Source organism: Roseburia sp. AF42-8 (genome assembly GCF_003435965.1).
Classification (GTDB): Bacteria; Bacillota; Clostridia; order Lachnospirales; family Lachnospiraceae; genus Roseburia_C; species Roseburia_C amylophila.
On sequence record NZ_QTVB01000006.1, the window covers coordinates 57672 to 115342 of the forward strand.

Sequence of the window (57671 nt, forward strand, 5' to 3'; positions counted from 1 at the left end):
TTCCAGTATCTCGGACAATTCAAAAAACAAACCACATGCCTGCAGATATTCACGATTCTTTTCCTGCCTCTTATAATAACGGATTTTTAAAGTCAGAATCCGCTTCTGCATATAAATAATCTTAGCTTCCCTTGCCATCTTCTCTAAAAGCTCTACTAATTTCCAGAATTCCTCTTCCTTTCTGGTATCTAACAGCATCTCACTATAAGCATAAAGATCATCAAAAATATCTAGAATCGGTATTCTGGTATCTGATACCTTCTGCACAATTGCTATATTCCGGTCACATTCTTCTTTCTTTCCCATGGCATTACAGAGTCTTGCTTCAAAGCAGGCAAAGGCTATCTGCTCTAACTCTTCCAGATGTCCACTGCACACCTCTTTTGCCCGCAGTGCATATTCCTGTGCCTGCATATACTCTTCCTGATAAAAGCAGCTGTTTCCCAGTCCTATATAGATATTCAGAAGATAACTGTAATATTCCGGTATTTCCTTATTCTTCTGCAATAAATCATATGCCTGCCCTAAATATTTTTCTGCCTGCCGGTATTCCCTAAAATTATTGTAAAGCATACCAATATTAATATTGATAATAATACCAATATCATATAATTTATATTTTTCACAATACATTCTGGCGTTCAGATAATAATCCATGGCAAAAGGAGCATTTCCACGATTCATGGACGTAATGGCAAGAATATTATAGGCTCTTGCTAATAAACCATGCTGTCTGGAATGCTCCAGGTATGGCAGGGAACAGGAAAGATTGCGAAATAGTTTATCCACATCATTCAGAAGATAATATGTCTCGCCACTGTAATAATAGGCATAGCCTAACAGTTTCTCATCATCCTGCTCTCTGGCATAATCTCTTATATTTTTACATAGCATCAATGTTTTCTCGGCATCTGTTCCCCGATTCTTCCGGACACCCTCTAACCATTCCAATACTTCGCTGCTGTAAGCATTAAAATCCATCTTTTTGCGCACCCTTTTTCGTATTTTTTAATGTCTTTTATTATATAGGTATGCGGCTCTTTTTTCAAGTATGGCTCTTTTACTCAAAGAAGCTTACCGGGTCTACCGGTTCGCCATCTTTCTGCAAGGCAAAATAAAGATTACTTCCTTCCACGGAATAATATTTCGTCGGTTCCGCAATATAACCTACCAGTTTTCCTTTGCTGACAATGTCGCCCACTTCATACGGCACTTCCTTAAGCTGCCCGTAAATAGCACTATAACCATCTCCTAAATCCATAGTCACGGTACATCCTGTGACCGCACTGTTGGAAATATCAGTTATCTTTCCTTCTGCGGCTGCGGATACCCTGTCATTTACTTCTCCGGCAATAATCACTGCCGGATTATATTTGTACTGATCCAGAGTCGCAAAATACACGGTCTGATCCATGCTGTAATTTAAGACTACATTGCCCTGTAATGGCCAGTTTAACCCATCCTCTTCCGCAAAATGCAGTGTTTTTGTGGTGGCTGCTGCCGCCTTTGTCTCTGGCTCATTTTCTGCCTCAGCCGCTGCATTTGCCACATTTTCTTCTTCTGTCTGCCCGCTGTCGGACTGTGCCTGTCCATCCGAATCCTTTGAAGCAACTGCGTTATCAGAAGGTTTTATGATGCTGTCTGCTTCTGCCAGTTTCTCCGAGGTTTCTTCCTCTGCCTTTGGAAGCGTTGCCACAAAATCATCCGAAGCTCCATCTTCTTTCTTATTGCCTTTGTCTTTTCCTGCATCCTTATCTGCAACATTTTCCTGCTGCTTTTCCTCTTCCTTCTGGGAATAATTATATACTGCTGTCATTGCTCCTGCTGCCAGTACCATGACAGCCAGGGCAATCATCCATGATCTTCTTCCTTTCATTTTCTCACCATCCATATCTTATTTTTTATAAGTATGGACAGTTTTTTCGTATTTTATTCTTCTTTATAGTTTATTCTTCTTTATATTTCATTCTTTTTTTGTAATTTCAATTCCGGAATAATAATAGCTTAAAATCTCCTGATAAGTTTTTCCCTCTTTTGCCATCTCATTTGCTCCATATATGCTAAGTCCATAACCGTGTCCTAACCCTTTGGTCACAATACGTACCCTGCCATCGATTTCCCTGATATAAAAACAGGCGGAATTCAGGGAAAATGCCTTGCGGAATTCCTCCCCGCTGACACTACTGTTCCCAACCTGTATGGTTTTTACATATCCGCTTTCTTCCCGTTCTGTCACCACCAGCGTATTCACCCAGTCCTCCGCTGTAAGTCCTGCTTCCGGAAATGCCTGATTGCAGGTATCCACCAGTTCTCCTGCATCATAGAATTCCACCTTAAGAAAATCCTCTGATGTAATGTCCCATATGGATTCCACACTTTTGAGATAAGGAAGCTCTGTCCCTCTCGTTTTCTCTGCACTAACAGCAAAATAGGGAGCTTCGACTTCCTGCCCCTGATATGTTAAGACTTCCCCCTCGGTATCTATCAGGCAATTTTCTAATTTCTGATAATATCGATTATAATTTTCATTTCCAAATAGTTTTGTCTGCTCTGCAATACTCAGTCCCGTCTCCGGTGCTTTTCCCTGCGACATGGCATATTCATAATTGGTCCGCACAATAACTGCCTGCGCACGAATCGCTTCTTCTTCATAGGTAACCGGGATATCCCGTGCCAGAATAGACACAAGAGCAGCCATCTTCTCTTCTTCATCGGGATGACTGCTCTTATGTTGTATTTCATTGCTGTCTGTATCCAATAATATCTCATCTCCCTGGAACACCAGGGTCATAAGTATCGGTAATCCTGCAATAATCAGGCACAGACACAGTATCATTTTTATTTTTTCTTTCATATCCTGTCCACTCCTGTTCTACATATATATGTAACAGAAATGGATGTATACCAGTAAAATATTACTGTTTCATACGCTGTCCTATCTCATTGGAAAGTTCCGCAAACTGCTCTAAGGACAGTGCCTCTCCACGAATGTTCTCCGGAACTCCAAGGCTTACGATACTTTCCTGTATTACCTCTTTCGGCAAATGAATCTCCGGGGAATTATTCAGTCCGTTTGCCAGTGTCTTTCTGCGCTGGTTAAAGGATGCCCGGATAATGCGGAACATCAGTTTCTCATCTTCCACTTCTACCGGCGGCTTCTCATGCCGGGTCAGACGGATGACCGCACTGCCTACATTCGGCCTTGGCATAAAACAGTTCGGTGGTACATTTGCCACGATTTCCGGCTTCGCATAATACTGTACTGCAAGTGAAAGTGCTCCATATTCCTTGCTTCCCGGTCCCTCCTGCATACGTTCTGCCACTTCCTTCTGCACCATAATCGTAATGCTGTCAATTGGCACATGGCTTTCAAACAGTCCCATAATAATCGGTGTGGTAATATAATAAGGCAGATTCGCCACTACCTTGATTGGCTTTCCCTGGTTCTTCTCTTCTGCCAGCTTACAGATATCAAGCTTTAAAATATCTTCATTGATTACTGTTACATTGGAATAATTCTTCAGTGTGTCCGACAAAATCGGAATCAGATTCTTATCTATCTCCACCGCAACCACTTCTCTTGCCCTCTCGCAAAGATACTGTGTCATGGTTCCGATTCCCGGACCAATCTCCAATACAAAATCATCCTCCGTCACTCCGGATGCATCGATAATCTTATCCAGCACATGAGTATCTATCAAAAAATTCTGTCCGAATTTCTTCTGAAAATTAAACCGGTACTTCTGCAGTACCTCTATTGTATTCTGTGGATTTCCTAATTCCGCCATGCCTGCTCCTTTATTTAACCGCTCTTTCCTTTTTTTCGAATAAACGTTCGATTTTTGTTGCCAACTGCATATTTCTGTGTTACAATCATTTTAGAACAAATGTTCTGATTTGTCCAGTCCTTTTTATGATAACAGAGGAAAATAGTTCTACGCAACTATTATTGGGGATTTTCATAAAACTTACAATGGAAGATGGATGGCTGGAAGCCTGTCTTGTCTTTTTCTTATGGAAAAGCGGCACTGTTCATCGAAGGACAGATGCCTGATAAGGGCTGCTAGGGGCACTTGGAATTTCATCTGAAAGCAGGCAACGCTGGTACAAGGATGTACCAGCGAGGCACATATGAACAGGGATGTGAATTTGTGCCGGTTGCCGGATAAAACTACATACTACAAAGAAATTCCTAGTGCCCTTTGCAGGCATTATGCGGCATCTGACGTTTGATGAACAAGGCTGCTCTTATCTGATAAATCATTAAAACAGGACAGGCTTCCACCACTACTTCCTTTGCAAGTGCTTCTATATATTTGATAGAAAAAGAAAAGGTGATTGCTTTGAATATAACAGAAAACATGTCTTTATTGGAAAAACTGACCATCCTTTCGGATGCCGCCAAATATGATGTTGCCTGTACCTCCAGCGGTGTAGACCGCAAGGGAAACGGCCATGGCATGGGTAATTCCATTGCTCCCGGAATCTGCCATACCTTCTCTGCCGATGGACGCTGTATTTCCCTGCTTAAGATTCTTTTTACCAATGAATGCATTTTCCGCTGTGCCTACTGCCAGAATAACTGCAACAATGATGTGCCAAGGGCTTCCTTTACACCGGACGAAGTCTGTACCCTTACCATGGAATTTTACCGCAGAAATTATATCGAAGGTCTTTTCCTAAGCTCCGGTATTCTCATCAGCCCGAATTATACCATGGAGCTGATTTATCAGACACTTTACCAGCTCCGTGTCCACCATCATTTCAACGGATATATTCATGTAAAAGCCATTCCCGGTGCCGACCCGGTTCTTATTGAAAAAGCAGGCTTTCTTGCCGACCGCATGAGCGTTAATCTGGAGCTTCCGACCGCAGACGGACTGAAGGCTCTTGCACCAAATAAGTCCCGCAAAACCATCTTAAAGCCCATGCGTCTGATTCAGAATGGCATTACGGAAAATCAGAATGAGCTGATGGTTTACCGTAAGACCCCGAAATTTGTACCGGCAGGCCAGAGCACCCAGATGATTATCGGTGCCACCCCGGAAAACGATTATCAGATTATGAAGGTTGCAGAAGGCTTGTACCAGAATTTCCAGTTGAAACGAGTCTTCTACTCTGCCTTTGTCAATGTAAATCACAATTCCAATCTGCCAACCCTTCCCGGTGGTCCGCCCCTTCTGCGGGAACACCGCCTGTATCAGGCAGACTGGCTGCTTCGCTTCTATGGTTTTTCTGCCGGAGAACTATTAAGCGAAGAGCGTCCGGATTTTAATATCTTCTTAGACCCGAAATGCGACTGGGCACTCCGCCACTTAGAAGCCTTTCCGGTAGAGATTAACCGGGCAGATTACAACACCTTACTACGTGTTCCGGGCATTGGTGTGAAATCTGCCAACCGTATTGTAAAAGCCCGCCGTCACAGCCGCATTGATTTTTCCGATTTAAGGAAAATCGGTGTTGTCTTAAAACGGGCGGCCTACTTTATTACCTGCTCCGGTCGTATGATGTATTCCATTCCACAAAATGAAGATTACATCTGCAGCTGTCTGATGCAGGATAAAACTCAGATTCCGAAGGAAATACGGGATTCCAGTTATAAGCAGATTTCCTTCTTTGATGAAGATGCTTTAAGTGATTTTAAACTGACCACAAACGATTTATGCGTCGGATAAACTGCTATAACCATGATTTTTCAGTAAACAGGAAAGGACTTTTTCTCATGCATATATTTCTATGTGAAGATTCCATCGATGGCATCTTTACCGGCATCTATGATGCCTGGGCCAGCAGGTACGGGCACAAAAATATAAAGCTTTGTATCAATGATACGATAACTTACGAACTCTTTTCTGAATATATTACGGTAGCACCGGATTCCGAAAAGAGCGAAAAGGTCGGACGCACCATCATTGCCCGTCTTGGCATGGAGGTCTATCAGGATATTCTTCAGGCGGTTCTTGCCCATGATGATAAGAAAAAGAATGAGCAGCCGGACAAAGCCGACTGCATTTACCGTACACTCTTATATGGATTTTCTTTACCGGATGGTCATCGGATTTTACAGTCTCTTGGCAATCCTTATATTGCAAGAGTCTTTGAGCTGAGCCGTTCCACTGGAAATGAAGCCCACCATCTACTTGGTTTTTTACGTTTTCAGGAACTGGAAAACGGAGTCCTGTTTTCTACCATTCACCCTAAGAATCAGGTGATTTCCGTTCTGGCAGAACATTTTACTGACCGCCTTCCACAGGAACATTTTATGATTTATGACGCAACACACCAGATTGCTGCCATTCGCAAAGCCGGCAGTGGATACTTCCTTACGGATGCATCCAATTTAAATCAGGAAGTTATCACACGGCTTTCCCCTGCCGAGAAGGACTACCAGAAGCTCTGGTGCGGTTTTTTTGACAGTATTGCCATTGAAGCAAGAAAGAATCCGAAGCTGCAAAGTCAGAATATTCCAAAACGCTTCTGGAAAGACACGGTGGAACTGGCATCCGGTAAATAAATGTTTCTATTGTTTTCTGGTAAACTTTACCTGGCAGTCTCTATCCTGCAGACGTTACCCGGCAGAAGAGTACATGCAGATGAAACCATAAACTGGATAATGTCTACTTTGCGCCATATCCTGGAAAAGATCTGTGTCCTGCCGGTATAACAGAAGAAGAGCGTACCGATTATGCACTGTTTGAGCTGAATAAATTATTGAAATATGTTGTCTATCCGGAAGATGTTGCCTGCATTTATATGGAACCGGTTATGGGCGAAGGCTGCTATGTCGTTCCTTCCAAAAAATTCGTACAGAGTGTCCGCGAAATTTGTGACAAACATGGAATTCTCCTGATTTTCGACGAAATCCAGTGTGGCTACGGACGTACCGGAAAAATGTGGGCAAGCCAGAACTTTGACGTTGTTCCTGACATTATGACAGTTGGTAACGCGATTGCTGGTGGTCTTCCAATGAGTGCCGTGATTTCCACCCCGGAAATTATGGATAAATGGCCGTTTGATACCCATGGAACTACTTTTGGTGGAAATCCTTGCGCTGCCGCTGCAGGATGCGCTGTCTTAAAGGAATTTGAAGATGGCACCCTGATTGAAAACGTCAATAAAATGGGGGCTTACTTAAAAGAAAAATTATTTGCTTTAAAAGAAAAGTATCCTTGCATCTCCGATGTCCGTGGTATCGGTCTTATGGTTGCCATTGAATTTTCCCATGAGGATGGCTCCCCGGCACCAGACATCTGGGCAAAAGTAAAGAAGGGCTGCTTAGAACGCCATATGCTCACCTTAAACTGCGGTGTAAATGGAAATGGTATGCGGTTTGCTACTCCATTAGAGGTCAAAAAGGAAGAAATTGATGAGGGACTTTCTATTTTAGAGGCTTCCATTCAGGCATTATCATTATAGCTGCCTGTGTAAATAAAAGCCTTGCATTTTATTTTGACAACGTTTAGGATGAGAATATCAGCAAATTGACAGAACAGGGGAAAATGCTATGGGAACATTATTATACTAGTCCATTGCGGACGATATCGAATAATTAATTTTACATAAAGAATATAAAGATGGTGACTGTCTGCCTTCCGAGCGTGTTCTTGCAACACAATATGGAGTCAGCCGTAATGTCATCCGGGAAGCCATCAAGATTCTTACCGAGAAAAAACTGGTTACGAATGTAATCGGAAAAGGCAATTATGTTACGCTTCCAAATGAAACGGATCTTGTAGATATGGTTGAATCTGCCCTGAACACTTCCGCTTCGTGTCTTCTATATGACACTGAATAACCTGATCAGTAAATCCATTTATTATGGTGAAGGAAATACCTCTTATGGAAGAATTACTGCACAGCAGGAGCATGAACAAATTTTATTATCCCTTAAGAACCGGGATATGGATGCTTATAAAACGGCTATCCACTTACACTTAGAATTAATCAGGCAGCTACTCCAGTAGGAGTGCTGCCCCTTTTTATTTACTTATTGCTGATATTTTTCCAGTATAAGTTTCGCCTGCTCTTCATCTATCTGCAGTTCTTCCTGCAATAATGACAGAATTTCCGTATCTTCTTTTCCAAGTTTACGGCTGAGTTTTATAATGCCTTCTTCCAGACCTTCTCGTTTTCCCTCCTGCAAGCCTTCTTTCTTACCTTCTTCCAGTCCGGCTTTTCTTCCTTCTTCTTCGCCCTGTCTTCGAATCCTCTCTTCTCTCTCAAAACTCTTCATATATGCAAGACCTACCTCTCCATCCCGCTTGACTGCTGTTACCATCCGGTGTAACTTTTTCAGACTCTCGGTGGAAGCATTCTCTATAGATGAATGCTCCATGTAATGTAGTAGCTGTTTTAATTCCTCCGGCGGGTTTCCTTCCCTTCCTCTTGTATACAGGAATATGGTCTGTGCGCCATCCTCATACTTTAACTCCGGCACTTCTACACAACAGTTCTTAATGGTATACACCATACGATTCAGTCCAAAGTGGTCATAAGTTGTAATAAAAATTACGATGACATTCCGAAGACTCCCATATGTATCACCTGCATTCAGATTGCTTGCATCAATCTTCGCATGGTAAAACCGGACTCTTCGTGGCAATGATACAATTTCTTCTTTCCCATCATTCTGGTCCGGTTCTATATCAAAGATTTCTCCGTTCTCTTCATCCAGATATACATCCAGCCGAATGCCGTGGGTTTCTATATTTTCTCCGCAGAAGAAACGCTGTGGCACTACCGTAAGCTTTCCTATCTGCCGGTGCAGAATACACTCCAAAATATACCTCGCCGACTGTTCCCCATAAATTTTGTGGCTGGTCAGGCTGTTTACCAGAAAGTCATCCACCAGATTCAGTTCTTCTAAAGTTTTCATGTTTCCTCCTTTTCCCATAATGCAAGGAAAAGCAGGATTACATATCCTGTTCCGATTCTGAAATTCCGCTTATTCAATGCACTATGCGTTCGTAAATTGTAATAAGAATTTAAAAGCATAGAATTCATTGAATTGATACTAGAAATTTAGATTGGCTTTTGCCACTCGAAAATCAGAATATATGCTTTGTGTTGATTGTAACAAATACATATTTATAATACAAGTAAAATATTTATAAAATCTGATTCCCTTCTGACAGGAAGGTCACCTCACTTTTTGAAATAATTTTTTTGCATTTTCCCAGGTAACTGCTTCCACTTCTTCCGGTGTTGTTCCGGTCAGTTCGGCAATGGTTTTTACTACATAAATAAGATTTCTTGAATCGTTCCGGGTGCCACGATGCGGTTCCGGTGCCATATAGGGACAGTCAGTTTCCAATACAATGTGAGGCAGTCCGATTTCTGCTACGGTCTCCTTTAACTTCTTTGCATTTTTAAAGGTAACTACACCGCCGACACCAATATAATATCCCATTTTCACATATTCTTTCGCCATTTCCTTGGAATAAGAATAACAATGAATGACACCCGGAATGTCATCCTTATGGGCCTGCTGCATAATTTTCATGGTATCCTCTGCGGCATCTCTGGAATGAATGATAACCGGAAGACTCATCTCTTTTGCCAGCGCAAGCTGACGGCAGAACATTTCCCGCTGTGCCTGCTGCACTGTTGGCTCCTTATCCCAATAATAATCAAGCCCGATTTCTCCGATGGCAACGGTTTTCTCCCAGGAAGCCTTTCCCTTTATCCATGCTAAATTTTCTTCCGTTGCATCTTCGATATTGCTTGGATGAATTCCGATTGCTACATAAATATAATCGTATTTCTCTGCCAATGCTACGCTATCCACACAGCCGGCAAAGTCTGCACCTACGTTAATTACCCGCCTTATGTTCTGCTCCGGAAGAGAAGAAACAAGCTGTTCTCTGTCCTCTTTGAATTTTTCATCATCATAATGTGCATGTGTCTCAAAAATCATAAAAATCCTCTTTCTATTTTATAAATGCTGGTAATAAAATACCGCCAGCTGCGTCCGGTCCCTTAAGGACAGCTTTTCTAATATGCTGCTGATATAGTTGCGGACAGTCCCTTCACTTAAAAATAAGGCTTCCGCAATTTCTTTATTGCTGCGTCCCAGTGCCACCTGGTGAATGATTTCCTGTTCTTTTTCACTGATATCATAGCTGGCATAGTCAAGGCTTTCCTTATTCTGCATCAGAACCGGAAGCTTATTCACAATTTCTCCCCCAAAGACACTCTGTCCGCTCATAACCGCATGCAATGACGGAACAATTGCTGCAAAATCCTGTTTCAGGCAATAGCCTTTCGCACCGATTCGTAATGCCTCCACAATATATTCATCATCGGAAAATGTGGTCAGAAACAGCACCCTTGCCGCCTTGTCTTTTGCAAGAATCTGCTCTGCCGCATCCAGTCCATTCATAGGCTTCATCTGGATGTCCATTAATAAAATGTCCGGCTGAAGCTCTTCATATAATTTTACGGCTTCACTTCCATCGGTGCCTGTTCCGACTACATCCACTCCCTTGGCGCAGAGAATGGTCTGCAGGGAAAATACCACATCTTCGTCATCATCTACTATCAGGACTCTCATACTGCCTCCTCTTTCTTTCGAATTGATATAAATATTTTAAAACCTTTTTCGCAGTTTACATGAATGCTTCCGCCCAGCGACTCCACACGTTCCCGCATATTCGAAAGTCCCATGCCTCCGGCTGCACTCTTAAGGTCATCCTTTTCTTCCCGCATCTGCTCCGTTGCTTTTTTCTGCTTTTCCTCATCCGTACCATTGTCCTCAATGGTCATCTGATACAGTGCCGGATGTTCCCTGAGAACAATCTCAATCCGGTCACCGTTGCTGTATTTTACAATATTTGACATTGCTTCTTTTACGGCTGCGATAAAACAATATTTGACTTTTCGTGGAACATTCTGTGACATATCGTATTCTAAATCCAGATGATAATGCTGCTTCATTTCCCGGGTTGCCTCTAATAATGCCTGCTTTAAATCCACGGAATCATCATGCAGATCATGCACACTTTCCCGGATATTATTCATGGCAAGATTTAAGGTATCATTTACCTTTAAAAGCTGACCATGCAGCGGCTCTTCTTCATATACGGTGCTCAGTGCTCCCATCTGAAGAATTGCCCGGGACAGCATATGTCCCACGTTATCATGGATTTCTCTTGCAATCCGGTTCCGCTCTTTTAGCGTTGCCATATAGATTTCTGTATCCTGCTCCTCTAAAAGCTTGCGGTTCTTCTCCCGCATCACAAGGCTTAACTCCGTGCTGGTATCCCGGAGCCGAATCAGATTCCGCTTTAGCTCCGTTGCCTGTCTGGTGCAATAAGCCAACAGCACCGCTGCCAATGACAAAAAGAGCCAGATGGCTGTCATCCATGGCTGGTACACCGGCAGTGCATAAAAGAATAAAACTGCAAATCCCATACCCCACCACAGGCCAAACCAGAAGCTGTCAAAAAACACCAGCGGCAGCAAAAAGGTAAATCCCGGCTCGATTAGACACAGTACTGCCATTGCTATCAGCAATGCACCAATGACTTTCCGGTTTTCAATATAAAGAGTCAACGCTGCCACAATCAGACCAATGATGAAGATTACAACTCTGCGGTAGTCTCCCTCTAACTGGAAAATAAGGCAGCTGCACATGGCAAAAAGAAGTAACTTATCCAGTATTCTTAACATTCTTCTTCCCCTTCCTTAGGGTTCTACTGCATTTACTGTATCATTTTTCCTAAGATATGACAAATGTCATTTTATTTCCTGACAGAATGCACTTACCAGTCCTCCGCTCACTCTACTATACTACATTTATAAAACCGCTATTATTTATCTCTATCTACAGGAGGCATAACATGGATGCAATACAGATTTCACACTTGAAAAAATATTATTCCGATATAAAAGCAGTAGATGATATTTCTTTTTCTGTTAAAAAAGGAGATTTATTTGGACTGCTCGGTGTAAATGGTGCCGGAAAATCCACTACAATTCATATTCTTTGTACCTTACTGAAAGCAACTGCAGGAACTGTCAAAATATGTGATTACGATGCTTTAAAAGAAGCCGATGCCATCCGCAATAAAATTGGAGTTGTTTTTCAGAATAATACTTTAGATGATTATCTGACAGTAAAAGAAAATCTTTTGATGAGAGGCTTTCTATATGAAAAAGATTTAAAGACGGTTCAAAAAAATCTCTATGAGATTGCCGAAATTCTTAACATTCAAAATTTATTATCACGACCTTTTCGTAAATTATCCGGTGGTCAGAAACGACGCTGCGAAATTGCCCGGCACTCATGAATACTCCTGAAATATTATTTCTAGATGAGCCTTCTACCGGGCTTGACCCGCAGACCAGAAAACTTATGTGGGACTGTCTGGAAAGTCTCCGGTTAAAGCGCCATATGACAATTTTTCTCACCACACACTATATGGAAGAAGCCTCTATGGCACAACAACTTTGCATTATGGATGCCGGAAAAATCATTGCTTCCGGCTCTCCATCCCAGTTAAAAAATAAATATGCTTCCGATACTTTAAAAATCTATACTGACAAAATTACACCATTGAACCGGGAATTGGCTGCTCTTTCACTGGCTTCTTATCGTCTCCCTAACGGAATTGCAATTTCCCTATCTACTACCAAAGATGCTTTGCATATCATGCCCCAGATAACCACTCCCTATGATGGCATTGAAATTATTCAAGGTAGTATGGATGATGCTTTTATTCAAATAACAGGAAAAAAACTGGAGGATTAACCTATGATACTAATTTCATTTATAAAACGTAATATCTTACTTTATTTCCGAGACCGAATCAGTGTATTCTTTTCTCTTCTTTCTACTCTTATTGTGTTAACCCTTATGATTGCATTTCTCGGACAGGGAAATATTGATTCCACAATTCAGGTTCTTGGAACCGGTCTGAAATACGAAGCTGTTCATGCATCTTCGCTCATCATTATCTGGACCATTGCCGGTATCCTGGTTGTCAATGCCGTAAGCATTTCCATGACTCTGGTAGGAACCATGGTAAGAGATGAGGAATCCGGTAAGATATCTGCATTTTTTGTTGCACCCGTAAAACGCGGATACTATGTTGCAGGTTATGTCATTGCTGCAATTATTGTCTCCTTTATCATGTGCCTGCTCACATTGATAATCGGAATCATCTATCTTGGTATTGCCAATGGCTCCTTTATAACTGCCCATGATACTTTAGAAATTCTCTTTGCACTTCTTGCAATTATTTTTTCCTCTGCTTCCTTTGTCTTTTTATGCGCTTCTTTTATTCATACCAATAGTGCATTCAATGGTCTGACCACGCTTTTGGGTACTCTGATTGGATTTTTTGCTGCAATTTATGTTCCATACGGCAATATACCCCAGACTCTTAAATATATCATCCGCTTTCTTCCAGCCTTTCAGGGGGCTTCCGCCATTCGTGAAATCTGGATGAATCAGGAATTGCAATGGTTTCATTGCCCCTCCGAAATAAAGACCGGATATGCGGATTATATGGGACTTACCATTTCTTTTGGAAATGCCACTCTTTCCCCTCATATGAAAATACTATATATGTTTATCTCAGGTCTTATCTTCCTTGGTCTTGCAACGGCTATTCTTTCAAGGAAAAGACAACAGGAACGTTAAGATATGACAAATGTCATTTTATTTCCTGACAGAATGCACTTACCTTCTGTACCTCTTTTCCCTATACTTAGGTTATAGGCGATTGCGAGAAGAGAAAATTTCATAAAGAAGCTGGCTTGCCAATGTCTGGCAAAAGCGCTGGAGCGTTCATCGGAATGCGGATACCTTATGAGGCTTGTTAGGGGCACTTGGAATTTCGCCCAATATCCGGCAACGCCGGTACAGGGATGTACCGGCGAGGCGCATATGAACATGGATGCGAATTTGCGCCGGTTGCCGAAAAAACTACTCATGTTTCGAAATTCTTAGTGCCCCTTTTCAAGCATCATGCAGTATCCAGTTTCGACGAACACTCCAGTGCTTTTGATGTAACACAGCAAAACAGTTTTTATAAATTTCTTTTCTTCTCTCGCAATCGCCTGCACAACCAATCAACCTAAAAAAGGAGGAAACCTATGAGTACCCCAGTTGTAAAAATAGAAAACCTGGTGAAACGCTACAAAGAGCTTGTAGCATTAGACCACTTTAACTTAGAGATTGAAGAAGGTGAGATTTTCGGTCTGCTCGGTCCAAACGGTTCCGGCAAGACTACGACCATCAACTGCCTTCTTTCCCTGCTTTCCTATGACAAAGGAAACATTGAAGTATTTGGGAAAAAGATGAACCCGGATAGTTATGACCTGAAGCGGCAAATCGGCGTTGTTATGCAGAACGTTGCCGTAGTGGATGAACTGACGGTATATGAAAACATTGATTATTTCTGTGGGCTTTATGTAAAAGATAAAGCACTCCGGAAACAGTATGTAGAGGAAGCCATTGCTTTTGTAGGCTTAGATGATTTCCGTAAATTCTTTCCGAAGAAATTATCCGGCGGACTTTTAAGGCGGTTAAATATTGCCTGCGGCATTGCCCATAAACCAAAGCTGATTATCATGGATGAGCCGACCGTTGCCGTTGACCCGCAGAGCCGGAATAAGATTCTTGAGGGAATCGTGGAGCTGAACCGGAACGGTGCCACCATCATTTACACTTCCCATTACATGGAAGAGGTGGAGCAGATTTGTTCCCGGATTGCCATTATGGACAAAGGAAAAAATCTTGCCATCGGCACGAAGGATGAATTAAAGCAGATGATTAAGAAGAGCGAAAGCATTTCCATTGATATCTTAGACCTGCCGGATGCAGCAATCGATGAAATCCGTGCTTTAAAACATGTTTATGAAGTGACTTACGAAAATCACATGCTGACTGTTTTATGCAGCGGTGGAAGCCACAATCTCATTCATGTGCTGGATTATCTGCAGCAGCATGAGATTACCTTCGGAAAAGTGTATTCCGAGCTTCCGACCTTAAATGACGTATTCTTAGAGATTACCGGCAAAGAATTAAGAGACTAGGAGGAGAAAGATATGCTTCAAATCATGAAATATCATTTCCGGATTCTCCTTAGAAATAGGGAGCAGATGTTCTGGATACTGCTTTTTCCGATTCTGCTTGGCATTATGTTCAAGGTAGCATTTTCCAATATCAGCAGTTCCGAAATACAAAAGCCGGTTTCCATTGCTGTTGTAGAAGAAAATAATTCGGATGCATTAAAAAATATCAAGACCTTTTTAGAAAAAACGGAATTAAAAGATGGCGTTGCCCTCTTTGTTCCAACCTACTGCACAGAAGAAAAAGCCGTTTCCCTGTTAAAGGACCAGACGGTGGATGGCATTTTGTATACAGACAATTCTGCATCGGATACAGTCACACTTTCCCTTACGGTTTCTTCTTCTAGCTCTGATACCGTCCGCATGAATCAGAGTATTTTGCAGGCATTTGTAAAGCAGTACAATTCCTCGGTTTCTGCCATTGCGGATACTGCAAAAATCACCCGGAGAACTTAGAAGCACTGCTTCAAAGTCTCTCTGAGCAGGTTACTTATACCAAAGAAGTTTCTTTAAACAAACATAATACCGATACTTATACACAGTACTTTTACAATCTGATAGCTATGGCATGCCTCTTTACCAGCCTTTCCGGACTGTATGTTTCCCTCAATAACCAGGGAAATCTCTCCGCCATTGGTGCAAGACGCAATGTCTCTCCGGTTCATAAAATGAAGGTCATTATAGCAGAGCTTTTTTCCAATGTGATATTCCAGTTTATCTGTAATCTGGTTTCCTTTGCATTTATTGTACTGGTGCTTAAGATTGATTTAACCTACCATCTCCCACTGGCAATCCTGACGGTATTTGTCGGCTGTCTGACCGGAACTACCATGGGCTTTTTCGTAGGTTCCATCGGAGCCTTTTCCGAGGGAACAAAACAGGGAATTCTTGTCTCCGGCAGTCTGCTGCTTTGCTTCTTAAGCGGGCTTATGGTTGGAAATATGTGGATCATTGTCGAGAATACCTGCCCGGTTATCAACCGGATTTCACCGGCTGCCCTGATTTCCCGTGCCTTCTATACACTGGGCATTCAGGATAACCTAAACCAGTATTACCAATGTATTCTGACACTGGTTGGCATTTCCGCTCTCTTCTGTTTGGGTGGATTCTTACTGACAAGGAGGAAAAGATATGCAAGTATTTAAAACTTTTCTGAAAATTGCAAAGAAGAAATTTCCTTCGGTGCTTTTATACTATATTATTTTTACCGTTGTTGTAATTGCCATGAGTAAAATCGGAGCATCCGACCATGAAACTTCTTTTACTGCCACAAAGGCAGACATTTATATTATTGACGAGGATGACAGCACTGCAAGCCACGCTTTAAGTGATTATCTTTCCTCCATGCACAATCCGGTCACTTTAAAGGATACGGATACTATGACTTTACAGGATGCCCTTTATTATCAAAAGGTTGACTATATTTTAACCATCCCGGAAGGCTTTGAAGAACAGCTTACTGATTCTGATGCCAGAGATTTCCTTCCGGTTTCCATGCGAAAGGACAACTCCAATGGCTATTTTGTAGACCAGCAGGTAACTGAGTATCTTTCCAGTGTCCGCTTATTTATGGCTGGTGGCTTCTCTCTTTCCGAAGCAGTAACAAAATCCAGTGAATCACTTTCCAAAGGAAACGATACTACGGTTCTTAAGCTTGAAGAAAAGGAAACGGATGGTGCACAGATTGGACTTACCTATTTCTTCCAGTATCTTCCTTATGTACTCATTAATATGCTGTTACTTGGTATGACTCCGATTCTGATGACCTTTAACCAGAAAGATTTAGGTGCAAGGATTTCCTGCTCCTCTCTTTCCTTAAAGTCCAGAAATGCGCAGATTACTTTAGGATGTATCGTATTCAGTCTCTTTGTATGGCTGCTCTTTATCCTGACTGCACTTTTTATCTACGGACCAGACACTCTGTTCTCGATAAACGGACTCCACTCTCTTTTAAACAGTGCCATGGTTCTGCTGTTTTCCATAGCACTTACGCTCCTTGTAAGTATTTTTGCACTCAAACAGCAGTCCCTCAGTATGATTGCAAATGTTGCCTCCCTGGGATTGAGTTTCCTCTCCGGAATCTTCGTTCCGCAATACCTTTTGGGAAAAGGTGTTCTTGCTGTGGCGCATTTTCTTCCAACCTACTGGTACATCCGCCTCAATTCAATGCTGGGCGGTATATCGGATGAAATACTTACCACTGCAAAATACTGGCGCTTTATTGGCATCCAATTCGGCTTCTTCGTCGCAATATTCTGTATTTACCTGGTTTCCAGCAAATACCAGAAACGCAGCCGCAACGCATAATAGAACCCCCGGAAAAACCAATTTGCAATGGTTCTTCCGGGGGTTCTTTATATAGCTAATCGGAAAATCTTATACTTAGCAGATTTCTGCTCCTGCCGGCATATCCTTTTCCGGTGTCAGAAGTGCTAATTCTCCATTTGCATCCTCTGCGCAAAGTAACATTCCTTCAGATAATACACCTGCAAGTTTTGCCGGTTTTAAGTTTACTAATACCATAACTTTCTTGCCGACCATTTCTTCCGGTGTGTACTGTTTGCGGATACCGGATACAATCTGTTTTACCTGGCTTCCGATTCTTACCTGTGAACACAGTAATTTCTTGGATTTCTCTACTGCCTTACACTCGATGATTTCACCAACCTGGAACTGCATTTTCATAAAATCATCATAAGTGATTTCTTCCTTTGGCTCAATGTCGATGACAGTGGCATCTGCTTTTGCTTCTGTCTCAACTTCTTTGCCTAATGCTTTCTGCTCTGCTTCGAACTCTGCTTTCTGGGCAGCGCGGATTGCTTCTACCTTCGGCATTACTTCCTTCGGGTCTAATCTTGCAAAAAGAATCTCCGATTTCTCCGTTACTTTATTATCATTTGGATAAAGTCCAAACTGATTCAGCTCATCAAATCCACGCAGTCCTGTATTAAGCTGTGCTGCGATTTTCTCTGCGGTCTCCGGTAAAAAGCTTGCTAAAAGGCTTGCGCCGATAGCGATGGACTCGGTCAGATTGTAAAGCACTTCGCTTAAGCGGTCTTTCTTTGCTTCATCCTTTGCCAGTACCCAAGGTGCTGTTTCATCAATATATTTGTTGCAGCGGCGGAATACATTAAATACTTCTGTAATAGCATCTGCCACACGAAGTCCGGACATCTTATCTGCAATCTTATCTCTTGCGCCGGTTACGACTGCCTTCAAGTCATTATCTACTTCTTCTGTGACTCCGGTGCTCTTTACGACACCGTCAAAATATTTATTGCTCATGGAAATGGTACGGCTTACCAGGTTTCCAAGGATGTTGGCAAGGTCGGAATTGAAACGCTCTACAACCAGCTCCCAGGTAATGATTCCATCATTTTCAAATGGCATCTCATGCAATACGAAATATCGGGTTGCATCTACACCAAAGAGGTCTACCATATCATCAGCATAGATTACATTTCCCTTGGATTTGCTCATTTTCTCGCCACCCTGTAAGAGCCATGGATGTCCAAATACCTGCTTTGGCAGTGGCAGGTCTAATGCCATTAAGAAAATCGGCCAGTAAATGGTATGGAAACGGATGATATCTTTTCCTATTAAGTGTAAATCTGCCGGCCAGTTCTTCTTGAATAAATCGGAAGAATTGCCATCTGCATCATAGCCAATCTTGGTAATGTAGTTGGTCAGTGCATCCAGCCATACATATACTACATGCTTTGGATCAAAGTCTACCGGAATTCCCCAGGAAAATGAGGTTCTGGATACACATAAATCCTGAAGTCCCGGAAGCAGGAAGTTATTCATCATCTCATTCTTACGGGATACCGGCTGGATAAACTCCGGATGCTCATTGATATATTCGATTAACCGGTCCGCATATTTGCTCATTTTAAAGAAATATGCTTCTTCTTTTGCCGGCTGTACTTCACGTCCACAGTCCGGACATTTTCCATCTACCAGCTGGGATTCTGTCCAGAAAGACTCACATGGAGTACAATAAAGTCCCTCATAGGAACCCTTATAAATATCACCTTTATCATAAAGTTTCTTAAAAATCTTCTTAACCTGTGTCTCATGGTCTTCATCGGTAGTACGCACGAAATTATCATAAGAAGTATTCATCAAATCCCAGATTCTCTTTACTTCTCCGGCAACTTCGTCTACGAACTGCTTCGGTGTAATTCCTTTTTCCTCTGCCTTTAATTCAATCTTCTGTCCATGTTCATCGGTACCGGTCTGGAAATATACATCATAGCCTTCCAATCTCTTGTATCTTGCGATTGCGTCTGCCAGTACAATCTCATAAGTGTTTCCAATGTGCGGTTTACCTGATGTGTAGGCAATCGCGGTGGTCATGTAAAACTTTCCTTTGCTGCTCATCTTCATTCTCCTTTTTATACTTTTGGTGCTCCTCAAGCGTTCCTGCGAGCCGCTTCGCTACTCACGAAAAAAAATCCCGCCTTCTAATGAAAGAAGACGGGTGTTATCCGTGTTACCACTTCTATTTTACACATACCTTACAATATGTGCCTCATGAAGTATCCTGCAATACTTCCCGCTATAACAGGCGGTCCTGTCGAAGCCTTGTCTCTTAGGATTCAGCCCCGCCACTCCAAAGCCATCTTCCATCTATCACCCTTGATTCCATCTCAGCTAAACCCTGCGGTTCATTGGAACTCTCTGTACAATTCCGATAAATGTACTCTCTTCTTCCTTGCGTTTATCATCTAGGTGTAAAACTAACACAATTTATTTGAAAAGTCAACCTTTGCAACCGGACCATCCGATATCCTTAAGCTTCACAAATTGCCTTTATCATCTGGTAAATCTCATCTTTATTTTTCTGCAATACTAATTCAAGTTCAGAATACAGAAGATTTTCTGCCAGATTAAAATAACGTCCATCTACTGTAGTTGTTTTCTTTCCCTGCTCCTGGCGCGTCTTTTTCCTCTGATAGATTAGCTTTATAATACAATTTGTTGGAATCTGCTACAAAATCCGGATTTACAATGTCCTTTATTTTGCATACTCCATTTGTTGATTTTACAATATATGCTCCAATTGGATACATTTTCTCACCTCTGACACCGCATATTTTCGCTTTTTATGATAAACTTTTCAGTCTGCGATTTCAAAGGCACTTTTTCACAATTTTAGAATTGCTATGGTTGTATATTTATTCCACATGGAAATACTGGACGCTTCCTGCCAGCTGGTCAGCAATCTCACGAAGCTGCTCCGCACTCATGTATACCTGCTTAAAGGTATCTACAACCTCTTCCGTATCTTCGTAAGTCTTTTTCGTTCCGGATACGCTGTCCTGCGCTATATTAGAAAGAGTCTCAACTGCCTGCAGAACTTCATTTCTCACATTCGCAAGATGCTCTGTGGTCTCTTTAATCTGCTGGATGCTCTGCATGGAATTGGCTATCTGTGCCACAACCTCTTCCACTACCTTCTGGGTATCCTTCATGCTCTCGCTCTGGCTCATAATGATTTCCTGCATCTTCTGCATAATCTCTACAGCCTTCTGGGAATCCTCACTTAACATCATGGCAGTCTCTTCAATTTCGTTGCTGGACTGGTTGGACTGCTCAGATAATTTCTTAATCTGTTCTGCAACTACGGCAAATCCTTTTCCGTTCTCTCCTGCTCTGGCTGCCTCTATGGATGCATTCAGACTAAGTAAATCTGTCTCTTCTGCAATCGATGCGATAAATGCGGTTGCTTTGTAAATCTGCTGGACAGAATCGTTGGTACGGTTGGTCTGCTCCTGTACTTCTCCGATAATCTGCTCTACTTCGCCATTGATGCGCTGAAGATTTGCCAGTGTCTCCGCTGCTTTTTCACTGGATTCATGCATAAATGCCGCATTGCTGTTTAATGCCTCCACCTCAGCAGAAGTCTCTGTTATATTATCTCCCATCAGCCGCATATGTTCTGAGGTACTCTTTGAATTCTCTGCCTGCTCCGTAGAATTTTCTACAATACGGTTTACGGCTGTGCGCACCTTATTCATGGTTCCATTGGTATTATCGGCCGCTGTTCCAAGCAGAGAAGATGCCTCTAACAACTTCTGCACATTCTGATTGATTTCAAGTGTTGTCCGCTGCATCGCATCACGCAGGGTAATCGTAACTCTGGAAAGGTCTCCGATTTCATCCTTACTCTTAAGCAGCTTATTATTCACCTGTACATTCAAATCGCCTGCTGCAATCTTCTCCACCGTTTTAATACTGGTTCTGATATTCCTGCTGATAGTGCTTGCCAGCTTCGTGCTGACAAGCAGGCAGACCAGCATAATTGCCACCACCGCTGCCACAATCGATCCTAAAAGCCGCATTACAACAGCATCTTTATCCTGCTTATTGGTTCCTACGAATACCATTCCCACAATATCTGTATCGGAGCCATTCTGATATACCGGCATAAAATAACCATAATTTAAAGTTCCTTCTATAGATACTGCTTCACTGAAATATTCTTCTCCACCATTTAATACTTTTTCTACAATGACATCTCCTGCTTTGGATTTTAAGATACGATTTCCATTCTCATCCGTTGCTGAAGTCATGATTCGTTTATCTCCATAGAAAAAAGTTACATCCATTCCGGTATTATCTTTAATCCGGTCTACCAGATTCTCTGATTTGGAAATATTGTAACTTCCCTTCCAGATGTCCCCATTGCTGGTCTCAAGATAATCTCCGGTATTCTGGTCATATGCTGCCAACGTTGCGGCAGCGGTTCCCTTTAATGCATCCTTTATCTCATCCATCATAGAATTCTTTACCATGGTTACGGTAAATAGTATGGTGATAATTCCTAATATCAATACCGGTCCAATTGTAATTGCCAGAATTTTTTTCTTTAGATTCATTTGCTTCCCCCTACTCTACCACTTCAACCGTCTTAAAATACCAGTCTATTCCTCCGGTAATTGTCGCATCATCTAATGTTTTTCCTTCTTTTCCTACGGTTTCTCCGGCATTGGTCTCAATTACACCATCAAACACGCCATTTTCCCCGGAAAGAATTGCTGCCTTTGCCTCCTCAACTTTCTCCTCAGTTCCATCTGCACAGAAATCAGCAAGCGACGTAAGTCCTACCAGGTTCTCATTCATTCCACCATAATAATTGCTGCCATCCCATGTTCCGTCGATAACACTCTGCACTGCTGATGTATAATAGGCACTCCAGTTCCAGATAACACTGCAAAGACAAGCCTCCGGTGCATTTTTACTCATATCAGAATTATAACCGATACTATAAACACCTTTTTCCTGTGCCAATGTCTGCGGATATTCTGTATCACAATGCTGTGCAATGACATCACAGCCCATGTTAAGAAGCGTCTCTGCTGCCGCCTTCTCTCCGTCAGGGTCAAACCAGCTGTTTGTAACTTTTACATAGACTTTCGCGTCCTGGTTTACAGAATATATTCCCAGTGCAAATGCATCTATTCCACCAGTTACCTCTGAATTTGAAGAATCCATTGCCGCTACATAGCCGATTTTATTTGACTTCGTATTCATGCCTGCTACAATTCCGCTTAAATAGCGTGCCTGATAAATTCTTCCAAAATAATTATTAAAGTTCTTTCCGTTGCTCATATATCCGGTTCCATGGGAAAAATAAATATCCGGATATTCTTCTGCCATCTCTGCGGTGGTCTCCATATACCCCCAGCTTGTGGCGAAAATAATATTACAGCCTTCGTCAATGCATTCCTGTATTGCTGCTCTGGTTGCATCTGTATCAGTATCCGAAATATTAATTTTACGCACAATCTGGTCATCGGAAAGATTTAAGTTCTGCTGCATTCCCTGAATACCAAGATCATGGGTATATGTATAACCACTTCCCTCTGCCGGATCGGATAGATGAATGACACCTACCTTAATCTCATCCTTCGGTATCCCCCCGGTATCACCCGATGTGTTATCCGCCACTGCTTCCGTGCCTTCTTCTACGCTGTCACTGCCTTCATTGGTAGCATAATCGTCTAACTGCGTGCTTTTCCCACACCCGGAAAAAACCAAGCTGGCTACCAGTAATAAAGCACCGGTCAGCTTTATCATTCGTTTCTTCATAAATTGCTACACCTCCCTATACCTTTCTCTTCCCTATTGGTATACCATTTATTATATCTTATGTTTTTTCATAAAACAACCTACCCATTTGTCTTATTTTTCTAAAACAAATGGGTAGGTTATCCACTAATCTTCAAAGATATTCAGTTTTGCTCCACATTTTCCACAGAACTCTGTGTCCTCCGGCACAGTAGCGCCACACTGCGGGCACTGACGCGCTCCTTTAATCTTTAATACTTCCTCTTTCATATGGTCAATTGCTGCAAATGCCTCTGCAATTGCCTGCATCTGCTGTCCATATGCACCATCTGCTTCTTCCTTGTGGTCTTCATAATAAAGCTTACCAATCTGGGCATACTGCTTTTCTATAAAATCTTCTTTCGACTTAATATCCAGATTCAGCTTTGCTGTTCCGGATAAATCCTTTGCCTTCTGTGTTACATCTTTTCCTGCAGTTATCAGTTTCTCACCCATTCGATCAAAAAAATCCATTGTGTATCCTCCTGTTCTTACTATATTCCCCTGCGCGTCCGCACTTTACCTGATTATATACCTCTTGATATTGCTTTTCAATCGAAGGAATCTTAAAAAAGAATAAAGTTTTGGTCAAACGGACGTCTGCACCGTTTACCGGGTCCGGACGCGATAAAAGGGCGGCAAGGGGCACTTGGAATGCCAAATGTCCGTGTTGTTCAGCAAAGTGCGGATGCATGATAAGAGCAGCTAGGGGCACTTGGAATTTCGGATAGTGCCAGGCAACGCCGGCACAGGGACGTGCCGGTGAGGCGCAGATGAACATGGATGTGAATTTACGCCGGTTGCCAGTCAATCTCATATCCCTTCGAAATTCTTAGTGCCCCTTGCCGCCCTTATGTCGCATTCGGACTCACTGAACAGCACGGACATTACGCTTCTTTCACCCCCTAACGCTTTCCCCGGAAAACTTCATTCTTTTTTAAAGATTTTTCCAGATAAAATGTGCTATACTCTAGGTACGAATGCGAACCACAAGGAGATATCTATGAAGCAAAGATTTATTGCCCTGATTTGTATTGCCACCCTGGTCTTTTGCGGATGTGGTGGGAAGAAACAGTCTTCTGTACAGACGGATTCCGGCAGTGAACAGCCGGACGCTACAGAAGAGTCAACAGAACAGTCCCGGAATGACCCGGTAACAATAACATTTAATTCCAAAACAGAGATTTATCATGCCGATGATTTATCTACTGTTTTATTATATACCTCCTATCAGAAACCAACGGTGACCATAGACGGTCATCCGAAGATTTCCAAAACCATTACACAATCTTTAAACGAAGAACTGGATGCTTTCCAGGATGCCCGATTAGAAAGTCTGCTTTCCGCAAGAATTTCTTTTGCTGCGTCACCGGATTCCTTTTCCGCCTATCACTTAGATGAGGATTTTTCCTGTACCAGACAGGACAGCCGGATTATCTCTTTTGAGAGTACCAGAAAAGAATTTACCAGTGAGGAGACCCACAGTGCTGCTTATGGTGGGTTTAATTATGATCTGGAAAATGGCAAAACACTTTCTCTTTCTGATATTGCTACAGATTCCAATGCCCTGATAAACAGTGCACTTTCTTTTATTAACCAGCAGCTTTTGTTACCGAACTACGGCAAAGTAAGCCAGCTTGCCAAACATGACGGCTCCGATGTATCTTCGAACCTTTTGGAACATGTACTAAGGGATGGCAACTGGTATTTTACCAGAGGCGGTATTACCTTTATCGCCAATCATGGTGCTATTACACCGTCTTATTCCGGTACACTTTTATTTTCCGTTCCTTATCAGCAGCTGAATGCCCTGAAGGCTGAATATCATTACACCGGTAATTTTCAGCTGAACGCTTTAATGGGGTCTGCTGTTTCTGCAGATATGGATGGAAACGGAGAAATGGATGCCGTCTACTACGACACTACTTACAACGAAGAAACGGGAATGCTTTCTTCTACCCTGACGGTAGATGGAACCGATTATTCTGAAATGCTTTATAATGGCGACTTTACACTGTCCCGCAGTGCTGCCTCCGATATAACAAATGAATATTATCTCATTGACCTTGATACAACAGATGAATATATCGAGCTTGCCATCCCGGATGATGGATTAAGAACAACCTATTTCTTCCGCTATGCCGGCTTTCATCTGGAATACTTAGGTTCCATTCCGGACCTGATAGACAGCTCCACCTTCCAGCTTAACAATGTACTTTCCCAGTTAGAAGAATCGGAAAATTAGTCAGCATCCTGAAGAATCTGCCACCGGCAGCTTCTTACAGATATTTTTGCTACGCGCATAACACAATAAGAAGCCCACAAAAACGGGCTTCTTATTTCTTATCAAATATATTATCTCATACAGATATAGACCATATATCCCGCATAGGAAAGCAGCATAATTGCTCCTTCAATGCGGTTTATTTTCTGCCTGCTCCAGGCAAACAGCAGTACCATTATGCTCATGGCAATTAAGATTACAATATCAATCACATTTTCCATGATAAATGCGACCGGACTTATGGCTGCGGCAATACCAAGAACAAAAAGGATATTGAAAATATTAGAACCAATGACATTTCCAAGAGCCATATCTACTTCATTTTTACGGGCTGCCACAATAGAGGTTACCAGCTCCGGTAATGACGTTCCCATTGCTACTATCGTAAGCCCGATTAAATTCTGGCTCAAACCAAATGCTGCTGCAATGGCAGACGCACTGTCTACTACCATGTCGCCGCCAAATGCAATGGCTGCTGCTCCACCTACAATGTATACAAGACAGAGCCATACCGGGATTGGCTTTGCGCGTTCAATCTCATCTGCTTCTTCAGAAGCATCTGTTGTAATTCCTGCTGTTCTTGCCTTTAATGCAGAACGCACCATCCAGAACATGAAGAGAGCAAAGAAAATCAATAAAATCACACCATCTATTCTGCCAACGCTCATTCCAATGTAACCCAGCACTAAAAGCAGGGCTGCCATAAGCACAGAAAACGGAAATTCCTGCTTTAAGGTCTTTTTTCCTACTGCAAGTGGTGTAATTACGGCACAAAAGCCACAAACCACCATCAGGTTAAAGATATTTGAGCCAACTACATTACTGACTGCCAGGGCATTGTTTCCGGAAATAGATGCTGCTACACTGACGGCACATTCCGGCAGGGATGTTCCCATTGCCACTATCGTAAGTCCGATAATCAACGATGGCACCTTTAATTTCTTTGCAATTCCCGAACTTCCTTCTACAAAGAAATCTGCTCCTTTAATTAACAGTACAAAACCAACTACCAGTAATACATATGTCCAGATTGTTGTCATATTATATTCCTCCTTCTTTTAAAATGCCAAAATTCCAAGATGCTCCAGCAAAATCTTAAGTCCGATTAAGATAAGAATTATACCACCAGCCAATTCCGCCTTCTTCTTATATCTGTTTCCAAAGAAGTTTCCTACATACACACCAATGACAGAAATCACAAAGGTCGTAATCCCGATGATGGAAACTGCCTCAACGATTGGCACCTGCAGAAATGCAAATGTGATTCCAACGGCAAGGGCATCAATGCTGGTTGCGATTGCCAGAATAAACATCTCTTTTAAATCCAGTGGCGGGTCCATTTTCCCGACTTCTACTGCTTCATCCTTTTCCCGGATTGCTTCCACTACCATTTTTCCACCGATAAATCCTAACAGGATAAATGCAATCCAGTGGTCAATGCTTGTAATATACTGTTCAAACTGGCTTCCCAGTACCCAGCCAATAAATGGCATCAGTGCCTGGAATCCTCCGAAGAATAAGCCAATTACAAGACATTGCTTTTTGTTTACCTTCCGCATGGAAAGTCCCTTACAAATAGACACTGCAAAAGCATCCATCGAAAGACCTGCTCCCATCAGTAAGAGTGTAAAGAACATTACCATAAACACAATTTCCTCCGATAGTATAATTTAAAATGAGACTGCATGTATGCAGTTATCCTGTGCTGCATACATGAGTCTCATTCATTAAGATTTGCCAGGCCTTCATCAGACCGAGGTTGTTGACAAATCACGTATTCACGCGAACTACTCCCTCACGGATTGTTATTCAAATATACGCTAAATGATAATTTATGTCAATTCTTTCCATTCTTGTTCTTCCTAAAATACAATTTCTATGGTGGTTCCCTCACCCAGCTCACTGTCTAAGTGGAGGGCAGCATTATGCTGTGCTACAATATGCTTTACAATGGCAAGTCCAAGACCTGTTCCGCCGGTGGATTTTGAACGGCTCTTATCTACCCGGTAAAACCGCTCAAATACACGTTCCTGGCATTCCTTTGGAATTCCGATTCCGGTATCCGCTACACTTAAGAACGGACGTTCATCCTTTGTTCCTACCGTTACTGTAACACTTCCGCCTGGCTTATTATAGCGGATGGCATTGCTGCAAAGATTATAAAAGACTTCATCCATCAGTCCCTTGTTTGCCATGACCATGGCACTTTCTCCCTGCAAAGTCAGCCTGATTCCCTGCTTCTCTGCTGTTACCTGCATCATCTGCACACAGTTCTCTGCCTGTTCATAAAGGTCCATTTTTTCCATTTCCATCTGGTGGTCTGTCTCATCCAGTTCTGAAAGCTTTATAATATCATTAATCAGGCTTAACAGACGGTTGGCATTGGAATGTATCTCTTTGGAAAAGCGGATGGTATCCTCTTTACCGGTCATTCCGTTTCCGATTAACTCCGCATAACCAGAAATTGCCGTCAGCGGTGTCTTTAATTCATGGGATACGTTCGCGGTAAATTCCTGGCGAAGCTGCGCATTATTGATAATATTGACGTGCTGCTCCTTAATAGTATTCACAAAAGGCCGGATTTCTTCATATACATTATTTTCATCCACCAGCATAATATTCGTTGCCAGCTTCTCGATAGGCTCTACCAGCTTCTTCGTCAGATAATGGGAAATTCCCATACAGACAAAGAGGATACAAAGTGCAATTACCAGTACAATCACTAAAGTATTTACCATAATACGGTTTACACTGACGGAATCCCTTCCGATTCGAAGCACATTTCCATTCTGTAAACGCTCCGCATAGTAAAAGGTATGGGTTCCAGAAGTGGCCGAGTAACGGATGGCTTCGCCTTCGCCTTTTTCCCTTGCTTCAATAATTTCCGGGCGTTCATTATGATTGTCCATCTCATCCTTATTTAACAGACTTTCATATAATACTTCCCCTTCTGCTCCAATCAATGTGATTCGAAGGTCATCATCGATGGGATTATACGGGTCTTTTTCTATTCCTGCTGCAAGGTCATCTATATTCAAAAGCTCTATCACATGGGCGTAGGCTTTCAAATCTCCAAATACCTGCTCTTTTAAAATATTATAATACACTAACATAGCAGACAGCGCTGTGACCACAATGGCAAGCGCTGCTATCATAATAAATCGTATATTTATTTTTTTCTTCATGAATGCTCCTATGGCTCCATCACATAGCCCACATTGCGGACGGTTTTAATCTGTTGTCCGCCATCGCCAAGCTTGTGCCGGAGCGTCTTTATGTGCATATCTACAGTACGGCTTTCTCCTTCGTATTCAAATCCCCAGACCTGATTCATCAGCTTGTCACGGGATAATACAATGCCCTGGTTTATCATAAGGTATTTTAATAGTTCAAATTCTTTAAAAGTAAGCTCACAGGTTTCTCCCTGAACGGTTACGCTGTGACGCTTATTATCAATCTCTATGCTTCCACAGGCTAATGTATCACCATCATCTTCCTTTTCGGTGCGGCGGAGTAATGCTTTCACTCTGGAGATCAGCTCCATAACGCCAAAAGGCTTACTGATATAATCATCTGCACCCATATCCAGTCCACGGACTTTGTCAATCTCTGTGGTCTTTGCCGTTACCATAATCACAGGAGTCTTTTCTGTTGCCGGATTTTTCCGGACACGGCTTAAAATTTCCAGCCCATCCTCTCCCGGCAGCATAATATCTAACAGCATCAGGATGGTGCCTGCTCTGACACTCTCTGGAAGAAATCTTTTCCGTTATCAAATTCCTCTACTTCAAATCCACTGTTTTTTAGTGCATAACGTTCGATTTCCCGTATGTTTATATCATCTTCTACGATATAAATAAGTGCCATTGCATTTTCCTCCCGGCTTTTTTATTTTTCCGGCAAAGCGTATTTTTCTGTATATTCTTTTATCTGCTCTGCAAATTTTCTATTGTCTTCTTCATCCATATGTGCCGTCAGGTCATGCTCTTCTACATCTTTATCCTGTTCCTGGATCAGGCAGACTGCAATGTTGGAACAATGGTCTGATACACGCTCATAGTTGGTAACGATATCTGCCAGCACCAGTCCTAACTCGATAGAACATTTTCCTTTCCGGAGACGTTTGATATGCCGTTTCTTAATTGCTTTATTTAATTCATCAATAACCTGCTCTAATGGTTCTACGGTCTTAGCCAGCTCTTCATCATCGGCAGTGTATGCAGTCATGGTACGGCAGAGAATGTCTTCTACTGCTTTTCCAAATACATGCATTTCTTCCTCTGCTTTCTTAGAGAAAACCAGCTCCTTCTTTTTCATCTCGATAATGGAATCTACGATATTCGCTGCATGGTCCGAAATACGTTCAAAATCTGTAATACAATGTAACAGCGTAGATACATTCTGGCTGTCTGCATAGGTCAGATTCTGACTGCTTAACTTGGTCAGATAAGCACGCAGCTTGTCTTCGTATTTATCTACGAGATTTTCCTTTGCGATAATGTCGTCCGCTACTTCCTGTGTATAATTCTCCAAAAGTCCGATTGCTTCTAAGAAGGAATCCTTGGAAAGGTTTGCCATCTCAATGGACATGCTGTGGCACTGCTCAATGGCAAAGGATGGTGTTGCAAGGAAACGGTCGTCTAATAACGGGAACTCCTGTACCTCTTTCTTGCTCTTTTCCTCTTCGGTAATCGGAAGTGTCAGATATGCCAACTTCTCCAGTCCCTTTGTAAACGGGAATAAAACTACAGTTGCAAATATATTAAAGATACTGTGAATCAGTGCAATTCCTGCTACACCAACTGTATCATTTGCAAACGGGAAATGAATAACTGCATTCAAAATACTATATAATGTCAGGAACAATACGGTACCAATAATATTAAAATACAGATGCACAAAAGCAGTACGCTTTGCATTCCGGTTTGCTCCAACAGAAGAAATCATAGCTGTAACACAGGTTCCGATATTCTGTCCTAAAATAATCGGAATAACTGAGCCATAAGTAAATGCTCCTGTTACAGACAGTGCCTGCAGTATACCTACAGATGCGGACGAGCTCTGAATCACCGCTGTCAGAAGTGCTCCTACCAGAATTCCTAAAATTGGATTATGGAACATAGTCAGTATATTGGTAAATTCAGGAACATCAGCCAACGGTTTTACTGCTCCGCTCATACTTTCCATTCCGGTCATCAATACTGCAAAGCCTAATAAAATCTCCCCTACATCAGCTTTCTTGCTTTTCTTTCCGGTCATCATTAAAACAATACCTATCATCGCAAGAACCGGTGTAAAAGAAGATGGTTTTAAGAGATTAATCCATACATTTCCACTATCTATTCCGGTTAGACTTAAGAGCCAGGATGTTACCGTTGTACCGATATTGGCACCCATGATAATACCAATTGCCTGGGAAAGTTTCATAATTCCGGAGTTTACAAAACCAACTACCATTACGGTAGTTGCTGAAGATGACTGAATAACAGCAGTTACTCCGGCTCCTAACAGCACTCCTTTGAGCGGATTGGAAGTTAATTTCTCCAGTATCCTCTCTAACTTGCCTCCTGATACTTTCTCCAGCCCAGCTCCCATAACATCCATTCCATACAGGAACAGAGCCAATCCTCCAATCAGTGTCAGTATTCCAAAAATGTCCATTTTGTCCTCCTTATGCATGGTAATATGCATAGACTTTTCAATTTTTTACATATTTTTCGTCTTACATATACACCATATACACTTTAGAGGCATTTTGCAAGGACATTTTGACAGTTTGTAAGAATTATGTATAAGCAGTGTAAAAAATGTACTATTTTTTTCACTTTTGTCTAAGAATGTTTAGTTAATGTGGCTTCCGGTAATGGAATAGATTACCCATTCCGCAATATTGGTCGCATGATCTCCGATTCGCTCAAAATACTTGGCTACCATAAGAATATCTGCTGCCTGCTCGCCATTTTCTGCGCTTTTATTGATCATCTGGATTAAATCCTGTTTTACTTTCATGAAAAGGTCATCCACAACATCATCCTGTGCGATTACTTTCTTTGCCAGCTCCATATCGCGTTTTACAAAGGCATCAATGCTCTTGATAACCATGTCTGTGGTTTCCTTTGCCATACCCTGAATCTCCTCCGGGCTGATGATATACGGTTCATCAGACATCAGCAGTGTCATCTCGGAAATATCACCGGCATGGTCACCGATTCGCTCCATATCGGTAATCATCTTTAATGCTGCAGAAATCAGACGCAAATCTCTTGCTACCGGCTGCTGCTGCAATAAAAGCTTCATGCATAAGGATTCAATATCACGCTCCTGATGGTCGATTTCCACATCATATGCCATTGCTTCTTTGGCTTTTTCCGTATTCTGGTTTACCAGTGCAGAAACTGCCATTTCAATGGCATGCTCTATCATGCTTCCCATTTGGATTAATTCATTGTTTAACTGTTCTAGCTGTCTGTCAAAACGATTACGCATTTAACCGAACCTCCCTGTAATATAATCTTCTGTCCGTTTGTCTGTTGGAACGGAGAATAATTTTTCGGTATCTCCACTCTCGATTATCTCTCCCAATAAGAAAAATACGGTTTTATCCGATACACGGGTTGCCTGCTGCATATTGTGGGTTACCATAATAATGGTATAATCTTTTTTTAATTCGATCACCAGATCCTCTATTTTGGAAGTGGAAATCGGATCCAGTGCAGAAGTCGGCTCATCCATCAGGATTACTTCCGGCTGTACTGCCAGCGCTCTTGCAATACAAAGTCTCTGCTGCTGTCCACCGGACATGCCCAATGCACTCTTATTCAGACGATCTTTTACTTCATCCCAGATAGCTGCCTGACGCAGGGATGTCTCCACGATTTCATTTAATTTGGCTTTGTTGTGGATACCGTGGGTTCTCGGACCGTATGCAATGTTGTCATAGATGCTCATCGGAAATGGATTTGGCTTCTGGAATACCATTCCCACACGCTTTCTAAGCTGACTGACATCCATGCCGCTGTATATGTTTTCACCGTCTAATCTTACGTCTCCGGTAATCTTACAGCCCTCTACCAAATCATTCATTCTGTTTAATGTTTTTAAAAATGTAGACTTTCCACAACCGGATGGTCCGATAAATGCAGTTATCTCTTTTGCATTGATATCAAGATTCACATCTTTTAATGCATGGAAGTCTCCGTAATATAAGTCAAGTCCTTTGACAGAAAATTTTGCCTGCTCACTCATTTTACTTCTCCATCTCCTTTCGTGAATTTCCTGGCTATCAAAGTTGATACACCATTTATCAGTAATACAATAACCAGAAGAACTACGCCGGTTGCATAAGCCTCATTGGTATGTAAGCCCTCTCTGGAAAGTGAATACATATGAACGGCCAAGGTTCGTCCGGATGCCATCAGGTTTGGTGCAAGGTCTGCTACCGTTCCTGCAGTATAAATCAGTGCTGCGGTCTCTCCTACAATTCGTCCTACTGCCAGAATGATTCCAGACAAGATTCCAGGCATCGCAGATGGGAGTACGATACGGAATATGGTACGAAGTCTTCCGGCTCCCAATCCAAAGCTTCCTTCCCGGTAGGTATCCGGTACACAGAGTAATGCTTCTTCTGTGGTTCGCATGATAACCGGCAATACCATAATGGCAAGAGTTGCCGCACCGGCTAACATGGAATAGCCCCAGTGCAGGTATGTTACGAAAAATAACATACCAAACAGACCGTATATAATAGAAGGAATACCCGTTAAGGTCTCTGCCGTAATTCTGACTACTTTAACCAGTTTACTTCCCTTCGGTGCATATTCCACCAGATAAACTGCGGCTCCGATTCCAAGCGGCACTGCAAAAAGCAGGGAAAACAGCGTCATTTCCAGTGTATTTATCATTGCCGGAAGCATGGATACGTTATCCGAATTATATTCCAGTGCAAAAAGACCTGGTTTTAAATATGGCACACCATGAATCAATATGTACGCCACCAGATAAAGTAATACTGCTACTGTTATAATTGCCGCTGCTACTACCAGCAGTAATAAAAGGAAGGAACCCGGATGCTTTTTATAAGAATTCATTTTATCTTTGAATTTTGTCATTATTCTTTATCCGCCTTTCCTTTTACAATTGAAAATACCAGATTGATAATGAGGATAAATACAAACAGTACAACGCCGGTTGCAATCAATGCCTCACGGTGCAGGTCCGTTGCATAACCCATTTCAATTACGATATTTGTTGTCAGGGTACGTACACCCTTAAATATACTGTTCGGAATACGCGCCTGGTTACCTACTACCATCATAACCGCCATGGTCTCACCAATGGCACGGCCGATTCCCAAGATGACTGCTGCCATAATTCCTGATTTGGCTGCCGGAACCACGGTTTTAAAAACACTCCGCTCATGGGTTGCGCCAAGTGCCAGTGCACCTTCATAATAATGCTCCGGCACTGCACGGATTGCAGCTTCCGATACACTGATAATCGTTGGAAGTATCATGATTCCAAGAAGAATCGATGCGGTAAATATACTGTTTCCGTTTCCTTTAAAATGTTCTCTTACAAATGGTACTATGACTACCAGACCAAAGAATCCATATACGATGGACGGGATTCCTGCTAACAGGTCTACCATCGGCTTTAAGAAGCTGTGAAGCTTCTTCGGGCAAAATCTTGCCATAAAGATTGCCATTAAGATCCCAATTGGTACTCCCACCACAATTGCTCCGGCGGTTACATAGATACTGCCTAAAATCATCGGGAAGATTCCATAGAGGTTATTTCCCGGTTTCCATTTTGTACCTAGCAGAAAGTCCGGCAATCCGATTTCTTTGATTGCCGGTATTCCATTTGCAAAAAGGAAAACGCAGATTAAGGCAACAGCCAGTATGGAGAAACTGGCTGTAAGTAAGAATACTATTTTCATTGCTTTTTCTTTGAAATTATTCATACTGTTCTTACCTTATCCTACTTGCAGATTTATTTTGCAACTTCATCCCAGGTTGTTACTGCACCTGTGAAGATATCCTTTACATTATCTGAACTCATCTCATCCATTGGGTTACTGTTGTTTACTACTACTGCGATACCATCCATTGCAATTACCTGTGCAGTAAGTCCGCCTTCTGTTTCGCTGTCCTTTAATTCTCTGGAAGCCATTCCGATATCACAGGTTCCTTCCATTGCTGCTGTCATACCTGTTGTAGAATCAGATTCCTGAAGTTCGATTTCTGCATCTTTGTTGATTGCTTTGTATGCTTCAATTAATTTCTCCATTACAGGTGTTACAGAAGAAGATCCAGCTACTACGATTTTTCCGGTAGAACCATCCGATGTAAATGCTCCGTTGCTTCCCTGTGAAATATAACCATTGTCTTCGATTACTTTCTGTCCTTCATCACTCATGATGTAGTTGATGAAATCTGCTGCAAGTCCTGTTGCATCACCTTTCGTTGCGATATTAAATGGTCTTGCGATTTTGTATGTACCGGCTTTGATATTTTCTGCTGTTGCTTCTGCTCCGTCAATCTTTAATGCCTTTACGGTATCATTTAAAGAACCAAGTGATACATAACCGATTGCATATTCATCACCTGCTACAGATGTAAGCATTACTTCTGTACTGTTTGTGATGTTTGCTTCCTCTGTTGTGTTGTCAATTTTATTTCCATCTGCATCTTTCTCTTCGATACCGAACAGCTCGATGAATGCTCCTCTTGTACCGGAACCATCTTCTCTGGACTGTACATTGATCATTTCACTGGTATCAAAATCTGATGCTGCGTCGCTGCTATCTGTGTTTGTGTCTGCTTCTGCTGTTGTGTCAGCCTTGCTGTTGTTTGATGTGGTATCTTTGCTTCCACATCCTGTTAAAGCGCTGATTGCTAATGCTCCTACAAGCATTACGGATAATAATTTCTTCTTCATTTTCTTTCCTCCAAAATGATTTGTTCTTTTTTTCTCGTCTTCGTGACAATTGTTATCATAACGGGGGAACGTAAAATACAAAGCTATGGTTTTGTAAATTGTATGTAAAAAAGCAGGTAACTGCTTTTGCAATTACCTGCCTTCTTCTTATTAATAATGATTTCTGATTTTAATTACTCTGTTGCTACATCTAATAATGCTTCATCAAGCTCTGTCATGCTTCCATCAGAAATGCTGTATACGTTGTCTTCTCCAATCACTTCTACAACAACTTCCTGTGGATCATTATATGTGATACTGTCTACTCTTGCACTCATAAGATCATACATCATCTGATACATCTGTTCATACATTTCATCCTCTGTTGGATAAGTATCTGCATCAAAGGAATTTGCCCACTCTGTGAACTCTGTCATAAGTTCTTCCTGGATTCCATTGAAAAGACCTGTCATCTGTTCAATTTCAACAGTTACATAATATCCGTCTTTGTCATCCATCTTCTCAGCATCTTTTACGGTGTATTTTGCTTTTGCATATACATCTTTAAAAAGCTGACGATAGCTGTTGCTTAACTCATCGGATAAGTTGAACTGATCCATCTCTGTCATCATAGCGTCGATGTTAGATTCGTAATCAGATTCTGCCTGCTCTTTGCTACGGCCAGTCATTTTCATGTACTGCTCTGTCTCTCCTTTTGTTAAAAGATCCAGACAGGACTCTACATAAGCTGCTGCATCAAATTTTCCACAGCCAGCCAGGTTTACTACCATCATTACGGCAACTAAACCAGTTACTAATGCTTTCTTCAATGTTTTCATGATAATTTCTCCCTTACATTCATTGTTCTTTAGCGTATTAACGCAGTTACATGGAATAATATACCATACCTTATTCTATTTCGCAACCGATTTTACTTCTCTGGTTTTAAATCTGTATGCAAGCATGCGATTTTCTCGCTACATGGAACAAAGAATGTGCCAAGGTACATCCTCGCGGAGCGTTTTTTACTTTACAGGAAAGCAATTTCCTGTAAAGCAAAAAAAGACGATTCTTTCGAATCGTCCTTTTGTATACGTTGTGTACCTGCTGAGTTCAGAATTAATCCTGAACGTAAGGCATAATTGCGATATGACGTGCTCTCTTGATAGCAACTGTCAAAGCTCTCTGATGTTTTGCACAGTTTCCTGTGATTCTTCTTGGAAGGATTTTTCCTCTCTCAGAGATATATCTTTTTAACTTATTTACATCTTTATAATCGATGGTGTTGTCTTTTCCACAGAAAACACAAACTTTCTTTCTTCTGTGCATTCCGCCTCTTCTTCTCATTGGCGCACCATCTCTGTCTGTCTTATTGAAAGCCATGGCTATTACCTCCTATTGATTTAGTTAAATGGTAATTCCTCATCAATTCCGTCAGGGATATTCATAAATCCATCGCCTGCACTGCTTGGTGAAGGTCTGTCAGCCGGTGCAAAACCGCCTGCATTGTCGGATGCTGATTTACTCTCAGCAAATTCCTGCTCTTCTATTATGACATCAGTGGTATATACTTTCTGACCGTCTTTGTTGGTGTAACTTCCGGTCTGGATACGACCTGTTACAAGTACCTTAATTCCTTTATGGAAATATTTCTCAGCAAACTCTCCTGCTCTTCCAAATGCTACGCAGTTGATAAAATCAGCGGTCTGCCCATCATTCCCTTCACGTCTGCCTCTGCGGTCTACAGCCAGTGAATATCTTGCGATTGCCATCTGGTTATCTCCGCTGGAGTAACGAACCTCCGGGTCTCTTGTTAAACGTCCCATAAGTATTACTTTATTCATACCACTTTCTCCTTCTCTTCTATTTATGCCTCGTCTTTTCTAACGCATAAGAAACGAAGTACGTTGTCCATAATACGAACATTCTGCTCTACTTCTGCCGGAACAGATGATTCTGCCTCGAACTGGATGAAATAGTAGAAGCCGTCGCTCATTTTCTGAATGTCGTAAGCTAATTTCTTCTTACCCCACTCTTCTACTTCTGTTACAGTTCCACCTGCACGAGTGATATACTCTTTTGCTCTCTCAACTGTAGCAGTTCTGACATCGTCTTCGATCTTGGCATTCACAACAAGTGCTAATTCATATTTGTTCATGCTAGATTTACCTCCTTTTGGTCTCTGGCCTCCTGTCTATGCGGGAAGCAAGGAATTTTTACATATCACGAGCCTATATGATAGCATAATCTGACCCGTTTCGCAAGTGTTTTTCTTATTATTCTTACGCTTCCGTTTCATTTTTTTGCTCATTTTTTTTTCGAAGCCCTTTGGTATTCTTCTCCACCAGTTTTCTGGCAATCATAATCTGATGGTCACAACCCATGCATTTCAACCGGAAATCCGCTCCTACCCGAAGAATTTCCCACTCCTGGCTTCCACAGGGATGCTGTTTTTTTAATTTTACAATATCGCCTACTTCGTATTGATAATTATTCATGTCGTCCCTTTCTTCTATGATTATCTTCTATAATTATTAGGTAATTTCTTCTGCCTCTTTCAGACCTCTGACAATACGGCTCCGATGCTGCCCTGTATCAGTAAGTCTGCCCGGTTGTCCAATGGCGTGGTGGACTTATTAATCAGCACCAGCTTATTGCCCCGGTAATAATCGATAAGTCCTGCTGCGGGATATACTGCCAGTGAAGTACCTCCGATGATGAGCATATCTGCATGGCTGATATAATACACAGCATCCTCTAAGGTCTGCTGGTCTAAGCCTTCCTCATATAAAACCACATCCGGCTTGATGCTGCCGCCGCATTCATCACAGGTTGGAATTCCACTACTCTTTAAAATATATTCGGCATCAAATAGCTTTCCGCAGCTCTGGCAGTAGTTCCGGTGGACACTGCCATGAAGCTCTAATACCTTTTTGCTGCCGGCTGCCTGATGCAGTCCATCAATATTCTGCGTCACAACCGCCTTTAACTTACCGGCTGCCTCAAGCTCTGCTAATTTCTTATGCGCTGCATTAGGCTTTGCATCCAGGCACAGCATTTTATCCCGGTAGAATCGGTAAAATTCTTCTTTTTTACGCATATAAAAGCTATGGCTTAAGATGGTTTCCGGCGGATAATCGTATTTCTGGTTATAAAGTCCGTCCACACTCCTGAAATCCGGAATGCCGCTCTCCGTAGATACACCTGCACCTCCAAAGAATACAATATTATCTGAGTCCATGACCCATTGCTTCAATGTCTCGATACCATCCATTCTGCTGCCTCCTGTTCCATTAAAAGTAGTCTTTCTCTTTTATTCCGCTTCGCTTTCTGTGCCTGCATTCTCCTCTGCCGGTGCCACGTCACCGTTTGGAACTGCCTCTGTCTGTACCGCATGTACCAAGAAACGGTAATCATAGCCTGCTTTGTTGCAGGTCATCAATGTAATTACTTTATCCTCTGGTGTTACCTCTACGCCGGTATCATACGCTGACTGTGCCTTTACACCATCTAAGAATTCCTGAAACTGCTCATCGGATGCAAACTGGGTATAGAAATCCACTTCATTATCCACTCTTGCCAGATAACAGGAAAAAATATCATAACGGTAGGTATAATCCGGTGTATAAATATAAAAATACGGATTTTCTTTATAAAATTCCTCATCCTTATAGTCATTTAATTTACCAAACATGGTCTTGTCCTTCATATTATGGCCATAGATGAAGGTATTCTGGTCAGAAAAATCAGCATGATTGTTGGCATCCATGAAAATACTTGCCGCTGTTACAGCCTGTCCCTCAAAGGTATGCTTCAGATAATATTCATTATCCTCTCCCTGCATAATCGGATAGCTGATATCAATATTTTCAAACCGGATCCAGCCGATGCAGTCCGGGTTCAGCTCCTTTAATCCGGAAAAATCTACGGTAAATTCTCCGTTTTCTTCCGTACTGCTTTCATCCTTTGGCTGCTCCCTGACATATTTCTGCAGTCCCTTATATTCATGGCTTCCTTTCCAGTAAGTAATTCCATACAGAATCAATCTTACTGCCGCATACAAAAATACTGCCAGTGCCAGCAGAAATAAAATCCGAAACAGGATATTCTGCTGTTTTTTCTTCTTTCGCTCATTTTTAATCTTTCCTGTCATTGTCACACCCCTTATTTTTCTCTATTTGCTGCAATAGACCTACAGAATCTGCCACTGGCAGCTTCTTACGGATGCGTTGGTAACTGCGAGCAACTCGCGTAAAAAAGAATGTGCCTTGGCACATTCTCGCGCCTGCGGCGGTCGCTTGCGACATCTACCTTATACGCCGCAGTGCGCATCCTCGCGGAGCGGTTTTTACTTTACAGGAAAGCAATTTCCTGTAAAGATAAAAACCACCGCCCATAAGACAGTGGTTAAAGAGTTGCGGGAACAGGATTTGAACCTGTGACCTTCGGGTTATGAGCCCGACGAGCTTCCAGACTGCTCCATCCCGCGCTATTTATTTGCAAAAGCTATTATAGTCCTTCCTTCTGCAAATGTCAAATTTCTATGTCCCTGCCTTACATAATATACAGTTACAAGCACTTTTATTCCTGATTTTTGAAGAATTGTATCTTCATCATCTGAAGTCCTGTACAGTCCTCGTCAACCCAGAAAAAGTGTAGCACACTATTTATGGAAAGTCTACACTCGTCCCGCCAAAAAGATACTTGCCGCAATTCCTGCCAGCGTAGCAAACAATGCTCCCGGAAGCGTAAAGCCGGTCTTTCGTACTTTTACCGACATAAAATAAATTGACATGGTATAAAAAATGGTCTCGGTGCAGCTTAACATGACAGAGGCTGCCATTCCCACGAAGGAATCACACCCGGCTTCCTTATATAAATCCACCAGCAGTCCGGTTGCCGCCGAGGAGGAAAACATTTTGACAATGGCAATGGGGATAAGCTCGGAAGGGATTCCGATATGTTTCGTCCAGCCCATGCAAGTAGTAGAAATGAAGTCCAACAGCCCGGAGGCTCTTAGGATTCCGACTGCTACCATAAGCCCCACCAGCGTTGGCAGAATTCCAACTACTGTCTGTATGCCCTCTTTTGCTCCCTTTAAGAAATCGTCATATACATTTTTCTTCATCAGAATGCCGAATCCTACGATGTAAAAGACCAGTATCGGAATCAGGGCATCTGACAGAAACATAAGAAAGCGCATCCTCATTCTCCTGATAAGAGCTTCTTTTTCATTCTATGCAGGCAGGAGAACTATCATGCCTCTTTTTACTGCTTCCGCAGGCGCAGCCCCACGCCCTTGCGGGTTTCGATGTAATCCCTGCCGCTTAATTCCCGCAGTTTCCGTCGTAAGTTGCTGGCATGGACTTTGATGGAATTTTCCACACAGTCCGGTGTATCTTCTGCAATTTCGTCTAACAGCGTGGTCTTTGTCACTGTCCGTCCGTTCCGCTGTATCAGGCATTTTAAAATAGCAGCTTCTGTTCTGGTAAGCTTCGTAGTCTGCCCGCCAATGGTCGCCAGCCGCTTCTCGATATCCAGCTTTATCTCTTCGTAATAGAAAAATCTTACTTTCTCTTTTTCTGCCGGAATCTTACTCAGACGTACTTCCACGCGGATGCGGAATTCCTGTATATCAAAGGGCTTTCTGATATAATCGTCTGCCCGTTCTATGCATTTTTTACACCGTTCAAAAACAGAGCCGGTTTTCTCCGGCCGAATCAATAGCAGTGGCTTTGCCTGCACCAGGGCGAGGAGGGTATTCTCCCATTTTGCTGCTGCATCCTCTTTTCCGGCAAATTCCTTCTGCTCAAGGTCTAATACCACCATATCCACAATAACCTGCTGAAATAACTCCCCGGCATCTGTGAGGGAATCCGCCCGCACTGTAAAATAGCCTTTTTCATCCAGTACCTGCTCCATGGCATCCCCCAATGCTTTATCCTGTTCGATGATTCCTATGGTATACATTAATCCGTTCTCCTTCGACTTACAATCCGGCAGAAAATGATTGCCGTTGCTGTGCTGATAATGGTCGCTGCAAGTCCCGGTCCCACCACCGCAGCCGGATGCACCGAGCCATACTGACTGCGGTACGCCACAATGTTCATGGGAATCAGTTGCAGAGACGATATATTGATAATCAAAAAGGTACACATTTCCTTTGTGGCATTTCCGGAATACTTCTGTATGTTTTTTCCGGCTGCCTTAAGTCTGGCAATATGTAACTCCTGTAATTGCTGCATTGCCTTTAAGCCTGCCGGCGTTGCCGCCCAGCCAAGCCCTAACATATTGGCTATCATGTTGACTGCTATGTAATGATTGGCAGGATGGTCATCGGGTATATCCGGAAAAAGAAATGTCAGCACCGGCCGCATTTTCTTTACTGCCGCTTTTACAATGCCGCTGCATTCCGCAATTTTCATCATTCCCATCCAGAACGCCATGACTCCTGTCATCGTAATGGCTAATGCCACTGCTTCTTTGGCAGAGTTTACTGCTGCCTCGGTCACTTCCGGCAGTGTTCCGTTGATTGCACCGTAGAGCACTCCCACAAGAATCATAAATCCCCACAGATAATTCATTTCGAACCTCTTTTGCTTTCCCGTTACTCTACTATATGCAGTTTTCCCGGAAGGAACTACTTTCTCTGGTGATTATAGCACACCCTCTTCTGCCATATCACGTTCTTTTGTCATATCGATACGATTTTTTTCATATTCTTTGTTGAACACTCTTCATCCGAGGCCGTCTATGCTGCACAAATATATTTCTCCTTTTCTGATAACCATTTGCTTTGCTTTATCCTTATTTCTTCTAAGCGGGTGCAGCAAAGACCAGTCGGCTTCTGATTCCGGTTATATTGCGCCGGATTCCATTTCCTTTGAGGAATATACCAGTCTTTTATTTCAATGCGAAGTAACCTCCGATACCCTGACCCTTCACTATACCTTAAGCCAGCCGGAAGTCTATGGCATTACCGATTATAAAATTGCTCTGCCGGATTATTCTGCCGATGCCAGAAAGCAATCTGCCTTAAATATCGAAAATATCTCCTGTGGGTTACAGTCCTATGACTATGAGGTACTGACCACCGAGCAGAAGCTGACCTATGATATTTTAAATGACTATGTCTCTTCTAACCGCAGTCAGTCGGACTATACCTATTACCCGGAAATCCTGCGTCCTTCCACGGGATTTCCTGCCCAGCTTCCGGTTCTGCTATCAGAATACCATTTCTATGACCGTAAAGATGTGGAGGATTATCTGACTCTGCTTTCACTGATCCCATCCTGCTTTGATTCTGTCTTAGATTATGAAACGAATAAAATCAATGAGGGACTTTTTCTTTCGGATACCCAGGCGGATACGCTGATTGCAGACTTAAATACCTTCTGTGATAACAGTTCTGAGCATTATCTGATTACTACTTTTCGTAATAAAGTAGCGGAACTTCCTGATTTAACAGCAGAGGAACAGGCTTCCTACTGTATCGAAAATGAAGCTGCTTTTAGGGAATATGTTCTGCCAGCCTATGAAGCTTTGCGGGATTTTCTGGTGGAGCACAAAGGTAGTGGCAGTAACTCCGCCGGACTTTGCTATTTTCCGGATGGCTCAGACTATTATGCTGCTTTGGTTTATGATGCCACCGGCTCTTCCCATTCCATAGATGAACTTTTAGAAATGACGGAAAAGCAACGGAAATCCGACCTTCTTGCCATCAACGGGATTGCTGCCAGTCATCCCGGCATTTCTCTTACTACCGATGATTTTCCGCTGAAGGATGCCACCCCGGAAGAGATGCTTACCTGTCTTTCTTCCGCTATTGCAAAGGATTTCCTGCCGCCGGTCTCAACGGATTTTTCTGTCCGCTCCGTGGATCCTTGTATGCAGGATTCCATGGCTCCCGCCTTTTATCTGACGGCCCCTATCGATGACATTTCCCATAATGTCATCTATATCAATCCCCGCAGCCACTACGAAGGCTTCGAGCTTTTCACCACACTGGCGCACGAAGGATTCCCGGGACATCTCTATCAGACTACCACTACGTCTGCCTCCGGCTGTGCACCCATCCGGAGTATTCTCAACTATCCCGGCTATGTAGAGGGCTGGGCAACTTATGTGGAAATGCTCTCTTACTCTTATGCCGGTCTGACGGAGGAAAAGGCTTCGCTCCTTATGCACAACCAGTCCGCTCTTTTGAGCCTCTATGCCACCGCAGATTTATCCATTCATGCAAAGGGTTGGACACTCAGTGACCTTAAGGACTTCTTAAGTGATTATGGCATCGACAATAAGGAAGCCGTCTCCGAAATCTACGACTATATCGTAGCGGAGCCGGCTCATTATCTCAAATATTATATTGGCTGCCTGGAATTCCTTCAGCTAAAGGACTACGCCAAAGAAACCTTCGGGGATTCCTATTCCGATAAACAGTTCCACCAGGCAGTGTTGTCCATCGGTCCTGCACCTTTTGATATTATCCAAAAATACTTAGAATACTATTGGTGAGCTATTGTACAATTACACCTGTTGCAATGGATTCCGGCTCTGATTCAAGACTGACACAGGTATTATCCAGTCTCAAAAAGAAAGGAATCTTCTTCTCTGTACGGTTCAATACTACAAAACTGATTTTATCCTCTTTCTGAAATGCTGTTACTTCCAGTTCGTCTGTATAACGTGTCATTCCAATCCGGATTGCTCCCGGCTCGATAAAATGACTGAAATGCCAGATGTATCCTGCAATATTACTTTCCATCACCACTTTTTTCTTTGTATCAAAGAGAAACGGTGCATCACAGAAATTTCCCACATGATTCGGACCACCCTGCTCATCCAGAAGCAGATTCCAGTCTAAAAATGTCTGCATTCCATTGTTTAAATTACCTATCATATCATGTGCATATTTCTGTGCATTCTTAAGATAATCGTTCGCAGCAAATTTACTGTATTCAATACATGCCTCGGATAAGAGCAGCTTTTTATCCGGAAAACGTTTCTTTATCATCTGCAATGCTTCGAAATGATCTCCACTGTACCAGTGGAATGCCAGACCTGCCACCATATCAGCTGTCTCTCCGGTAAAGATTGTCTCTGCCCATTCCAGCGCACGCTCTTTATTATGATCCCAGATATAAAGTTCTATATCATCAAGATGATGTTCTACCAGTGCAGGATGAAGATAATCTTTTATAAAATCCCGTTCTTCCTGTGCGGTATAAATGCAGGAATCCCATGGCTGCACTGCCTTTGGCTCATTCTGCATCGTCATTTTCGTCACATGATAGCCACGGTTTCTGTACTCTTCTATATAACGACACAGATATTCTGCCCACCGTCTTTTATAAGCTTCTTTTAATTTTCCACCGTGATTTCTCTCTCCATTAGTCTTCATATATGCTGGCGGGCTCCATGGAGATAACATAATATCAAGTTTTGCACCATAGGATGCTTCTGCTGCATCTAATAATGGAAGAATATATTTTTCAACCCGTGCAAAAGAAAATTCTGCAAAATCTTTATCTTCTTCATCAGAATCTGCTTCATAATGCTCAATTGAAAAATCACAGCTGTCAATTGGAATCCGCACTAGATTGTATTTCATGTCATTTTTTCCAAAATAAGTCTCTACCAGCTTTTTCTTCTGGCTGTCATCTAACAGGGAATAGACATATCCAGCTGAATCCGTAACTGCTCCACCAAATCCCTCTATTTTCTGCATGGTAATCTGCGGATACAGATTAATTAGTTGATTCTCCTCTCCTCTATCATCTACAAATACATGATGCTCTTCTTTTGTTTCTTTTTTATTGCCTTTATATGTAGTTGTATAATAAGTCAGTTCCATAAACTTCCTCCTTTACCGCTCTTTTATCCGATATTCCTTCGGTGACATTCCTTTGATTTTCTTAAATACTTTGGAGAAATATTTTTCGTCATTAAACCCCACTTTATAAGCAATCTCATAATTTTTAAGGAAATTCTGCTCCAGATAACAGCACGCTCTTTCCACACGGATCTGATTCAGATAATCGGTAAATCCACATTTCAAATTCTGATTCATCAACGTAGAAAGATAGCCTGTGGATATCTGCAGATATTCCGCCACATCTGCCAACGTAAGACTGCTTGCGTAATTTTCTTTCATATATTCTTTGGCTTCACTCACTAGTGGATTCTCTTTTTCTTTATCGGCGGCTGCCTCAGACTGTTCTTTCACAGTCTCTTCTTTTCCAATATATTCATCTGCCAGATTATTCAGCAATGTAAGAATATCTGCTGCACGGACCGGCTTTAAAAGGTACTCTTTGGCTCCGAATTTGATTGCTTTCTGAGCATAAGTAAATTCATCATAACCACTTAGAATGACCGTAATCGGTCTTATCCCGGCTTTAGCTGCTTCCCGCATCACATCCAATCCCGACTTAATTGGCATCTGCACATCCAGTATCATCATGTCTGGCTGTTTTTGATAAATAACATCTAAGGCTTCTTCTCCATTTTCTGCTTCATAAATTTTACTGAAACGGTCTGTATGAAGTCTTAGATATTTCGCAACACCTTTACATATAACATCTTCATCATCTGCGATCAGTAATTTAATCCCCATTAATCTCCCTCCTCAAATGGAATCTCAAGTATTACAGTTGTCCCTTCTCCAACTGTGCTTTCTATTTTCAGAATATATTGCTCATGATACTTCAACTGAAGTCTTTCCCTGATATTTTTTATTGCATATCTTCCAATTCTCTGTTTGGAATAATTGACCGGTTCATTTTCCCATAAAGCATCTATCTGTTCCTGCTTCATTCCTACTCCTGTATCTTTTATTTCAAAATGAATACGGTCTCCGGTACGCGTTCCTGTTATGGTAAGTTTACACGGTTTGCTGACATTTTCAAAACCATGTACAATTGCATTTTCCACAAATGGCTGAATAATCAGTTTGGGAATCTTTGCATCTTTAATTTCATCTGCAATATGTAATTCGTAATTCAGCTTTCTTGGGAAACGCATTTTCTGTATCTTTAAGTACTCCCGGACCAGTTCGAATTCTTTTTCTACCGTAATTATGCTGCGTCCCTGGTTTAAAGTCAGCCGAAACAATGACGACAGTGATAAGATACTCTCTGCAATTTCATCATTACCTGCCTCTGTTGCCTGCCAGTACAAAGAATCCAGCGTATTATACAGGAAATGCGGATTTATCTGTGCCTGCAGTGCGGCCAGCTCACTTTCTTTTTCCGATAAGGTAATCACATAATTCTCATCAATCAGCTTCTTAATCTCTCCGACCATTGCATTAAAGCATTCCGCCACCTGTCCGACTTCGTCATTGGTTTCTACTTTTACCTGCTGCTCAAAATCACCGGCAGAGAATTTTAAAATGGCTTCGCTTACTTTTCGCAACGGATTGGTTACAAGATTTGAAATAATCATAAAAAACGGAAACATGCCAATCAACAGTCCAAACAGTAATGCCAGTGGCATATAAACGACACTTCTTATCTGAGCCTGCACCTGCTGTCTTGGTATAATCTTGCAGGTAATTGCTCCTTCTTTATTCAGCTGGGTACAAATGACTTCATAATCTCCCCAGATGAAATCCTTTTCCCTCTCTCTGTAATCCTGCTGACGGAATTCTTCTGCCGTCAGATATTTTTTTAATTTATCATCCACATCTCCAACGGTTACCAGTTCCCCCGTATGTGGATCTACGACCATTACGGCTTCTCCGCCTTCTTTCACCATATTGGTCATCAGTTCTTCAAATTTACTTTTTCCAACACCTATTACAATAAATCCAAGTCTTTTCTTATGTGACAGATCATAAATTTCCCTGCAGAGCACTACTTTATCTGAGAAATTAGCAAGATACGGTCCACTATCGTCTGCATCCACGCTTTTCCATATCATTCCAAGCTTTGTATCCACCGTTTCCTGATAAATCTGTGTCTGCCGTATATCTTCCATTGTGGAGAGATTTACACTTCCATCCATACCCCTTAAATAAGGTCTTATTCCATTTTCCGGATAGATAGCTATTGTCTTAATCTCTCCACGCATGGAAATCATATCCTGAACCACTTCCATTGGTCCATTATTCTGCCACAATCTTGCATCTGCATTATAAGGAGCAGAATCACGTTCCGATAATAATCCCCTTATCTCCTGGTTAATACAGATATAGGTTGTATAATCTTTTACATCCGATTGTAGCAGACTTATATTCTCTGCTAAGGATTCCACGTTGGCACGGTTACCTTCCAACCGGTCACTGGATGCCTGTTTATAATTATGTACCATCAGGATGCCGCAGATGAGAATCAGTACAGGCGTAAAGATTGCATATGCATAAATAATTAATTTTGCTTTTACACTCAGACCGTTTATCCATTTTCTAATCTTCTGCATCCCTCATGTACCCTCTCTTATCCTTTTACTGCACCCATGGCAACACCCTTGGTGATATGTTTATTCAATATAATATATACAATAACTGCCGGAGCTGCTGTCAATGCCATAACTGCAAACTGTACTGCGTAATTTGACGAATACTCACCGGTAAATTCAAGAACCGAGAATGGAAGTGTCTTCCATTTATCAGAGCTTAAATAGGTACTTGCCATCATAAATTCATTCCAGTTATTTAAGAACGTCATGATTGCTACAGTTGCAATGGAGGATTTTAACATTGGTGTAATAATCTGGAATAAAATACGATATATTCCACAACCATCCATTACTGCTGCTTCCTCTAACTCTACCGGAATGGATTCCATAAAGCTTGTCATTAAGAACAATCCCTGTGGAAGTGAAAATGCAACATATGGTATCAACAATGCCCAGATGGTATCTGTCATTCCCAGGCGGCTGTAAATCTTATAATTCGGAAGCAGTGTCGCATGAATCGGAATCATCAGTCCCATTAATAAAAGTGTTTTTACGAATGTACTTAATTTCCATTTCATTCTACGGCATGCAAATGCCGACATAATAGATACTACAATTACAAGAAGCACTGCTAATCCATTGATTAAAATACTATTCTTCAGATACCAGAGGAAATTACCATCTACAAAAGCTTTTACGTAATTGCCCCACTGGATTTTCTTCGGCATTACCAGAAGTCCGTTGGTAAACATTTCTGAACTGCTCGCCAGTGAAAAATCTAACAGCCAGATTAATGGAAATATCTGTATTACCGCAACTATAATAAGTATAACATACAGGATTGGTTTCGACAGCTTCTTTTTCTTCTTCTTACTTCCGATCATTTCCATAATTATGCGACCTCCTTTACTTTAATTTTTGCTTCTCTTTCTTCAAAAATCTTATTTAAAATTACAGTTACTAACAGACAGATAATAATGAATACCACACCGATTGCATTTCCATATCCATATTTGTATGCTTTAAATGCCTGCTGATACAGATAGTTTGCTGCAAATTGTGTACTATTTCCCGGACCGCCATTGGTTAACAGATATACCGTCTCCATCTGCTTTAATGCAGAAATAACAGCCATGGTTACATTTACCTGAATAACCGGCTTCATCTGTGGTAATGTAATCTTAAAGAAGGTCTGTATCTGTGTCGCTCCGTCAATTGCTGCTGCTTCATACAATACCGGATCAATATTTTTAATTCCGGTGTAGTAAATTAACATTCCCCATCCAAATCCATGCCAGATTAAGACGATTAAGACTGCCCATATTGCTGTGTCATAATTGAACCAGTTAATATCACCTTTTCCGCCAAAGGCTTTGATAATGTTATTCAGCAATCCAAAATCCGGATTGTAAATGAATTTCCACAGATATGCGATAACTGCTACGGAAATTACATTTGGAATAAAGTATACGCAGCGGAAGAAGTTCTCTCCTTTTCCTCCGAGCTTATCGAGGACTGCTGCTACGATCATTGCCAGCGGATGCTGGATAAAAATAAATCCGATTGCTAAAAGCAGTGAGTTCCGAAGTGATGTTCCAAAGGCTGCATCATGGAACAGATTTTTGTAATTCTCCCACCCAACAAACTGATAAGAGCCCATTCCTGAGTAGTTGGTAAATCCATAATATACACTGAGGCAGATTGGAGCTAATATTGCAAATACAAATAAGAATAACCCCGGAAGTACCAGACTCAGAATAACCCACTTGTTACTGTAAAGTTTCTTCACTATATTTTCCCTCCCTATGTTTTTTCTTTATAAAAATTATAGCAACCGGGCCATGTGGTTTACAGATACCAGTCTTTAGAAAAGGTGTAATATTTTCACATACCTATATATGTTTTTTTCTCCTGCATGCATAAAAAAGAGGAACCGCAGATTGATCTGCGGCTCCTGATAGGGTATGTAATTAAGAGAATTTGGAGAATGCTATGAAATTAATTTTGTTTACTGGCAGGCTTTTCCGATAGAAGAAAGGAAATCGTCTACGCTCATGCTTCCATTGGAAACACTCTGGATCTCACTTTCAATGCCTGTCTTAAATGCAGATGGTCCACAGTCATTGATTGGGGTTCCGGATACACTTGTTGCATTATTTACTGCATCTACAAACTGCATCTGTAATTCTGTTTCATCACCTGTCATATATGCTGACTGATCCTGTGCAGACATTCCTACACCATTTTCCCAGCCATATTTGGAAAGTTTATCCGGCTGATACATATAATTTAAGAATTTGATTGCTTCATCTTTGTGTTCAGAAGATGCGGATACTCCATATCCACCACCATTCCATGCTGCGATATCTGTTGCAGTTCCTTTTCCACCGTCTACTACCGGCATGGTAAATACACGGATGTTGGTTCTGATATCTTCGTCAATATCTTCATTCAATGCCATGGATGCATCCCAGCTTCCCATATAATACATGGCAGCCTGACCATTGATAAAAAGATTCTGTGCAGTTGCATAATCCTGTGAATCATATCCATTCTGGAATAATCCTGCATCTGCTGTTTCTTTCAGTAGTTCTGTTGCTTTTACAATGCTTGAATCTGTAAAATCACCAGTTGCTACTGCATTGCTTACAATACTGGAATAATCACTTCCTGCTACTTTGTAAAGTAAATCAGATAAATAAACTGCCATTGGCCATCCATCTCCACCATCCATTGCCAGTGGAATATAGCCTGCATCCTTGATTGTTCCTGCTAATTCCAACAGTTCATCATATGTCTTTGGAACTTCCCAGCCATTGTCTTCAAACATTTTCTGATTGTAATAGAATCCGGCAACATCTGTATTTCTTGGAAGTCCATAAAGTTTTCCATCTTTCTTGAATCCTTCTAAGGAACCGGATACGAATCCATAATCATCATAATCTGACTCATTTAATTCTGCAAGTACTCCTGCATCCAACACTTCGTCTAAGAATGCCGGCTGTCCCCAGATACTTACAACATCCGGAAGTCCTTCCATGGAGTATGCTTTGAATTTTGTCTTATAAGCTTCTTCATCCAAAGCTTCTACTTCGATTTTTACATTTGGATTCTCTTCCATGTACTCATCAATAATTTTCTGTTCTACCAGTCCCTGACCATTTTTACGGTCTGGCAGGTTGGAGAATACCTTCAATGTAATTTCATCCCCGCTTGAACTTCCTGCTTCTGCGGATGGGCTCTTCTCGGAACCATCACTACTTGCTGTAGTATCTTTTCCGCCGCATCCTGCAAGCATTGCTGTTACCATTGCTGTTGTTAATAACACTGATACAATTTTTTTCCTCATCATAATACCTCCTTTTTTCAAATGTCTCTCTTCATTTGATGATTCTATTCTAGCATTCACTTTTTTTGAAAAACAGTCATCAAACTTTCAAAAAAGTGCAATTTTTTAATATAATTTTGTTCTTTATACGATAAATTTACCCAAAGTCTCGATTAAACGGCTGGCTCTTTCTCTCAAATTTACAGATGCTTCTTTTAATTCTTTTACTGCACCCAGCTGGGAATCTGCACTCTCATATACTTTAACGGAACATTCTGCCGTTTCCCCGGACACTTCGGAAATGCCTTCTATTGCTTCTAATGTCTCAGAACGGGAGCTATCCATTTCCGATACATTATTGCTGATTGTATCCAATGCAATTAACAAAGAGGCTACCTGCGTATCTATCTGCCGGAAGGACTGCGTCGTCTCTTCTACTGCACCACTTTGTGTAGAAACTATTTCTTCTGCTTTTCGTGCAATTTCTGCCACTTCTCCGGTCTTTTCCACGATTTCTGCTACAATATCCGATATCTGTCCTGCTGATACCAGACACTGATCCGATAATTTACGGATTTCTTCTGCAACTACTGCAAATCCTTTTCCTGCCTCCTGGGCACGGGCTGCTTCAATAAATGCATTCAGGGATAACAGGTTGGTCTGCTCTGCAATCTGGTTAATTGCTGCGACAATCTCATTAATTGCTCTGGAACGTTCTTCCAATTCCTCAATTGCATCAATTACGCTGCGGGTTATCTCTACCGTAGATTCCGCACTGCTGGTCAGTCCCTGTACCGATTGTATGCCAGATTCAATCGTTGTTCCTGCAGAAGATGTAAGATTACTTATTTCCTGTGCATGCAGACTTACATCTGCTATTTTACCAGATAATGCATCCATCTGTGTCAGACAGTTTTCTGCTCCATTGTCAAGTTTATTTACTCCTGTTTCTATACATTCCACTGCCTCCTGTATGTTCTGAGAGGTCTTTAAGAAAGTGCCGGACGCTTCATTGACATAACCTGCTGCTTCATTTAACTGGTTACTCACTTCATTGACATGGACAATCAGTTCCTTTACATGTTCTACGGTATGATTGATTCCTTCACACAAAAGCCCGAATTCATCCTGTTTTCTCGTAGTCAGATGTATCGTCAGGTCTCCGTCTGCTACTTTACGCAGTTTGCGGAGAATATAATGTATCGTTCCGGACATATTCTGCGCAATCATTACGCCAAGTATAAGTGCAACAACGGCAAAACAGATGGAAAGAATTACCGTCAATGTCCGGATCTGTGCTGCTTCTGCCATAATATTCTCTTCCGGCACCAAGGCACATAAAAGTGCATCTTTTTCCGGAATCCGGCTGCTTAGGAAAAGATACTTCTTTCCATTTATCTCTGTCATTGTACTAAATGTCTCATCCTCTGTAGAAAGTGCCTCCTTATAAAATCCGGTGTCATATATCATGGTACTATCCGGAATATTGTCTTCCTGTCCATAAAATTCCTGTCCGTCACTGGTCACCAGCACCGTATAACCGCCGGTTCCCGGATTTAAGGATTCCATGACTTTCCGCAGATAGGAAGCGTCCATATTAATAAGAATTGCACCCTTTTGTGCATTATAATTTTTTACAAGACGGATGCTATAGGTACTGCTATCTAATCCAAGTACTTCATCCGCTTCTTTATCCTGCCCGAATATCAGCCAGTCAGTGGAATCTGCTGCCATTTTCTGTCCCTGTTGTGTTTCTACATATTCCGAATATCCGGCACTGTTTACCGGATTTGTATTATCTGAAATACTTTTTCCACCCTCTGCCAGAAAAACAATTCCACTGACTTTCTCGTCTACCACTGTCTTTGTATTTACTTCATCTGTAACCTTTTTCTTCTGGCTCTTTTCCTCTGAATCTGTATACATTCCGGAAATGTATTTCTGCATCTCTGTATCCGTAAGATACCGCTTGAATTCATCTTCCTCACTAGATACTGCAAGCCCGATGCACTGCTGCATCATATTTATGGTCTGCTCGACCGATTCTTTATACTTGCTTACAATTGCGTATGAAGATTTGTTATAGGAAACCAGCCCCAGTATAACGATTCCGGCTACCGGAACCAGAAATCCCAAAATCAGTTTCATCGCAATCGTCTTGTAAAAAGGCAGTTCCTTTTTTTCTTTCTGATCTCTTTTGTGCATACATAATCCTCCTTTTCTTCCCTTTTAAAGTCACCCTTTTCTCGACACTTTCTCCATTATCTGGTTGATATTATTTATCGTATCATTGACTTTTTATAAAAAATAGTCGAAAGCTTTTTAAAAAAGTGGATTATTTTCATATTACACAAAAATGGGACAATGGCTGCTCTCTGTCCATTGTCCCTTATATTGGTTTCCTGTTATTCTTCCTATTCTTTTAACAATGCCTGATAGACATCCCGCTTACTGATGCCGCGGTCCTTTGCCACCTGCTTCATGGCTTCCTTTCGTTCCATGCCGGAAGCCTCATAATGTGCCATATGTTCCTCGACGGAAAGGCTCTCCCAGGCTTCTCTGGCTTCCCGTTCCTTTGTCTTAAATGTCTTTCCCGAAATGATTAAAACGTATTCTCCTTTTGGTTCGTTGTCCTCATAAATCTTTATGGCATCTTCAAATGTCGTTTTTGTCGCATTCTCATATCGCTTGGTCAGCTCCTTGCAAACCGTTAATTCACGGTTTCCAAGAACTTCATAAAGCTCCTTTAAGGTCTTGAGAAGGTGGTGTGGAGCTTCGTATACTATCATGGTTCGGCTCTCCTGAGCCAGTTCCTCTAAGACTCTGGCACGCTCTTTTTTATCTCTTGGAAGAAATGCCTCAAAGGCAAATCGTCTGGTGGGAAGTCCAGACATGGTCAATGCAGTAATGCAGGCTGCCGGTCCCGGAAGGGATGTTACTTCGATGCCATTTTCATAACAGATACGGACCAGTTCTTCTCCCGGGTCAGAAATACCCGGTGTTCCGGCGTCTGTTATCAGGGCAATATTTTTGCCTTCCTGCAATTTCTCTACAAGCTTGTATGCCTTTTCAATTTTGTTATATTCATGATAGCTGGTCATCGGTGTCTTAATCTCAAAATGATTTAAGAGCTTAATGGAATTTCTCGTATCCTCTGCCGCTATTAAATCTACTTCCTTTAAGGTACGCAATACCCGGAATGTGATGTCCTCTAAATTTCCAATGGGTGTTGCACACAGATACAGTTTTCCTGCCATAATCTATCCTCTTTTATTTAAGTGGTATTATATATCTTCTTACTCCGCTTTCTTCGCATTTTCATAAATGCGCGGCAACATCTGATAGAGTATGATGCCTGCTGCCACAATACCAATGGAAATAAACTGGGAAGTAGAAAGGAATCCCACGCTTCCGCGGTAATCACTTCTTAAAAATTCCACACCAAATCTTCCGATTCCATAGAACATTAAATATAAGGATGCCACTCTGCCTTTTTTCGGCTTACGCTTTGCATAAGCAAGCAGCATCAGGCAAATCATGAAGTCTCCTGCAGATGAAATAAGCTGTGTCGGTATCAGCTTGACTCCATTTGGAGCATAGTCGGAATGGGTAAAGGTGATTCCAAACCAGCTGTCCGTTGCTTTTCCGTAACAACAGCCTGCAAAGAAGCATCCGATTCTTCCAAAGCCCTGTGCCAGTGCTACTGCCGGCATAACAAGGTCAAAGTATTCGATGAAAGATACCTTCTTTATCCTGCAGTAAAGCCAGGATACTAAGATTCCTCCAATAATTCCTCCATATACTACATAACCGTTTTTAAAGTCCCAGAGAATGGATGGGTCTTTGATAATCTCCGGAATCTCTACAATATAATAAAGCAATCTGGTTCCCACCAGTCCGCCGATGATGGCACACCAGAAGATTCCATAAAGGATATCTCCGCTTTTTTCCATTTTCATCTTTTTTCCACGGTAATAACACATCGCATATGCGGCTAAGAATCCAAGTCCAATCATCAGTCCATACATATGAAGTGTCAACGGTCCAATTGTTATCTCATTAAACATATGTCTTTCCTTTCTTTCATTACAAATCATAAATCTCATATATTTCATCGGTGTATACATTCGGTTCCTTGTATACAATCAGCGGCTTCTCCACCGTCATACGGGAACGCCCGCCTCTGCAGCCTTCGATAAGTACCATGTTCGGCTCCCGGTCTGCATATGGATATACCAGCCGCATCCGCTTTGGCTCGATGCGATGCTCATGCATACAACAGATGATTTCCGTCAGACGAAACGGACGGTGTACCATAAAAAAATGTCCCCCCGGCTTTAGTATTCTCGCACTCTCCCTCATAATATCCGTAAGATTGCACAATATTTCATGACGGGCAATTGCCTTTGCTTCCTCCGGATTCGTAAGACCGTGCTGTCCTATCATATAAGGCGGATTTGTGGTTATAATATCAAAAGAAGATGCCCCAAAGATCTTCGAGGCATCTTTTATATCTCCTGTTACGATATCGATTTTATCCGTCAATCCATTTAACGCAACACTTCGTCTTGCCATGTCGGCACTGTCCGGCTGAATCTCAAGCCCGGTAAAATGCTCTCCGGGAGTCTTCGCCTCTAATAGGATGGGAATCACTCCCGTTCCGGTTCCAAGGTCTAACACTCTCTGTTTCGGTTTTACCTTTACAAAAGCACTTAAGAGTACCGCATCCATTCCAAAGCAGAACTGCTTCGTATCCTGAATGATACGATAACCCTTGCGATTCAGCTCGTCCACACGCTCATCCGGTTTTAATTGAATCTCATTACTTGACGTCATTAATCTTAGACTTTCCTCCCTTATCCTCTAAGGCTTCCAGCTCTTTCATCTCTTCCGGAGAAAGTTTGATATTGTCTCTGCGTCTTCTTGGCTTGAACTTCAGCTCTTTTACCTTATATTCCCGAAGTTCTTTCTCATCATTTACTTCGATTAAGACCTTCACCAGCTGACGCAATACGTTAATGCTCTGTACTTCACCTTTACATCCATCAATTGTGATAACGGTATCACCCACATTCGGAAGACGGCTGTTTAAATATTCGTATGTTTCAGCCTCATTTTTCAGACAGCACATCAGTCTGCCACATACACCGGAAATCTTAGTCGGATTTAAGGACAGGTTCTGCTCCTTTGCCATCTTAATGGATACCGGAGCAAAATCAGCCAGATAGGATTTACAGCATAATTCTCTTCCGCAGATTCCAATTCCGCCTAAAATCTTGGTCTCGTCTCTCACTCCAATCTGGCGCAGCTCAATTCTGGTACGGAATACTGCTGCCAGATCCTTTACCAGTTCACGGAAATCAATTCGTCCGTCTGCGGTAAAGTAAAACAGAAGCTTATTGTTATCAAAGGTATACTCTGCTTCTACCAGCTTCATTTCAAGCTTATGCTTTGCAATTTTCTCAAAACAGATTTTGTATGCTTCTTTTTCTTTCTCTTTATTTCTCTGCTCAGTCTTATCGTCCTCCGGTGTTGCCACGCGGATGACCGGCTTCAATGGCTGAACCACTGCTTTATCGTCTACCTCTTTCGGGGCAATCAGCACAGTTCCGTACTCTATGCCACGGGCAGTCTCCACGATAACATGGCTGCCTGCCGCCATCTTTGCTTTACCCGGGTCAAAATAATATATCTTTCCGGCTCTGCGGAATCTGACTCCAACTACTTTTGTCATTCTAATTCTCCTTTATTGTCAGCAGCAACAATTCCATCACAAGGTCAAAGTTGACATTTGCCGTAAGGCGCACCTTTGCCTTTTCCAACGCTTCTAATATTGCTTCAATTCCACTGTAGGAACTCTTGCTTGCCTGCTTCTTTATGTCATAGACTTCATCCTTAAATATCAGTCCATTTACATCTGTTGTTGCTTTATATAATAAAATGTCCCGAAACCAGATCATCATGATATCAAGATAATCGTTGATTTCCATTTTATATTCGTTAATCTGTTTGATGGCTTCCTTAAATTCATAAAGCTCAATCTCATGGATTCGCTTTAATAACTGCACAGCTGCAGCTTTCAGCTCCTGGAAATCATCCGAAGATGCCAGTGCCATTGCCTTTCCCACATTTCCCTGGGCAAATGCCACACACACATCTGCCTGATAATCCGGCACTTTACAGTGCTCCATCAGATATTTTTTGATTTTATCATCAGAAACTACCTTAAGGTTCAATACCACACACCGGGAAAGAATCGTCGGTAAAAATGCATCTGCATTGGTAGTCAGCAGAATGATAACCGCATATGCCGGCGGCTCTTCGATGGTTTTTAACAGTGCATTCTGCGCCTGCTGGTTCATTTTCTCTGCTTCATCTACAATATAAATCTTATATCTGCTGCTGTATGGCTTCACATCTACATCATTTACAAGCTGGCTGCGGATATCTGCAACGGAAAGCGTATTCGGCTTCTCATGTGTGACATAAATGATGTCCGGCTGGTTGTGGTTCACTGCCTGCTTACAGGAATGGCACTCCATGCAGGGC

58 protein-coding genes, 1 tRNA gene and 1 pseudogene (2 of these 60 cut by a window edge) are annotated in these 57671 nt (G+C 41.9%); 14 read left to right on the forward strand and 46 right to left on the reverse strand.

Features of this window, described 5'->3' with window-relative positions:
• The 4 genes from DW059_RS04180 to rsmA all read right to left on the reverse strand — a co-directional run.
• Positions 1-981, reverse strand: the 5' portion of a protein-coding gene (locus DW059_RS04180; RefSeq protein WP_117697896.1) for a GGDEF domain-containing protein. It extends 621 nt beyond the left edge of the window; 981 of the gene's 1602 nt are visible here — the first part of the coding sequence; its start codon is at positions 979-981; its stop codon lies beyond the left edge, outside the window.
• 79 nt (positions 982-1060) lie between these two features.
• Complete coding sequence (locus DW059_RS04185; protein WP_242986101.1) at positions 1061-1876, reverse strand: M23 family metallopeptidase; 816 nt, start codon at positions 1874-1876, stop codon at positions 1061-1063.
• Positions 1877-1963: 87 nt separating this feature from the next.
• Complete coding sequence (locus tag DW059_RS04190; RefSeq protein ID WP_117697898.1) at positions 1964-2854, reverse strand: SpoIID/LytB domain-containing protein; 891 nt, start codon at positions 2852-2854, stop codon at positions 1964-1966.
• 61 nt (positions 2855-2915) lie between these two features.
• Positions 2916-3788: a 16S rRNA (adenine(1518)-N(6)/adenine(1519)-N(6))-dimethyltransferase RsmA gene (gene rsmA / locus DW059_RS04195; RefSeq protein ID WP_022244229.1), complete on the reverse strand. Its 873-nt coding sequence runs from the start codon at positions 3786-3788 to the stop codon at positions 2916-2918.
• A gap of 555 nt (positions 3789-4343) precedes the next feature.
• Here rsmA and DW059_RS04205 point away from each other — a divergent pair.
• The 5 genes from DW059_RS04205 to DW059_RS04225 all read left to right on the forward strand — a co-directional run bounded on the left by DW059_RS04205 (position 4344) and on the right by DW059_RS04225 (position 7964).
• Positions 4344-5675: a putative DNA modification/repair radical SAM protein gene (locus DW059_RS04205; RefSeq protein ID WP_199534301.1), complete on the forward strand. Its 1332-nt coding sequence runs from the start codon at positions 4344-4346 to the stop codon at positions 5673-5675.
• Positions 5676-5722: 47 nt separating this feature from the next.
• Positions 5723-6514 carry a TIGR03915 family putative DNA repair protein gene (locus DW059_RS04210; RefSeq protein ID WP_117697901.1) on the forward strand — a complete coding sequence of 264 codons (792 nt, stop codon included), beginning with the start codon at positions 5723-5725 and terminating at the stop codon, positions 6512-6514.
• 92 nt (positions 6515-6606) lie between these two features.
• A complete protein-coding gene (locus DW059_RS04215) occupies positions 6607-7416 on the forward strand; it encodes an aminotransferase class III-fold pyridoxal phosphate-dependent enzyme (RefSeq protein ID WP_117697902.1) in 810 nt (269 codons plus the stop codon).
• Positions 7417-7552: 136 nt separating this feature from the next.
• Positions 7553-7795 carry a FadR/GntR family transcriptional regulator gene (locus tag DW059_RS17780; protein ID WP_117697953.1) on the forward strand — a complete coding sequence of 81 codons (243 nt, stop codon included), beginning with the start codon at positions 7553-7555 and terminating at the stop codon, positions 7793-7795.
• On the forward strand, positions 7782-7964 hold the full coding sequence (locus tag DW059_RS04225; RefSeq protein WP_117697903.1) for a hypothetical protein: 183 nt from the start codon (positions 7782-7784) through the stop codon (positions 7962-7964). The genes DW059_RS17780 and DW059_RS04225 overlap by 14 nt, the downstream gene beginning before the upstream one ends.
• Positions 7965-7987: 23 nt before the next feature.
• On the opposite strand, the gene DW059_RS04230 is transcribed toward DW059_RS04225, so the two are convergent.
• From DW059_RS04230 to DW059_RS04245, 4 genes are all read right to left on the reverse strand, one after another.
• Positions 7988-8875, reverse strand: a complete 888-nt coding sequence (locus DW059_RS04230) for an Rpn family recombination-promoting nuclease/putative transposase (protein ID WP_117697904.1) — start codon at positions 8873-8875, stop codon at positions 7988-7990.
• 264 nt (positions 8876-9139) lie between these two features.
• Positions 9140-9916: a TatD family hydrolase gene (locus DW059_RS04235; protein WP_117697905.1), complete on the reverse strand. Its 777-nt coding sequence runs from the start codon at positions 9914-9916 to the stop codon at positions 9140-9142.
• A gap of 18 nt (positions 9917-9934) precedes the next feature.
• Positions 9935-10552, reverse strand: coding sequence for a response regulator (locus DW059_RS04240; protein WP_117697906.1), 618 nt, complete (start codon positions 10550-10552; stop codon positions 9935-9937).
• On the reverse strand, positions 10549-11670 hold the full coding sequence (locus DW059_RS04245) for a sensor histidine kinase (RefSeq protein ID WP_117697907.1): 1122 nt from the start codon (positions 11668-11670) through the stop codon (positions 10549-10551). The genes DW059_RS04240 and DW059_RS04245 overlap by 4 nt, the downstream gene beginning before the upstream one ends.
• Before the next feature lie 170 nt (positions 11671-11840).
• Between DW059_RS04245 and DW059_RS16355 the strand changes: the two genes are divergently transcribed.
• The 7 genes from DW059_RS16355 (at position 11841) to DW059_RS04275 (ending at position 17385) form a co-directional block, all read left to right on the forward strand.
• Entirely contained in the window at positions 11841-12290 is a 450-nt protein-coding gene (locus tag DW059_RS16355) for an ATP-binding cassette domain-containing protein (RefSeq protein ID WP_199663383.1), read from the forward strand.
• A 146-nt stretch (positions 12291-12436) separates the two neighbouring features.
• The gene (locus DW059_RS16360; RefSeq protein ID WP_242986103.1) at positions 12437-12751 is read left to right on the forward strand and encodes a hypothetical protein; all 315 of its coding nucleotides are present in this window, start codon (positions 12437-12439) and stop codon (positions 12749-12751) included.
• A 3-nt stretch (positions 12752-12754) separates the two neighbouring features.
• Positions 12755-13645 carry an ABC transporter permease gene (locus DW059_RS04255; protein WP_117697908.1) on the forward strand — a complete coding sequence of 297 codons (891 nt, stop codon included), beginning with the start codon at positions 12755-12757 and terminating at the stop codon, positions 13643-13645.
• A 455-nt stretch (positions 13646-14100) separates the two neighbouring features.
• Entirely contained in the window at positions 14101-15042 is a 942-nt protein-coding gene (locus DW059_RS04260; RefSeq protein ID WP_117697909.1) for an ABC transporter ATP-binding protein, read from the forward strand.
• Between the two features lie 12 nt (positions 15043-15054).
• Entirely contained in the window at positions 15055-15534 is a 480-nt protein-coding gene (locus tag DW059_RS16685) for an ABC transporter permease (RefSeq protein ID WP_117697910.1), read from the forward strand.
• A 5-nt stretch (positions 15535-15539) separates the two neighbouring features.
• Positions 15540-16223, forward strand: coding sequence for an ABC transporter permease (locus DW059_RS16690; protein ID WP_256385502.1), 684 nt, complete (start codon positions 15540-15542; stop codon positions 16221-16223).
• Entirely contained in the window at positions 16210-17385 is a 1176-nt protein-coding gene (locus DW059_RS04275) for an ABC transporter permease (protein WP_117697912.1), read from the forward strand. The genes DW059_RS16690 and DW059_RS04275 overlap by 14 nt, the downstream gene beginning before the upstream one ends.
• 75 nt (positions 17386-17460) lie before the next feature.
• Here the strand turns inward: DW059_RS04275 and metG are convergent, their stop codons facing one another.
• From metG to DW059_RS04300, 5 genes are all read right to left on the reverse strand, one after another.
• A complete protein-coding gene (gene metG, locus DW059_RS04280; protein ID WP_117697913.1) occupies positions 17461-19461 on the reverse strand; it encodes a methionine--tRNA ligase in 2001 nt (666 codons plus the stop codon).
• Between the two features lie 509 nt (positions 19462-19970).
• Entirely contained in the window at positions 19971-20153 is a 183-nt protein-coding gene (locus DW059_RS04285; RefSeq protein WP_227701260.1) for a hypothetical protein, read from the reverse strand.
• A 105-nt stretch (positions 20154-20258) separates the two neighbouring features.
• A complete protein-coding gene (locus DW059_RS04290) occupies positions 20259-21962 on the reverse strand; it encodes a methyl-accepting chemotaxis protein (RefSeq protein ID WP_117697914.1) in 1704 nt (567 codons plus the stop codon).
• 10 nt (positions 21963-21972) lie between these two features.
• Positions 21973-23175: a BMP family ABC transporter substrate-binding protein gene (locus DW059_RS04295; protein ID WP_117697915.1), complete on the reverse strand. Its 1203-nt coding sequence runs from the start codon at positions 23173-23175 to the stop codon at positions 21973-21975.
• Positions 23176-23301: 126 nt separating this feature from the next.
• On the reverse strand, positions 23302-23667 hold the full coding sequence (locus tag DW059_RS04300) for a zinc ribbon domain-containing protein (protein ID WP_117697916.1): 366 nt from the start codon (positions 23665-23667) through the stop codon (positions 23302-23304).
• A gap of 529 nt (positions 23668-24196) precedes the next feature.
• On the opposite strand from DW059_RS04300, the gene DW059_RS04310 reads away from it, so the two are divergent.
• Complete coding sequence (locus DW059_RS04310) at positions 24197-25438, forward strand: RsiV family protein (protein ID WP_117697918.1); 1242 nt, start codon at positions 24197-24199, stop codon at positions 25436-25438.
• A 110-nt stretch (positions 25439-25548) separates the two neighbouring features.
• On the opposite strand, the gene DW059_RS04315 is transcribed toward DW059_RS04310, so the two are convergent.
• From DW059_RS04315 to DW059_RS04415, 21 genes and pseudogenes are all read right to left on the reverse strand, one after another.
• Positions 25549-26517 carry a calcium/sodium antiporter gene (locus DW059_RS04315; protein ID WP_117697919.1) on the reverse strand — a complete coding sequence of 323 codons (969 nt, stop codon included), beginning with the start codon at positions 26515-26517 and terminating at the stop codon, positions 25549-25551.
• An 18-nt stretch (positions 26518-26535) separates the two neighbouring features.
• Positions 26536-27120: a manganese efflux pump MntP gene (locus DW059_RS04320; protein WP_117697920.1), complete on the reverse strand. Its 585-nt coding sequence runs from the start codon at positions 27118-27120 to the stop codon at positions 26536-26538.
• A 219-nt stretch (positions 27121-27339) separates the two neighbouring features.
• A complete protein-coding gene (locus DW059_RS04325) occupies positions 27340-28662 on the reverse strand; it encodes a sensor histidine kinase (protein WP_117697921.1) in 1323 nt (440 codons plus the stop codon).
• Positions 28663-28670: 8 nt separating this feature from the next.
• Positions 28671-29344, reverse strand: a pseudogene (locus DW059_RS04330) (response regulator transcription factor).
• A gap of 21 nt (positions 29345-29365) precedes the next feature.
• On the reverse strand, positions 29366-31138 hold the full coding sequence (locus DW059_RS04335; protein ID WP_117697922.1) for a Na/Pi cotransporter family protein: 1773 nt from the start codon (positions 31136-31138) through the stop codon (positions 29366-29368).
• 180 nt (positions 31139-31318) lie between these two features.
• The gene (gene phoU / locus DW059_RS04340; protein ID WP_117697923.1) at positions 31319-31963 is read right to left on the reverse strand and encodes a phosphate signaling complex protein PhoU; all 645 of its coding nucleotides are present in this window, start codon (positions 31961-31963) and stop codon (positions 31319-31321) included.
• On the reverse strand, positions 31964-32722 hold the full coding sequence (gene pstB / locus DW059_RS04345) for a phosphate ABC transporter ATP-binding protein PstB (protein WP_117697924.1): 759 nt from the start codon (positions 32720-32722) through the stop codon (positions 31964-31966).
• Positions 32719-33585 carry a phosphate ABC transporter permease PstA gene (gene pstA, locus DW059_RS04350; protein WP_117697925.1) on the reverse strand — a complete coding sequence of 289 codons (867 nt, stop codon included), beginning with the start codon at positions 33583-33585 and terminating at the stop codon, positions 32719-32721. Before pstA ends, pstB begins: the two co-directional genes overlap by 4 nt.
• Complete coding sequence (gene pstC, locus DW059_RS04355; RefSeq protein WP_117697926.1) at positions 33585-34439, reverse strand: phosphate ABC transporter permease subunit PstC; 855 nt, start codon at positions 34437-34439, stop codon at positions 33585-33587. Before pstC ends, pstA begins: the two co-directional genes overlap by 1 nt.
• Positions 34440-34468: 29 nt before the next feature.
• Entirely contained in the window at positions 34469-35416 is a 948-nt protein-coding gene (locus DW059_RS04360; RefSeq protein WP_117697927.1) for a substrate-binding domain-containing protein, read from the reverse strand.
• Between the two features lie 173 nt (positions 35417-35589).
• Complete coding sequence (locus DW059_RS04365) at positions 35590-36234, reverse strand: hypothetical protein (RefSeq protein ID WP_117697928.1); 645 nt, start codon at positions 36232-36234, stop codon at positions 35590-35592.
• A 280-nt stretch (positions 36235-36514) separates the two neighbouring features.
• On the reverse strand, positions 36515-36778 hold the full coding sequence (rpsR, locus tag DW059_RS04370) for a 30S ribosomal protein S18 (RefSeq protein ID WP_022244266.1): 264 nt from the start codon (positions 36776-36778) through the stop codon (positions 36515-36517).
• A gap of 20 nt (positions 36779-36798) precedes the next feature.
• Positions 36799-37239: a single-stranded DNA-binding protein gene (locus DW059_RS04375; RefSeq protein WP_022244267.1), complete on the reverse strand. Its 441-nt coding sequence runs from the start codon at positions 37237-37239 to the stop codon at positions 36799-36801.
• Between the two features lie 23 nt (positions 37240-37262).
• Complete coding sequence (rpsF, locus tag DW059_RS04380) at positions 37263-37553, reverse strand: 30S ribosomal protein S6 (protein ID WP_022244268.1); 291 nt, start codon at positions 37551-37553, stop codon at positions 37263-37265.
• Positions 37554-37677: 124 nt separating this feature from the next.
• Positions 37678-37893, reverse strand: a complete 216-nt coding sequence (locus DW059_RS04385; RefSeq protein WP_022244269.1) for a DUF951 domain-containing protein — start codon at positions 37891-37893, stop codon at positions 37678-37680.
• A gap of 59 nt (positions 37894-37952) precedes the next feature.
• Positions 37953-38669: an NAD-dependent protein deacylase gene (locus DW059_RS04390; protein WP_022244270.1), complete on the reverse strand. Its 717-nt coding sequence runs from the start codon at positions 38667-38669 to the stop codon at positions 37953-37955.
• Positions 38670-38708: 39 nt separating this feature from the next.
• Complete coding sequence (gene srtB, locus DW059_RS04395) at positions 38709-39548, reverse strand: class B sortase (RefSeq protein ID WP_117697929.1); 840 nt, start codon at positions 39546-39548, stop codon at positions 38709-38711.
• Between the two features lie 262 nt (positions 39549-39810).
• A tRNA-Met gene (locus DW059_RS04400) sits at positions 39811-39884 on the reverse strand.
• Between the two features lie 189 nt (positions 39885-40073).
• Positions 40074-40598: a spore maturation protein gene (locus tag DW059_RS04405; RefSeq protein ID WP_022244272.1), complete on the reverse strand. Its 525-nt coding sequence runs from the start codon at positions 40596-40598 to the stop codon at positions 40074-40076.
• A gap of 65 nt (positions 40599-40663) precedes the next feature.
• Positions 40664-41365 carry a response regulator transcription factor gene (locus DW059_RS04410; RefSeq protein ID WP_117697930.1) on the reverse strand — a complete coding sequence of 234 codons (702 nt, stop codon included), beginning with the start codon at positions 41363-41365 and terminating at the stop codon, positions 40664-40666.
• Entirely contained in the window at positions 41365-41979 is a 615-nt protein-coding gene (locus DW059_RS04415; RefSeq protein ID WP_117697931.1) for a nucleoside recognition domain-containing protein, read from the reverse strand. The genes DW059_RS04410 and DW059_RS04415 overlap by 1 nt, the downstream gene beginning before the upstream one ends.
• Before the next feature lie 169 nt (positions 41980-42148).
• On the opposite strand from DW059_RS04415, the gene DW059_RS04420 reads away from it, so the two are divergent.
• Entirely contained in the window at positions 42149-43909 is a 1761-nt protein-coding gene (locus DW059_RS04420; RefSeq protein ID WP_117697932.1) for a DUF885 domain-containing protein, read from the forward strand.
• 1 nt (position 43910) lies between these two features.
• Here DW059_RS04420 and DW059_RS04425 read toward each other — a convergent pair whose 3' ends face one another.
• The 12 genes from DW059_RS04425 to DW059_RS04480 form a co-directional block, all read right to left on the reverse strand.
• Positions 43911-45248 (reverse strand): glycoside hydrolase family 30 protein, encoded by a 1338-nt coding sequence (locus DW059_RS04425; RefSeq protein WP_117697933.1) that lies wholly within the window; start codon positions 45246-45248, stop codon positions 43911-43913.
• Positions 45249-45260: 12 nt separating this feature from the next.
• The gene (locus DW059_RS04430; protein ID WP_117697934.1) at positions 45261-46010 is read right to left on the reverse strand and encodes a response regulator transcription factor; all 750 of its coding nucleotides are present in this window, start codon (positions 46008-46010) and stop codon (positions 45261-45263) included.
• Entirely contained in the window at positions 46010-47815 is a 1806-nt protein-coding gene (locus DW059_RS04435; RefSeq protein ID WP_117697935.1) for a sensor histidine kinase, read from the reverse strand. The genes DW059_RS04430 and DW059_RS04435 overlap by 1 nt, the downstream gene beginning before the upstream one ends.
• A 17-nt stretch (positions 47816-47832) precedes the next feature.
• Positions 47833-48684, reverse strand: coding sequence for a carbohydrate ABC transporter permease (locus DW059_RS04440; protein WP_197420848.1), 852 nt, complete (start codon positions 48682-48684; stop codon positions 47833-47835).
• Positions 48685-48686: 2 nt separating this feature from the next.
• Positions 48687-49583 (reverse strand): carbohydrate ABC transporter permease, encoded by an 897-nt coding sequence (locus DW059_RS04445; RefSeq protein ID WP_117697936.1) that lies wholly within the window; start codon positions 49581-49583, stop codon positions 48687-48689.
• A 219-nt stretch (positions 49584-49802) separates the two neighbouring features.
• Positions 49803-51143 (reverse strand): ABC transporter substrate-binding protein, encoded by a 1341-nt coding sequence (locus DW059_RS04450; protein ID WP_117697937.1) that lies wholly within the window; start codon positions 51141-51143, stop codon positions 49803-49805.
• Positions 51144-51266: 123 nt separating this feature from the next.
• On the reverse strand, positions 51267-53327 hold the full coding sequence (locus DW059_RS04455) for a methyl-accepting chemotaxis protein (protein ID WP_117697938.1): 2061 nt from the start codon (positions 53325-53327) through the stop codon (positions 51267-51269).
• A 209-nt stretch (positions 53328-53536) separates the two neighbouring features.
• Positions 53537-54379, reverse strand: coding sequence for a 16S rRNA (cytidine(1402)-2'-O)-methyltransferase (gene rsmI, locus DW059_RS04460; RefSeq protein ID WP_117697939.1), 843 nt, complete (start codon positions 54377-54379; stop codon positions 53537-53539).
• A 39-nt stretch (positions 54380-54418) separates the two neighbouring features.
• Entirely contained in the window at positions 54419-55189 is a 771-nt protein-coding gene (locus DW059_RS04465) for a prolipoprotein diacylglyceryl transferase (RefSeq protein ID WP_117697955.1), read from the reverse strand.
• A gap of 19 nt (positions 55190-55208) precedes the next feature.
• A complete protein-coding gene (locus tag DW059_RS04470) occupies positions 55209-55958 on the reverse strand; it encodes a tRNA1(Val) (adenine(37)-N6)-methyltransferase (RefSeq protein WP_022244278.1) in 750 nt (249 codons plus the stop codon).
• Complete coding sequence (locus DW059_RS04475; RefSeq protein ID WP_117697940.1) at positions 55945-56856, reverse strand: PSP1 domain-containing protein; 912 nt, start codon at positions 56854-56856, stop codon at positions 55945-55947. Before DW059_RS04475 ends, DW059_RS04470 begins: the two co-directional genes overlap by 14 nt.
• 1 nt (position 56857) lies before the next feature.
• On the reverse strand, positions 56858-57671 hold the 3' portion of the coding sequence (locus tag DW059_RS04480; RefSeq protein WP_117697941.1) for a DNA polymerase III subunit. It continues 176 nt past the right edge of the window; the window shows 814 of its 990 coding nt (coding positions 177-990); its start codon lies off the right edge, out of view — the gene reads right to left on this strand; the stop codon is at positions 56858-56860.

Excerpts from the sequence above, each read along its gene's own strand:
- DW059_RS04185 (WP_242986101.1), bottom strand. The coding sequence starts at position 1,876 with ATGAAAGGAAGAAGATCATGGATGATTGCCCTGGCTGTCATGGTACTG.
- DW059_RS04190 (WP_117697898.1), bottom strand. The coding sequence starts at position 2,854 with ATGAAAGAAAAAATAAAAATGATACTGTGTCTGTGCCTGATTATTGCA.
- rsmA (WP_022244229.1), bottom strand. The coding sequence starts at position 3,788 with ATGGCGGAATTAGGAAATCCACAGAATACAATAGAGGTACTGCAGAAG.
- DW059_RS04210 (WP_117697901.1), top strand. The coding sequence starts at position 5,723 with ATGCATATATTTCTATGTGAAGATTCCATCGATGGCATCTTTACCGGC.
- DW059_RS04225 (WP_117697903.1), top strand. The coding sequence starts at position 7,782 with ATGACACTGAATAACCTGATCAGTAAATCCATTTATTATGGTGAAGGA.
- DW059_RS04230 (WP_117697904.1), bottom strand. The coding sequence starts at position 8,875 with ATGAAAACTTTAGAAGAACTGAATCTGGTGGATGACTTTCTGGTAAAC.
- DW059_RS04235 (WP_117697905.1), bottom strand. The coding sequence starts at position 9,916 with ATGATTTTTGAGACACATGCACATTATGATGATGAAAAATTCAAAGAG.
- DW059_RS04240 (WP_117697906.1), bottom strand. The coding sequence starts at position 10,552 with ATGAGAGTCCTGATAGTAGATGATGACGAAGATGTGGTATTTTCCCTG.
- DW059_RS04245 (WP_117697907.1), bottom strand. The coding sequence starts at position 11,670 with ATGTTAAGAATACTGGATAAGTTACTTCTTTTTGCCATGTGCAGCTGC.
- DW059_RS16355 (WP_199663383.1), top strand. The coding sequence starts at position 11,841 with ATGGATGCAATACAGATTTCACACTTGAAAAAATATTATTCCGATATA.
- DW059_RS16360 (WP_242986103.1), top strand. The coding sequence starts at position 12,437 with ATGGCACAACAACTTTGCATTATGGATGCCGGAAAAATCATTGCTTCC.
- DW059_RS04255 (WP_117697908.1), top strand. The coding sequence starts at position 12,755 with ATGATACTAATTTCATTTATAAAACGTAATATCTTACTTTATTTCCGA.
- DW059_RS04260 (WP_117697909.1), top strand. The coding sequence starts at position 14,101 with ATGAGTACCCCAGTTGTAAAAATAGAAAACCTGGTGAAACGCTACAAA.
- DW059_RS16685 (WP_117697910.1), top strand. The coding sequence starts at position 15,055 with ATGCTTCAAATCATGAAATATCATTTCCGGATTCTCCTTAGAAATAGG.
- DW059_RS04275 (WP_117697912.1), top strand. The coding sequence starts at position 16,210 with ATGCAAGTATTTAAAACTTTTCTGAAAATTGCAAAGAAGAAATTTCCT.
- metG (WP_117697913.1), bottom strand. The coding sequence starts at position 19,461 with ATGAGCAGCAAAGGAAAGTTTTACATGACCACCGCGATTGCCTACACA.
- DW059_RS04285 (WP_227701260.1), bottom strand. The coding sequence starts at position 20,153 with ATGTATCCAATTGGAGCATATATTGTAAAATCAACAAATGGAGTATGC.
- DW059_RS04290 (WP_117697914.1), bottom strand. The coding sequence starts at position 21,962 with ATGAATCTAAAGAAAAAAATTCTGGCAATTACAATTGGACCGGTATTG.
- DW059_RS04295 (WP_117697915.1), bottom strand. The coding sequence starts at position 23,175 with ATGAAGAAACGAATGATAAAGCTGACCGGTGCTTTATTACTGGTAGCC.
- DW059_RS04300 (WP_117697916.1), bottom strand. The coding sequence starts at position 23,667 with ATGGATTTTTTTGATCGAATGGGTGAGAAACTGATAACTGCAGGAAAA.
- DW059_RS04310 (WP_117697918.1), top strand. The coding sequence starts at position 24,197 with ATGAAGCAAAGATTTATTGCCCTGATTTGTATTGCCACCCTGGTCTTT.
- DW059_RS04315 (WP_117697919.1), bottom strand. The coding sequence starts at position 26,517 with ATGACAACAATCTGGACATATGTATTACTGGTAGTTGGTTTTGTACTG.
- DW059_RS04320 (WP_117697920.1), bottom strand. The coding sequence starts at position 27,120 with ATGGTAATGTTCTTTACACTCTTACTGATGGGAGCAGGTCTTTCGATG.
- DW059_RS04325 (WP_117697921.1), bottom strand. The coding sequence starts at position 28,662 with ATGAAGAAAAAAATAAATATACGATTTATTATGATAGCAGCGCTTGCC.
- DW059_RS04335 (WP_117697922.1), bottom strand. The coding sequence starts at position 31,138 with ATGGACATTTTTGGAATACTGACACTGATTGGAGGATTGGCTCTGTTC.
- phoU (WP_117697923.1), bottom strand. The coding sequence starts at position 31,963 with ATGCGTAATCGTTTTGACAGACAGCTAGAACAGTTAAACAATGAATTA.
- pstB (WP_117697924.1), bottom strand. The coding sequence starts at position 32,722 with ATGAGTGAGCAGGCAAAATTTTCTGTCAAAGGACTTGACTTATATTAC.
- pstA (WP_117697925.1), bottom strand. The coding sequence starts at position 33,585 with ATGACAAAATTCAAAGATAAAATGAATTCTTATAAAAAGCATCCGGGT.
- pstC (WP_117697926.1), bottom strand. The coding sequence starts at position 34,439 with ATGAATAATTTCAAAGAAAAAGCAATGAAAATAGTATTCTTACTTACA.
- DW059_RS04360 (WP_117697927.1), bottom strand. The coding sequence starts at position 35,416 with ATGAAGAAGAAATTATTATCCGTAATGCTTGTAGGAGCATTAGCAATC.
- DW059_RS04365 (WP_117697928.1), bottom strand. The coding sequence starts at position 36,234 with ATGAAAACATTGAAGAAAGCATTAGTAACTGGTTTAGTTGCCGTAATG.
- rpsR (WP_022244266.1), bottom strand. The coding sequence starts at position 36,778 with ATGGCTTTCAATAAGACAGACAGAGATGGTGCGCCAATGAGAAGAAGA.
- DW059_RS04375 (WP_022244267.1), bottom strand. The coding sequence starts at position 37,239 with ATGAATAAAGTAATACTTATGGGACGTTTAACAAGAGACCCGGAGGTT.
- rpsF (WP_022244268.1), bottom strand. The coding sequence starts at position 37,553 with ATGAACAAATATGAATTAGCACTTGTTGTGAATGCCAAGATCGAAGAC.
- DW059_RS04385 (WP_022244269.1), bottom strand. The coding sequence starts at position 37,893 with ATGAATAATTATCAATACGAAGTAGGCGATATTGTAAAATTAAAAAAA.
- DW059_RS04390 (WP_022244270.1), bottom strand. The coding sequence starts at position 38,669 with ATGGATGGTATCGAGACATTGAAGCAATGGGTCATGGACTCAGATAAT.
- srtB (WP_117697929.1), bottom strand. The coding sequence starts at position 39,548 with ATGACAGGAAAGATTAAAAATGAGCGAAAGAAGAAAAAACAGCAGAAT.
- DW059_RS04405 (WP_022244272.1), bottom strand. The coding sequence starts at position 40,598 with ATGCGCTTTCTTATGTTTCTGTCAGATGCCCTGATTCCGATACTGGTC.
- DW059_RS04410 (WP_117697930.1), bottom strand. The coding sequence starts at position 41,365 with ATGTATACCATAGGAATCATCGAACAGGATAAAGCATTGGGGGATGCC.
- DW059_RS04415 (WP_117697931.1), bottom strand. The coding sequence starts at position 41,979 with ATGAATTATCTGTGGGGATTTATGATTCTTGTGGGAGTGCTCTACGGT.
- DW059_RS04420 (WP_117697932.1), top strand. The coding sequence starts at position 42,149 with ATGCTGCACAAATATATTTCTCCTTTTCTGATAACCATTTGCTTTGCT.
- DW059_RS04425 (WP_117697933.1), bottom strand. The coding sequence starts at position 45,248 with ATGGAACTGACTTATTATACAACTACATATAAAGGCAATAAAAAAGAA.
- DW059_RS04430 (WP_117697934.1), bottom strand. The coding sequence starts at position 46,010 with ATGGGGATTAAATTACTGATCGCAGATGATGAAGATGTTATATGTAAA.
- DW059_RS04435 (WP_117697935.1), bottom strand. The coding sequence starts at position 47,815 with ATGCAGAAGATTAGAAAATGGATAAACGGTCTGAGTGTAAAAGCAAAA.
- DW059_RS04440 (WP_197420848.1), bottom strand. The coding sequence starts at position 48,684 with ATGGAAATGATCGGAAGTAAGAAGAAGAAAAAGAAGCTGTCGAAACCA.
- DW059_RS04450 (WP_117697937.1), bottom strand. The coding sequence starts at position 51,143 with ATGAGGAAAAAAATTGTATCAGTGTTATTAACAACAGCAATGGTAACA.
- DW059_RS04455 (WP_117697938.1), bottom strand. The coding sequence starts at position 53,327 with ATGCACAAAAGAGATCAGAAAGAAAAAAAGGAACTGCCTTTTTACAAG.
- rsmI (WP_117697939.1), bottom strand. The coding sequence starts at position 54,379 with ATGGCAGGAAAACTGTATCTGTGTGCAACACCCATTGGAAATTTAGAG.
- DW059_RS04465 (WP_117697955.1), bottom strand. The coding sequence starts at position 55,189 with ATGTTTAATGAGATAACAATTGGACCGTTGACACTTCATATGTATGGA.
- DW059_RS04470 (WP_022244278.1), bottom strand. The coding sequence starts at position 55,958 with ATGACGTCAAGTAATGAGATTCAATTAAAACCGGATGAGCGTGTGGAC.
- DW059_RS04475 (WP_117697940.1), bottom strand. The coding sequence starts at position 56,856 with ATGACAAAAGTAGTTGGAGTCAGATTCCGCAGAGCCGGAAAGATATAT.